Annotated in this window: 48 protein-coding genes and 5 tRNA genes (1 of these 53 only partly in view); 43 read left to right on the top strand and 10 right to left on the bottom strand. The window is 61.3% G+C overall.

Annotation, left to right across the window (positions count from 1 at the left end; translation table 11 throughout):
• The first annotated feature begins 436 nt into the window (after positions 1-436).
• The 20 genes from AC58X1_RS21700 (at position 437) to mgtE (ending at position 19598) form a co-directional block, all read left to right on the top strand.
• Complete coding sequence (locus tag AC58X1_RS21700; protein WP_101317704.1) at positions 437-1222, top strand: ABC transporter substrate-binding protein; 786 nt, start codon at positions 437-439, stop codon at positions 1220-1222.
• A gap of 91 nt (positions 1223-1313) precedes the next feature.
• Positions 1314-2003 carry an ABC transporter permease gene (locus AC58X1_RS21695; protein WP_101317706.1) on the top strand — a complete coding sequence of 230 codons (690 nt, stop codon included), beginning with the start codon at positions 1314-1316 and terminating at the stop codon, positions 2001-2003.
• Positions 2000-2698, top strand: coding sequence for an ABC transporter permease (locus AC58X1_RS21690; protein WP_101317708.1), 699 nt, complete (start codon positions 2000-2002; stop codon positions 2696-2698). The genes AC58X1_RS21695 and AC58X1_RS21690 overlap by 4 nt, the downstream gene beginning before the upstream one ends.
• Positions 2699-2720: 22 nt before the next feature.
• Positions 2721-3485, top strand: a complete 765-nt coding sequence (locus tag AC58X1_RS21685; protein ID WP_101317710.1) for an ABC transporter ATP-binding protein — start codon at positions 2721-2723, stop codon at positions 3483-3485.
• Between the two features lie 99 nt (positions 3486-3584).
• The gene (gene argR, locus AC58X1_RS21680) at positions 3585-4565 is read left to right on the top strand and encodes a transcriptional regulator ArgR (protein WP_101317712.1); all 981 of its coding nucleotides are present in this window, start codon (positions 3585-3587) and stop codon (positions 4563-4565) included.
• Between the two features lie 343 nt (positions 4566-4908).
• A complete protein-coding gene (locus AC58X1_RS21675) occupies positions 4909-6117 on the top strand; it encodes an aspartate aminotransferase family protein (protein ID WP_181088168.1) in 1209 nt (402 codons plus the stop codon).
• 139 nt (positions 6118-6256) lie between these two features.
• Positions 6257-7276 carry an arginine/ornithine succinyltransferase subunit alpha gene (gene aruF / locus AC58X1_RS21670; protein ID WP_150569802.1) on the top strand — a complete coding sequence of 340 codons (1020 nt, stop codon included), beginning with the start codon at positions 6257-6259 and terminating at the stop codon, positions 7274-7276.
• 78 nt (positions 7277-7354) lie between these two features.
• Positions 7355-8383, top strand: a complete 1029-nt coding sequence (astA, locus tag AC58X1_RS21665) for an arginine N-succinyltransferase (protein WP_101317718.1) — start codon at positions 7355-7357, stop codon at positions 8381-8383.
• Entirely contained in the window at positions 8380-9846 is a 1467-nt protein-coding gene (gene astD / locus AC58X1_RS21660) for a succinylglutamate-semialdehyde dehydrogenase (RefSeq protein ID WP_188035604.1), read from the top strand. The genes astA and astD overlap by 4 nt, the downstream gene beginning before the upstream one ends.
• Positions 9847-9869: 23 nt before the next feature.
• Complete coding sequence (gene astB, locus AC58X1_RS21655; protein WP_101317722.1) at positions 9870-11219, top strand: N-succinylarginine dihydrolase; 1350 nt, start codon at positions 9870-9872, stop codon at positions 11217-11219.
• 15 nt (positions 11220-11234) lie between these two features.
• Entirely contained in the window at positions 11235-11531 is a 297-nt protein-coding gene (locus AC58X1_RS21650) for a topoisomerase II (protein WP_101317724.1), read from the top strand.
• A 10-nt stretch (positions 11532-11541) separates the two neighbouring features.
• The gene (gene astE / locus AC58X1_RS21645) at positions 11542-12549 is read left to right on the top strand and encodes a succinylglutamate desuccinylase (protein WP_447735123.1); all 1008 of its coding nucleotides are present in this window, start codon (positions 11542-11544) and stop codon (positions 12547-12549) included.
• A 280-nt stretch (positions 12550-12829) separates the two neighbouring features.
• Complete coding sequence (alaS, locus tag AC58X1_RS21640; RefSeq protein WP_447735120.1) at positions 12830-15454, top strand: alanine--tRNA ligase; 2625 nt, start codon at positions 12830-12832, stop codon at positions 15452-15454.
• Between the two features lie 84 nt (positions 15455-15538).
• Positions 15539-16774 (top strand): aspartate kinase, encoded by a 1236-nt coding sequence (locus AC58X1_RS21635; protein ID WP_101317730.1) that lies wholly within the window; start codon positions 15539-15541, stop codon positions 16772-16774.
• Between the two features lie 166 nt (positions 16775-16940).
• The gene (gene csrA, locus AC58X1_RS21630; RefSeq protein WP_043209419.1) at positions 16941-17129 is read left to right on the top strand and encodes a carbon storage regulator CsrA; all 189 of its coding nucleotides are present in this window, start codon (positions 16941-16943) and stop codon (positions 17127-17129) included.
• Between the two features lie 72 nt (positions 17130-17201).
• Positions 17202-17292, top strand: a tRNA-Ser gene (locus tag AC58X1_RS21625).
• Positions 17293-17399: 107 nt separating this feature from the next.
• Positions 17400-17476, top strand: a tRNA-Arg gene (locus tag AC58X1_RS21620).
• Positions 17477-17548: 72 nt separating this feature from the next.
• Positions 17549-17625: transfer RNA gene (locus AC58X1_RS21615), tRNA-Arg, on the top strand.
• Between the two features lie 73 nt (positions 17626-17698).
• Positions 17699-17775: transfer RNA gene (locus AC58X1_RS21610), tRNA-Arg, on the top strand.
• Positions 17776-18155: 380 nt separating this feature from the next.
• Positions 18156-19598: a magnesium transporter gene (gene mgtE / locus AC58X1_RS21605; protein ID WP_101317732.1), complete on the top strand. Its 1443-nt coding sequence runs from the start codon at positions 18156-18158 to the stop codon at positions 19596-19598.
• An 88-nt stretch (positions 19599-19686) separates the two neighbouring features.
• Here the strand turns inward: mgtE and AC58X1_RS21600 are convergent, their stop codons facing one another.
• Entirely contained in the window at positions 19687-20013 is a 327-nt protein-coding gene (locus AC58X1_RS21600) for an Arc family DNA-binding protein (protein ID WP_033699552.1), read from the bottom strand.
• A gap of 341 nt (positions 20014-20354) precedes the next feature.
• Between AC58X1_RS21600 and phnN the strand changes: the two genes are divergently transcribed.
• From phnN to AC58X1_RS21585, 3 genes are all read left to right on the top strand, one after another.
• Complete coding sequence (gene phnN, locus AC58X1_RS21595; protein WP_497429439.1) at positions 20355-20945, top strand: phosphonate metabolism protein/1,5-bisphosphokinase (PRPP-forming) PhnN; 591 nt, start codon at positions 20355-20357, stop codon at positions 20943-20945.
• Between the two features lie 109 nt (positions 20946-21054).
• Positions 21055-21131, top strand: a tRNA-Arg gene (locus AC58X1_RS21590).
• Between the two features lie 189 nt (positions 21132-21320).
• On the top strand, positions 21321-22871 hold the full coding sequence (locus AC58X1_RS21585; protein WP_150572184.1) for a sensor histidine kinase: 1551 nt from the start codon (positions 21321-21323) through the stop codon (positions 22869-22871).
• Positions 22872-22920: 49 nt separating this feature from the next.
• Here the strand turns inward: AC58X1_RS21585 and lpdA are convergent, their stop codons facing one another.
• From lpdA to AC58X1_RS21565, 4 genes are read right to left on the bottom strand one after another with little or no spacing between them, the layout of a single operon-like run.
• Positions 22921-24300 (bottom strand): dihydrolipoyl dehydrogenase, encoded by a 1380-nt coding sequence (lpdA, locus tag AC58X1_RS21580; RefSeq protein ID WP_497429438.1) that lies wholly within the window; start codon positions 24298-24300, stop codon positions 22921-22923.
• A gap of 2 nt (positions 24301-24302) precedes the next feature.
• Positions 24303-25589, bottom strand: coding sequence for a dihydrolipoamide acetyltransferase family protein (locus tag AC58X1_RS21575; protein WP_150572186.1), 1287 nt, complete (start codon positions 25587-25589; stop codon positions 24303-24305).
• Entirely contained in the window at positions 25590-26648 is a 1059-nt protein-coding gene (locus AC58X1_RS21570; RefSeq protein ID WP_101317744.1) for an alpha-ketoacid dehydrogenase subunit beta, read from the bottom strand.
• Between the two features lie 2 nt (positions 26649-26650).
• A complete protein-coding gene (locus AC58X1_RS21565) occupies positions 26651-27883 on the bottom strand; it encodes a 3-methyl-2-oxobutanoate dehydrogenase (2-methylpropanoyl-transferring) subunit alpha (RefSeq protein ID WP_101317746.1) in 1233 nt (410 codons plus the stop codon).
• 197 nt (positions 27884-28080) lie between these two features.
• Here AC58X1_RS21565 and bkdR point away from each other — a divergent pair, with 197 nt between their 5' ends.
• Positions 28081-28566 (top strand): Bkd operon transcriptional regulator BkdR, encoded by a 486-nt coding sequence (bkdR, locus tag AC58X1_RS21560; protein ID WP_054891915.1) that lies wholly within the window; start codon positions 28081-28083, stop codon positions 28564-28566.
• 151 nt (positions 28567-28717) lie between these two features.
• Positions 28718-30037 (top strand): MFS transporter, encoded by a 1320-nt coding sequence (locus tag AC58X1_RS21555; RefSeq protein ID WP_101317748.1) that lies wholly within the window; start codon positions 28718-28720, stop codon positions 30035-30037.
• 30 nt (positions 30038-30067) lie between these two features.
• Here AC58X1_RS21555 and AC58X1_RS21550 read toward each other — a convergent pair whose 3' ends face one another.
• The 4 genes from AC58X1_RS21550 to flgA all read right to left on the bottom strand — a co-directional run bounded on the left by AC58X1_RS21550 (position 30068) and on the right by flgA (position 32622).
• The gene (locus AC58X1_RS21550) at positions 30068-30811 is read right to left on the bottom strand and encodes a flagellar brake protein (RefSeq protein WP_101317750.1); all 744 of its coding nucleotides are present in this window, start codon (positions 30809-30811) and stop codon (positions 30068-30070) included.
• Between the two features lie 78 nt (positions 30812-30889).
• Positions 30890-31357, bottom strand: coding sequence for a flagella synthesis protein FlgN (locus AC58X1_RS21545; RefSeq protein ID WP_101317752.1), 468 nt, complete (start codon positions 31355-31357; stop codon positions 30890-30892).
• A gap of 48 nt (positions 31358-31405) precedes the next feature.
• Positions 31406-31717, bottom strand: a complete 312-nt coding sequence (gene flgM / locus AC58X1_RS21540; RefSeq protein ID WP_150569794.1) for a flagellar biosynthesis anti-sigma factor FlgM — start codon at positions 31715-31717, stop codon at positions 31406-31408.
• Between the two features lie 152 nt (positions 31718-31869).
• Positions 31870-32622, bottom strand: a complete 753-nt coding sequence (flgA, locus tag AC58X1_RS21535) for a flagellar basal body P-ring formation chaperone FlgA (protein WP_101317756.1) — start codon at positions 32620-32622, stop codon at positions 31870-31872.
• Positions 32623-32687: 65 nt separating this feature from the next.
• Between flgA and AC58X1_RS21530 the strand changes: the two genes are divergently transcribed.
• Both AC58X1_RS21530 and cheR read left to right on the top strand, forming a co-directional pair.
• Complete coding sequence (locus AC58X1_RS21530) at positions 32688-33617, top strand: chemotaxis protein CheV (RefSeq protein WP_101317758.1); 930 nt, start codon at positions 32688-32690, stop codon at positions 33615-33617.
• Between the two features lie 49 nt (positions 33618-33666).
• Complete coding sequence (gene cheR / locus AC58X1_RS21525) at positions 33667-34494, top strand: protein-glutamate O-methyltransferase CheR (protein WP_101317760.1); 828 nt, start codon at positions 33667-33669, stop codon at positions 34492-34494.
• 168 nt (positions 34495-34662) lie between these two features.
• Here cheR and AC58X1_RS21520 read toward each other — a convergent pair whose 3' ends face one another.
• Positions 34663-37251 carry an autotransporter family protein gene (locus AC58X1_RS21520; RefSeq protein ID WP_497429437.1) on the bottom strand — a complete coding sequence of 863 codons (2589 nt, stop codon included), beginning with the start codon at positions 37249-37251 and terminating at the stop codon, positions 34663-34665.
• 352 nt (positions 37252-37603) lie between these two features.
• Between AC58X1_RS21520 and flgB the strand changes: the two genes are divergently transcribed.
• The 16 genes from flgB to AC58X1_RS21440 form a co-directional block, all read left to right on the top strand.
• On the top strand, positions 37604-38011 hold the full coding sequence (gene flgB / locus AC58X1_RS21515) for a flagellar basal body rod protein FlgB (RefSeq protein ID WP_101317765.1): 408 nt from the start codon (positions 37604-37606) through the stop codon (positions 38009-38011).
• Between the two features lie 2 nt (positions 38012-38013).
• Entirely contained in the window at positions 38014-38457 is a 444-nt protein-coding gene (gene flgC, locus AC58X1_RS21510; protein WP_101317767.1) for a flagellar basal body rod protein FlgC, read from the top strand.
• A 15-nt stretch (positions 38458-38472) separates the two neighbouring features.
• Positions 38473-39174 carry a flagellar hook assembly protein FlgD gene (gene flgD / locus AC58X1_RS21505; RefSeq protein ID WP_101317769.1) on the top strand — a complete coding sequence of 234 codons (702 nt, stop codon included), beginning with the start codon at positions 38473-38475 and terminating at the stop codon, positions 39172-39174.
• A gap of 27 nt (positions 39175-39201) precedes the next feature.
• Positions 39202-40551, top strand: a complete 1350-nt coding sequence (flgE, locus tag AC58X1_RS21500) for a flagellar hook protein FlgE (protein ID WP_101317771.1) — start codon at positions 39202-39204, stop codon at positions 40549-40551.
• A gap of 69 nt (positions 40552-40620) precedes the next feature.
• Positions 40621-40806, top strand: coding sequence for a hypothetical protein (locus AC58X1_RS21495; RefSeq protein ID WP_150569791.1), 186 nt, complete (start codon positions 40621-40623; stop codon positions 40804-40806).
• A 180-nt stretch (positions 40807-40986) separates the two neighbouring features.
• Entirely contained in the window at positions 40987-41727 is a 741-nt protein-coding gene (gene flgF / locus AC58X1_RS21490) for a flagellar basal-body rod protein FlgF (protein ID WP_150569790.1), read from the top strand.
• A gap of 46 nt (positions 41728-41773) precedes the next feature.
• Entirely contained in the window at positions 41774-42559 is a 786-nt protein-coding gene (gene flgG / locus AC58X1_RS21485) for a flagellar basal-body rod protein FlgG (RefSeq protein ID WP_101317777.1), read from the top strand.
• A gap of 47 nt (positions 42560-42606) precedes the next feature.
• Positions 42607-43302 carry a flagellar basal body L-ring protein FlgH gene (flgH, locus tag AC58X1_RS21480; RefSeq protein ID WP_101317779.1) on the top strand — a complete coding sequence of 232 codons (696 nt, stop codon included), beginning with the start codon at positions 42607-42609 and terminating at the stop codon, positions 43300-43302.
• Positions 43303-43314: 12 nt separating this feature from the next.
• A complete protein-coding gene (locus tag AC58X1_RS21475; RefSeq protein ID WP_101317781.1) occupies positions 43315-44424 on the top strand; it encodes a flagellar basal body P-ring protein FlgI in 1110 nt (369 codons plus the stop codon).
• Positions 44425-44434: 10 nt separating this feature from the next.
• On the top strand, positions 44435-45631 hold the full coding sequence (gene flgJ / locus AC58X1_RS21470) for a flagellar assembly peptidoglycan hydrolase FlgJ (RefSeq protein ID WP_497429436.1): 1197 nt from the start codon (positions 44435-44437) through the stop codon (positions 45629-45631).
• Positions 45632-45643: 12 nt separating this feature from the next.
• The gene (gene flgK, locus AC58X1_RS21465) at positions 45644-47683 is read left to right on the top strand and encodes a flagellar hook-associated protein FlgK (RefSeq protein WP_497429435.1); all 2040 of its coding nucleotides are present in this window, start codon (positions 45644-45646) and stop codon (positions 47681-47683) included.
• Positions 47684-47696: 13 nt separating this feature from the next.
• Positions 47697-49295, top strand: coding sequence for a flagellar hook-associated protein 3 (locus AC58X1_RS21460; RefSeq protein ID WP_150569788.1), 1599 nt, complete (start codon positions 47697-47699; stop codon positions 49293-49295).
• 121 nt (positions 49296-49416) lie between these two features.
• Entirely contained in the window at positions 49417-52998 is a 3582-nt protein-coding gene (locus AC58X1_RS21455; RefSeq protein ID WP_497429434.1) for a glycosyltransferase, read from the top strand.
• A gap of 53 nt (positions 52999-53051) precedes the next feature.
• Entirely contained in the window at positions 53052-55805 is a 2754-nt protein-coding gene (locus AC58X1_RS21450; protein ID WP_497429433.1) for a glycosyltransferase, read from the top strand.
• Between the two features lie 115 nt (positions 55806-55920).
• Complete coding sequence (locus tag AC58X1_RS21445) at positions 55921-56622, top strand: WbqC family protein (protein ID WP_150569785.1); 702 nt, start codon at positions 55921-55923, stop codon at positions 56620-56622.
• Positions 56623-56641: 19 nt separating this feature from the next.
• Positions 56642-57510, top strand: partial view of a glycosyltransferase gene (locus AC58X1_RS21440; protein WP_497429432.1) — the 5' portion only. Its footprint extends 2665 nt past the window's final position; only the first 869 of its 3534 coding nucleotides appear in the window; it begins with the start codon at positions 56642-56644; its stop codon lies off the right edge, out of view.

Below are 57510 nucleotides of genomic sequence, written 5' to 3'. Positions count from 1 at the left end.
GCATTCTGTTACTTCGACATTCATCGGTAACCGATTCTGTCACCGCCGCCGCACCAAGGCGGGGCGTGGCTACCCACTCGGGCCCCAAAACAGGGCTGCCTTGGCTGTCAGCAAAACCGATGACACGCTGCACTTGCCGTATTACAAGGCTTTGCCAATAATAGGCGCACTTATTGCTTCGTTTACAGGTTGTTTCCTTTTCGCTCTTGCATAAATCGTAAGGGCTGTCAATATCGCCCGCTACTGTTTCATGCGCTTCTATAACTAGTTGTCGCTTTGAAGAAATATCGACTAACGGGCTGTCGTTAGAATGCCACTCACTCGCTCGTGGTCTGCGGCCCTGGTCGATACCTCTCGCGGCTTGCGTTGTACCCATTCGCATTCGGGCAGCTGTTACCCCCTGCCTTGTATTGCCCCGTACCGATGGAGTTACCTGATGAAGAAGCTTGCACTGCTTGGCGCCCTGGCGCTGTCCGTGTTTTCCCTGGTATCGCACGCCGATGAAAAACCGCTGAAAATCGGTATCGAGGCCGCTTACCCTCCGTTCGCCTTCAAGCAGCCTGATGGCAGCATTGCCGGCTTTGACTACGACATCGGCAATGCCCTGTGCACCGAGATGAAGGTCAAGTGCACCTGGGTCGAGCAAGAGTTCGACGGCCTGATCCCGGCACTCAAGGTGCGCAAGATCGACGCGATCCTGTCGTCGATGTCGATCACCGACGATCGCAAGAAGTCGGTCGACTTCACCAACCGCTACTACCTGACCCCGGCACGTCTGGTGATGAAAGACGGCACTACCGTCAGCGACTCGCTGGCCGAGCTCAAGGGCAAGAAGATCGGCGTGCAGCGCGGCTCGATCCACAACCGCTTCGCCAATGAAGTACTGGCCCCGCAAGGCGCAACTGTCGTGCCTTACGGCACGCAGAACGAAATCTACCTGGATGTCGCTGCCGGTCGTCTCGATGGCACTGTCGCCGACGCCACCCTGCTCGAAGACGGCTTCCTCAAGACCGACGCCGGCAAGGGCTTTGCCTTTGTAGGTCCGGCCTTCACCGACGCCAAGTACTTCGGCGACGGCATCGGTATCGCCGTGCGCAAGGGTGACAAGGCCAACCTCGATCGGATCAACGCTGCCATTGCCGCGATTCGCGCCAACGGCGAGTACAAGAAGATCCAGGACAAGTACTTCAATTTCGACATCTACGGGCCTGAGGCCAAGTAAGACGTCGGACCGCAACTGTGCAATGGTGCAAACAGCAGAGGCTCTGAGGTTTGCACCATTTTTCATTCCCTAGGTCTGAGGAATCCCAATCATGTTGAAAGGCTACGGGGCAGTCATCCTCGATGGGGCGTGGCTGACGCTACAGCTCGCCCTGTCGTCGATGGCCCTGGCCATCGTGCTCGGTCTGATCGGCGTGGCGCTGCGCCTGTCGCCGGTACGCTGGCTGGCCTGGCTCGGCGATATGTATGCCACGGTCATCCGCGGCATCCCGGATCTGGTGTTGATCCTGCTGATTTTCTACGGTGGCCAGGACTTGCTCAATCGGCTGGCGCCACTGTTGGGCTATGACGACTACATCGACCTCAACCCGCTGGCTGCCGGTATCGGTACGCTGGGGTTCATCTTTGGCGCGTACCTGTCGGAAACCTTCCGCGGCGCGTTCCTGGGTATCCCCAAAGGGCAGGCCGAAGCCGGTGTGGCTTACGGCATGAGCAGCCGCCAGGTGTTCTTCCGGGTGATGGTGCCGCAGATGATCCGCCTGGCCATTCCGGGCTTTACCAACAACTGGCTGGTATTGACCAAGGCGACCGCGTTGATCTCGGTGGTCGGTCTGCAAGACATGATGTTCAAGGCCAAGCAGGCGGCTGATGCCACCCGCGAACCCTTCACTTTCTTCCTGGCGGTGGCTGCGCTGTACCTGGTGCTCACCAGTGTTTCGCTGCTGGCGTTGAAATACCTTGAACGGCGCTACTCGGTAGGCGTCAAGGCGGCAGAACTATGATCTTTGACTACAACGTCATCTGGGAAGCCATGCCGCTGTACCTGGGCGGCTTGCTGACGACCCTGAAATTGCTGGCGTTCTCGCTGCTGTTCGGTTTGCTGGCAGCGGTACCGCTGGGGCTGATGCGGGTGTCCAAGCAGCCGCTGGTGAATGTGCCGGCCTGGCTCTACACCTATGTCATTCGCGGCACGCCAATGCTGGTGCAGCTGTTCTTGATCTACTACGGCCTGGCTCAGTTCGAGGCAGTGCGCGAGAGTATCTTCTGGCCGTGGCTGTCCAGCGCAACTTTCTGCGCGTGCCTGGCGTTTGCCGTCAATACCAGCGCCTACACCGCTGAAATCATCGCCGGCAGCCTCAAGGCCACGCCCCATGGCGAGATCGAAGCTGCCAAGGCGATGGGCATGTCGCGCTACAAGATGTACCGCCGGATCCTGCTGCCGTCTGCCATGCGCCGCGCGCTGCCGCAGTACAGCAACGAAGTGATCATGATGCTGCAGACCACCAGCCTGGCCTCGATCGTGACCCTGATCGACATCACCGGCGCGGCGCGTACCGTCAATGCCCAGTACTACCTGCCTTTCGAGGCCTACATCACCGCGGGTGTGTTCTACCTGTGCCTGACCTTCATTCTGGTGCGCCTGTTCAAGATGGCCGAACGCCGCTGGCTGGGCTACCTGGCGCCGCGCAAGCACTGACCGCTCTGTGAGAACCGACAGCATGTACAAACTCGAAGTCCAAGACCTGCACAAGCGCTACGGCAGCCATGAAGTGCTCAAGGGCGTGTCCCTGGCGGCCAAGGCCGGCGATGTGATCAGCATCATCGGCTCCAGCGGTTCGGGCAAGTCGACCTTCCTGCGTTGCATCAACCTGCTCGAGCAACCGCATGCGGGCAAGATTCTGCTCAACAACGAAGAGCTCAAGCTGGTTGCCGGCAAGGAAGGCGCGCTCAAGGCGGCCGATCCGCGCCAGTTGCAGCGGATGCGTTCGCGCCTGTCGATGGTGTTTCAGCATTTCAATCTGTGGGCGCACATGACCGCGCTCGAGAACATCATCGAAGCGCCGGTGCATGTGCTCGGCATGAACAAGAAAGAAGCTCTGGAGAAAGCCGAGCATTACCTGGCCAAGGTCGGCGTCTCGCACCGCAAGGACGCCTACCCTGGGCATATGTCCGGTGGTGAGCAGCAACGTGTGGCGATTGCCCGTGCGCTGGCCATGGAGCCGGAGGTGATGCTGTTCGACGAGCCGACCTCGGCACTCGACCCGGAGCTGGTCGGTGATGTGCTCAAGGTCATGCAGTCGTTGGCCCAGGAGGGCCGCACCATGGTCGTGGTGACCCACGAAATGGGCTTTGCCCGCGAGGTCTCCAATCAGCTGGTGTTCCTGCATAAAGGCATCGTCGAGGAGCGTGGTAATCCGCGTGAAGTGCTGGTCAATCCGCAGTCGGAACGGCTCCAGCAGTTTCTCTCGGGCAGCTTGAAGTAACGCTGCACCTTTGCACCAGAATAGGGCATGCTGCGCAGCGAGCGCAGCCATCCCCGGCGCAACTGACGCCACCTCTTCTCAGGTTTCGGACCACGCCCTATGACCACCCAGCGTATCGGCTTTCTCATCTGGCCCAACACCCGGCCGCTGACCTTGGCCCTGGCCGAAGAAGCACTGCTGGTGGCTCAGCGGGTACATCCGGAAGTTATCTACGATCTGGTGTTTCTCCAGGCTGAGCCTGGCGAGCAGCAGGGCTGGCAGTTGCCGGGCGAGGCCTGGAATGGTCGGCTCGAAGGTTTCCAGAAGCTCTTCGTGCTGGCTGACGAGCCGCCGCAGGCGGTCACGGCCGCGCTGTCGTCCGGGCTCAAGCAGCTGGCTCGCAGCGGTTGCGTCATTGCCGGGCTGTCGGCGGGCGTCTATCCCCTGGCGCAGCTCGGCCTGCTCGATGGTTATCGCGCGGCGGTGCATTGGCGCTGGCAGGACGATTTTGCCGAACGCTTCCCCAAGGTGATTGCCACCAGCCATCTGTTCGACTGGGACCGTGATCGCCTGACCGCCTGTGGTGGCATGGCCGTGGTCGACCTGCTGCTGGCCGTGCTGGCCCGTGACCATGGCGCCGAGCTTGCCGGTGCGGTGTCCGAGGAGCTGGTGGTCGAGCGCATCCGCGAGGGTGGCGAGCGGCAGCGTATTCCGCTGCAGAACCGCCTCGGCTCGAGCCATCCCAAACTGACCCAGGCCGTGCTGTTGATGGAAGCCAACATCGAAGAGCCGCTGACCACCGATGAGATCGCCCAGCATGTGTGCGTCTCGCGGCGCCAGCTGGAGCGGATCTTCAAGCAGTACCTCAATCGCGTGCCGAGCCAGTATTACCTTGAACTGCGCTTGAACAAGGCGCGGCAGATGTTGATGCAGACCAGCAAGTCGATCATCCAGATCGGGCTGTCGTGCGGGTTCTCGTCAGGGCCGCATTTTTCCAGCGCCTACCGCAACTTCTTCGGCGCGACGCCGCGGGAAGACCGCAACCAGCGGCGCAACAACAGCCCGTTCGAGTTGAGTTCAGCGACTTCAGTCGACAAGTAGGATGATGGGCCGTTGCATGGCCCTTCGCGGGCAAGCCCGCTCCCACATTGGGTAGCGGTCAAGCCTGTGGGAGCGGGCTTGCCCGCGAAGGGTCGTGCAACGGCCCCAACTATCATGTGAACAACTGTTCTCTCAATTACCCGCCACCTCTCCCCGACAGTTCCTCGCTCCTTTACACTGCGCGATTGCGACAGTGTTTGTCGCATTGCCGAAAACCTCTGTGAAACACGGTTTAGCGCTGTAACAAGTTGTCGCTTGGCCGCAAGGACAGGCGCTGATCAGTCCTTACAATCCCCCCATCGCTCGCCAATCCCAGGCCAGCGTTTCTCTTCAGGAGACTCAGATGTCCGTTGAGCAAGCCCCGGTGCAACGTGCCGATTTCGACCAGGTCATGGTTCCCAACTACGCCCCGGCGGCGTTCATTCCGGTGCGAGGCGAGGGCTCTCGAGTCTGGGACCAGGCGGGCCGCGAACTGATCGACTTTGCCGGCGGCATCGCGGTAAACGCCCTGGGTCATTGCCATCCAGCGCTGGTCAAGGCACTGACCGAGCAGGCCAATACCCTCTGGCATGTATCCAATGTTTTCACCAACGAGCCGGCGTTGCGTCTGGCGCACAAGCTGGTCGACGCGACCTTTGCCGACAAGGCGTTTTTCTGCAACTCCGGCGCCGAGGCCAACGAGGCTGCGTTCAAGCTGGCCCGTCGGGTTGCCCATGATCGCTTCGGCCCGGACAAGCACGAAATCATCTCCACCGTGAACAGCTTCCACGGTCGCACCCTGTTTACCGTCAGCGTCGGCGGCCAGCCGAAGTACTCCGACGGCTTCGGCCCGAAGATCACTGGCATCAGCCATGTGCCGTACAACGACCTTGAAGCGCTCAAGGCACAGATCTCCGACAAGACCTGCGCGGTGGTGATCGAGCCGATCCAGGGTGAGAGCGGCGTAGTGCCGGCTGACCTGGCTTACCTGGAAGGTGCGCGCAAGCTGTGTGACGAGCACAACGCGCTGCTGATCTTCGACGAAGTGCAGACCGGGGTCGGCCGTACCGGCCACCTGTATGCCTACCAGCATTACGGCGTGATCCCGGACATCCTCTCCAGCGCCAAGAGCCTGGGCGGCGGCTTCCCGATCGGCGCCATGCTGACCACCGACGACATTGCCAAGCATCTGGTCGCCGGTACTCATGGCACTACCTACGGCGGCAACCCGCTGGGCTGCGCCGTGGCCTGTGCAGTACTGGATGTGATCAACACCCCGCAGACCCTGGCCGCTGTCACTGCCAAGCACGAGCGCTTCAAGGCACGCCTGGAGAAGATCGAGCTGTTCAGCCTCGTCCGCGGTGTCGGCCTGCTGATCGGCTGCGTGTTGACCGATGCCTGGAAAGGCAAGGCCAAGGACGTGCTCAACGCCGCCGAGAAAGAAGGCCTTATGGTGTTGCAGGCTGGCCCGGATGTAGTGCGTTTTGCACCGAGCCTGGTCATCGAGGATGCCGATATCGACGAAGGCCTGGACCGCTTCGAACGCGCGGTAGCCAAGCTGCTGCAAGGCTGACATACAGCGATTCTGTCGCCGCTGTCAGCAGTGCCAGCGGCGACAGCAGAATTCCAGCGCGGGTGCCTTGTCTCAGGCGGGCACCCGCCGTTTTGCCGCACCACGCTGTGCGGCCCGTATTCCCGAAAGGAGTGACACCATGCTGGTAATGCGCCCCGCGCAAATGGCTGACCTGAATGAAGTGCAGCGCATGGCTGCGGACAGCCCGGTTGGTGTCACTTCGCTGCCTGATGACGCTGCGCGTCTGGGCGACAAGATTGCCGCGTCGGAAACCTCGTTTGCCGCCGAGGTCAGCTTCAATGGCGAAGAGAGCTACTTCTTTGTGCTCGAAGACACCAGCACCGGCAAGCTGGCCGGCTGCTCGGCCATCGTCGCCTCGGCGGGCTACTCGGAGCCGTTCTACAGCTTTCGTAACGAGACCTTTGTGCATGCTTCGCGCGAGCTGAAGATCCACAACAAGATCCACGTCCTGTCGCTGTGCCACGACCTCACCGGCAACAGCCTGCTGACCAGCTTCTACGTGCTGCCGGAGCTGGTGGCCAGCGGCTTTGCCGAGCTCAATTCGCGCGGCCGCCTGCTGTTCATGGCCGCCCACCCGGAGCGCTTTGCCGACTCGGTGGTTACCGAGATCGTCGGCTACAGCGACGAGCAGGGCGAGTCGCCGTTCTGGGATTCGATAGGGCGTAACTTCTTCGACCTGAACTATTCCGACGCCGAGCGCCTGTGCGGGCTGAAGAGCCGGACCTTCCTCGCCGAGCTGATGCCGCATTATCCGATCTATGTACCGCTGCTGCCGGACCACGCTCAGGAGGCGATGGGTCAGGTGCATCCGCGGGCGCAGATCACCTTCGACATCCTCATGCGTGAAGGCTTCGAGACCGAGCATTACATCGACATCTTCGACGGTGGCCCGACCCTGCACGCACGTGCCTCGGGGATCCGCTCGATCAGCCAGAGCCGAGTAGTCCCGGTCAAGCTCGACGAGGCCACAGTCAAGGGTGGCCGCTCGTACCTGGTCTGCAATGGCCAGTTGCAGGACTACCGCGCCGTGTTGCTGGAGCTGGACTGGGTGCCGGGCAAGCCGGTCAGCCTGAGTAGTGAAGCGGCCGATGCCCTGGGCGTCGGTGAAGGTGCCAGCGTGCGCCTGGTCGCTGTTTGAGCGGCCTGGCCATAGCGCCAGCGCTCGCGACCCGCACCCGTCTTGCGGCCGGCACAGACCGCCGCTCAAGGAGATAGCATGATCGTTCGTCCTGTACGCAGCAGCGATTTACCCGCGCTCATCGAAATGGCGCGCAGCGCCGGTACCACTGGCCTGACTACCCTGCCGGCCAACGAAGAGCGGCTGGCTCAGCGCGTGCGCTGGGCTGAAAAGAGCTTCACCGGTGAGGCCGGGCGGGCCGACACCGATTACCTGTTCGTGCTTGAAAACGACGAAGGCCTGGTGGTCGGCATCAGCGCCATCGCCGGTGCCGTCGGCCTGCGTGAACCCTGGTACAACTACCGGGTCGGCCTGACCGTCAGCGCTTCGCAGGAGCTGAATATCTACCGCGAGATCCCGACCCTGTTCCTGGCCAACGACCTCACTGGCAACTCCGAGCTGTGTTCGTTGTTCCTGCGCAGTGATCACCGCAACGGCCTCAACGGCCGCCTGCTGTCGAAGGCGCGCATGCTGTTCATCGCCGAGTTCCCTGAGCTGTTCGGCAAGAAGGTCATCGCCGAGATGCGCGGGATCTCCGACGCCGCAGGCCGCTCGCCGTTCTGGGAGTCGCTGGGCCGGCACTTCTTCAAGATGGAGTTCAGCCAGGCTGACTATCTGACCGGCGTGGGCAACAAGGCCTTCATCGCCGAATTGATGCCCAAGTTCCCGCTGTACACGTGCTTCCTTTCCGAGGCTGCACGCAGTGTGGTCGGCCGGGTACACACCGACACCGAGCCGGCGCTGGCCATGCTCGAGCGCGAAGGTTTCAACTACCAGGGCTACGTCGACATCTTCGATGCAGGCCCGGCAATCGAATGCGACACGGCGAAGATCCGTGCCGTGCGCGAAAGCCAGAATCTGGTGCTGGCAGTAGGCACTCCAGGCGATGACGCCACGCCGTACCTGATCCACAACCGCAAACGCGAAGACTGCCGCATCACCGCAGCGCCAGCGCGGCTGGCGGCCGGCACGCTGGTGGTCGACGCGCTGACGGCGAAACGCCTGCGCCTGGGCGTGGGTGACCACGTGCGCGCAGTCACCTTGTCCGCCAGTCGGGAGGCGCAGTGATGACGACCCATTACATCGCAGGGCAATGGCAGGCTGGCCAGGGTGAGGCGCTGCAGTCGCTGAACCCAGTCACCCAGGCGCTCGTCTGGGCGGGGCAGGGCGCTGCTGCTGGCCAGGTTGCCGCCGCAGTAAGTGCGGCTCGCGAGGCGTTCCCTGCCTGGGCCCTGCTCAGTCTGGAAGCACGCATCGCGGTGCTGGAAGCCTTCGCCGAGCAGCTCAAGACCCATGCTGACGACCTGGCCCGCTGCATCGGTGAAGAAACCGGTAAACCGTTGTGGGAGTCGGCAACCGAAGTCACCAGCATGGTCAACAAGGTGGCGATCTCGGTGCAGAGCTATCGTGAACGCACTGGTGAAAAAAGCGGCCCGCTTGGCGATGCGACTGCCGTGCTGCGGCACAAGCCCCATGGCGTGGTAGCGGTGTTCGGCCCGTACAACTTCCCTGGCCATTTGCCCAACGGGCATATTGTGCCGGCGCTGCTGGCCGGTAACTGCGTGGTGTTCAAGCCAAGTGAGCTGACCCCGAAAGTGGCCGAGCTTACGGTCAAATGCTGGATCGCGGCGGGTTTGCCTGCGGGTGTGCTCAATCTGGTTCAGGGCGCCCGTGAGACTGGCGTGGCGCTGGCTGCCGATGCTGGTATCGACGGTTTGTTCTTCACCGGCTCCAGCCGCACCGGCAACCTGCTGCACCAGCAATTTGCCGGGCGCCCGGAAAAGATTCTGGCGCTGGAAATGGGTGGCAACAATCCGTTGGTGGTCGATCAGGTCAAGGATCTCGACGCGGCCGTCTATACCATCATTCAGTCGGCGTTCATTTCTGCCGGTCAACGCTGCACCTGCGCGCGTCGCTTGCTGGTGCCCGAGGGCGCCTGGGGTGACAGCCTGCTGGCGCGGCTGGTCGAGGTCTGCCGCAGCATCACGGTTGGCGCCTATGACCTGCAACCCGCGCCGTTCATGGGTTCGGTGATTTCCCTGGCGGCGGCCCAGGCCCTGCTTGATGCTCAGCAAGCGCTGATCGGCAAGGGTGCGCTGGCGCTGCTGGCGATGACTCAGCCGCAAGCAGGTGCGGCGCTGCTGACGCCTGGCATCATCGATGTCACAGGCGTTGCAGAGCGCCCTGATGAAGAGTTCTTCGGGCCATTGCTGCAGGTCATTCGCTACGCCGACTTCGACAGCGCGATCGACCAGGCCAACGCCACCCAATACGGCCTGGCCGCCGGTTTGTTGTCTGACTCGCATGCGCGCTACCAGCACTTCTGGCTGCGTAGCCGCGCCGGTATCGTCAACTGGAACAAACAGCTCACCGGGGCCGCCAGCAGTGCGCCATTCGGTGGCGTCGGCGCCAGCGGCAACCACCGCGCCAGCGCTTACTACGCGGCCGACTACTGCGCTTACCCCGTGGCATCGCTGGAGACCGCCAGCCTCGCCTTGCCGGCGACATTGACGCCGGGCGTCACCCTATAACAAATGGTCTCGGAGCCTTGCCGATGAAATCCTATGAAGTGAATTTTGATGGCCTGGTAGGGCCGACCCACAATTACGGCGGCCTGTCGTACGGCAACGTGGCCTCGCAGAGCAACAGCCAGCAGTGCTCCAACCCGCGCGAAGCGGCGCGTCAGGGCCTGGCCAAGATGAAGGCGCTGAGCGACATGGGCTTCAAGCAGGGCGTACTCGCCCCGCAGGAGCGCCCGGACGTTGCTGCCCTGCGCCGGCTCGGCTTCAGCGGCAGTGACGCCGAGGTGATCCGTCGCGCCGCCCAGGAGGCCATGCCCTTGCTGGTTGCCAGTTGCTCGGCTTCGAGCATGTGGGTGGCCAACGCGGCAACGGTCAGCCCGAGCGCCGACACTGCCGATGGCCGCGTGCATTTCACTGCCGCCAACCTCAACTGCAAGTACCACCGCAGCATCGAGCATCCGACCACCAGCCGCGTGCTGGCGGCGATGTTCGCCGATGAGCAGGTATTCGCCCACCACCAGGCGCTGCCGGCGGTGGCCCAGTTTGGTGACGAAGGCGCGGCCAACCACACGCGCTTCTGTCGCAGCTATGGCGAGCCCGGCGTAGAGTTTTTTGTCTACGGCCGCAGTGCCTTCGACAGCCGCTACCCGGCGCCGCAGAAGTACCCGGCACGCCAGACCCTGGAAGCTTCGCAGGCCGTCGCTCGCTTGCACGGCCTCAGTGCTGATGGGGTGGTCTACGCTCAACAGAATCCAGCGGTGATCGACCAGGGCGTGTTCCATAACGACGTGATTTCGGTAGGTAACGGCGAAGTGCTGTTCTACCACGAGGATGCCTTCCTCGAGACTGATGCGGTGCTTGCCCAGCTGCAGGCTAAACTGGCCGGCAAGGGTGGCAAGTTCCAGGGCATCTGCGTGCCACGGGCGGCGGTGGCAGTGGAGGACGCGGTGCGTTCCTACCTGTTCAACAGCCAACTGCTGTCACGCGAAGACGGCTCGATGCTGCTGGTGGTGCCGGAAGAGTGCCGCAACAACCCGCGCGTCTGGGACTACCTGAGCCAGTTGACCAGCCAGGGTGGCCCGGTCAAGGAGGTCAAGGTGTTCGATCTCAAGCAGAGCATGCAGAACGGCGGCGGCCCGGCGTGCCTGCGTCTGCGCGTGGCCTTGAAAGAATCCGAGCTGGCGGCGGTCAATCCAGGGGTTATCATGTCGGCGCCGCTGTACGACAGCTTGATCCAGTGGGTCGATCGGCACTATCGCGATCGCATGAGCGACAGCGACCTGGCCGACCCGCAACTGCTCACCGAATGCCGTACGGCCCTGGATGACCTGACCCAACTGCTCAAGCTGGGCTCGGTCTATCCGTTCCAACGCCAACCCTGAAGAGAGAATTACGTAATGTCTGACGCCCTGCGCCTGATCCTGGAAGACGATGATGGCACCCAACTGGAAACCTCCTGCACGCGCTTTGCCGTGCTCTGGCAGGGTAAGGAAGTCTGGATTCAGCAGGACGGCCGCGGCCAGCTGCTGATCGGTGTGGATGTCGCTGAAGGCGATGCCGAGTTCGCCAACCTGCTGCTGCGCCCGATGGCCACCAACCTGGTCAGCCTGCAGCTGGAGATGGAGCCGGCTGAGCTGGGCGACGACGATGAGGATGGCCACGTGCACGGCCCGGATTGCGGTCACCACCACTAAGGATGTGCCTATGCTCGCCCTCGGCAAACTGCTTGACCTGACGCTTGGCGGCCGTGAGCCGGGCGAGAAGACTCAATCGACATCAGCAGGTCTGCGCCTGCGTTGGCTGGGGGAGGGCGCGCTGGAAGTGACGCCGCCGAAGGTGGACGACGGCACCTTGCACCTGCTGCTGTCGGCGGGTATTCACGGTAACGAGACCGCGCCGATCGAGTTACTCGATCAATTGCTGCAGGGCATCGCCAGGGGCGAGATCGTGCCGCAGGCGCGGGTCCTGTTCCTGTTTGGCAGCCCAATGGCGATGCGTGCAGGCCAGCGTTACCTTGAGCAGGACCTGAACCGCTTGTTCAACGGTCGGCACGAATCGTCGAGCGGTTTCGAAGCGCTGCGTGCTGCCGAGCTGGAGCAGTACGCCCGCACGTTCTTCAGCGTGGCTGGGCGCAATCGACTGCACTACGACCTGCACACCGCGATCCGCGCCTCGAAGATCGAGCAGTTTGCCCTGTACCCGTACAAGGACGGCCGCCAGCATTCGCGCCGCGAGTTGGCGCGCCTGAGCCAGGCCGGGATGCAGGCGGTGTTGCTGCAGAGCAAGACCTCGATCACCTTCAGTGCCTTCACCTACGAACAGCTCGAAGCCGAGGCGTTTACCTTGGAACTGGGCAAGGCGCGCCCGTTCGGGCAGAACGAAGAGGTCAACCTTGACCGTTTGCACAAGCGCCTGGTGCAGATCATCGAAGGCAAGGAGCCGGCGGTCGACGACAGTTTCGACGGCCTGCAACTGTTCAGCGTGGCCCGCGAAATCATCAAGCACAGCGACCACTTCCACCTGCACCTGCCGGATGACATCGAAAATTTCTCCGAACTGAGCAAGGGCTACCTGCTGGCCGAAGATCTGGCTGAAACTCGCTGGATCGTCGAGGAGGAGGGCGCGCGGATCATTTTCCCCAACCCCAAGGTGCGCAACGGCCTGCGTGCGGGCATTCTGATCGTGCCCGATTCGGGCCAGCGCCTGAGCTGATCCGTACCATTTGTCGCTGGCTGCGCGCTGCGTGGCCAGCCTCGAGCGGCGCATCCTGGCTGATTTTCCCTGCCCCAGCGGTAATTGGCTTGCCAGCGGCCAAACCCTCGCCTTAGCATCCCCTTCAAGTTTTTAGCCGTGCTGACCTGAAATTGCCCGCAAACGACCTTTCAGGGCGCATAAACACACTGCATCCAGCTTGCAGGACCGATATAATGCGGCCCTTTGCCGTCGTTTCGACGTGTTTGCCTTAACGGCCGCCGTTTCCGTGGAAGAACCTATGAAAAGCGCAGAAATCCGTGAAGCCTTCCTTCGCTTCTTCGAGGAGCAGGGCCACACCCGTGTTGCCTCCAGCTCCCTGATCCCGGGCAACGACCCGACCCTGCTGTTCACCAATGCCGGCATGAACCAGTTCAAGGACTGCTTCCTCGGCCAGGAAAAGCGCGCCTACACCCGCGCCGCCAGCAGCCAGAAGTGCGTCCGCGCCGGCGGCAAGCACAACGACCTGGAAAACGTCGGTTACACCGCGCGTCACCACACCTTCTTCGAAATGCTGGGCAACTTCAGCTTCGGCGACTACTTCAAGCGTGACGCGATCACCTATGCCTGGACCTTCCTGACTTCGCCGCAGTGGCTGAACCTGCCCCAGGAAAAACTCTGGGTCACGGTCTACGCCAGCGATGACGAAGCCTACGACATCTGGACCAAGGAAATCGGCGTGCCGGCCGAGCGCATGGTGCGCATTGGCGACAACAAAGGCGCGCCTTACGCTTCGGACAACTTCTGGACCATGGGCGACACCGGCCCATGCGGCCCGTGCACCGAGATCTTCTTTGACCACGGCGCCGATATCTGGGGTGGCCCACCCGGCTCGCCAGAAGAAGACGGCGACCGCTACATCGAGATCTGGAACAACGTCTTCATGCAGTTCAACCGCACCGCCGATGGCGTCCTCCACCCGCTGCCAGCGCCGTCGGTGGATACCGGCATGGGCCTGGAGCGGATCAGTGCGGTGATGCAGCATGTGCACTCGAACTACGAGATCGACCTGTTCCAGAACCTGCTGGTAGCCGCAGCCCAGGCCATCGGTTGCAGCAACGACGGCCAGCCTTCGCTGAAAGTCGTCGCCGACCATATTCGTTCGTGCGGCTTCCTCATCGCCGATGGCGTGCTGCCGTCCAACGAAGGCCGCGGCTACGTGCTGCGCCGGATCATTCGCCGCGCTTGCCGTCACGGCAACAAACTCGGTGCCAAGGGCAGCTTCTTCTACCAGATCGTCGCTGCGCTGGTCGCCGAGATGGGCCAGGCCTTCCCTGAACTGAGCAGCCAGCAGGCGCACATCGAGCGCGTCCTCAAGAGCGAAGAAGAGCAGTTCGCCAAGACCCTCGAGCAGGGCCTGCGCATCCTCGAGCAGGACCTGGCCCAGCTGCAGGGCACTACCGTCCCGGGTGACGTGGTGTTCAAGCTGTATGACACCTATGGCTTCCCGATGGACCTGACCGCCGACATCGCCCGTGAGCGCGAGCTGACCATCGACGAAGCCGGTTTCGAGCGCGAGATGGAAGCCCAGCGCGAGCGCGCCCGCTCCGCCAGCGCCTTCGGCATGGACTACAACAGCCTGGTCAAGGTCGATGTTGCCACCGAGTTCCTCGGCTACCAGGCAACCACGGCCCAGGCCAAGGTCGTCGCGCTGTACAAGGACGGCCAAGCCGTCGAGCAGCTGCATGAAGGCGACGAAGGCGTGGTGGTGCTTGATCGCACGCCGTTCTACGCCGAGTCCGGCGGCCAGATTGGCGATGCCGGCTACCTGCAGGCCGCCGACGTGCGCTTTGATGTGCGTGATACCACCAAGACTGCCGGTGCTTTCCTGCACCACGGTGTAGTCGCCACTGGCGCGCTGCGCGTAGGCGCCGAAGTTGAAGCGCAGGTGGATGCCGAAGTGCAGCACGCCACCTCGCTGAACCACTCCGCGACTCACCTGCTGCACGCGGCGCTGCGCCAGGTGCTCGGCGATCACGTCCAGCAGAAAGGCTCGCTGGTCGACAGCCAGCGCCTGCGCTTTGACTTCAGCCACTTCGAGGCGGTCAAGCCAGAGCAGCTCAAGGCGCTGGAAGACATCGTCAACCGCGAAGTGCGCAAGAACTCCGAGGTGCAAACCGAAGAGACCGACATCGAAACCGCCAAGCGCAAAGGTGCAATGGCGTTGTTCGGCGAAAAATACGGCGACAGCGTGCGCGTGTTGAGCATGGGCGGTGATTTTTCGGTGGAGCTGTGCGGTGGTATCCATGCCAAGCGCACCGGCGACATCAGCCTGTTCAAGATCATCAGCGAAGGCGGCGTGGCTTCTGGCGTGCGCCGTATCGAAGCGATCACCGGGGCTGCGGCACTGGCTTACCTGAACGCTGCTGAAGAGCAGGTCAAGGAAGCTGCGCAATTGGTCAAGGGTAACCGTGACAACCTGATCGACAAGCTGGCGGCGGTGCTCGAGCGCAACCGTCAGCTGGAAAAACAGCTTGAACAGCTGCAGGCCAAGGCCGCCAGCGCTGCCGGAGATGATCTCTCCAACGCAGCCGTTGAGGTCAAAGGCGCCAAGATTCTCGCCGCTCGCCTTGACGGGCAGGATGGCAAGGCTCTGCTGGCGCTGGTCGATCAACTGAAGAACAAGCTCGGCCACGCAGTGATCCTGCTGGGCAGTGAGCATGAGGGCAAGGTCGTGCTGGTGGCTGGCGTGACCAAAGACCTCTCCGGCCAACTCAAGGCCGGCGATCTGATGAAGCAGGCCGCTGCGGCGGTTGGCGGTAAAGGCGGTGGTCGTCCGGACATGGCCCAGGGTGGCGGCGTCGACGTCGCTGCACTGGACAGTGCCCTGGCCCTGGCTGTGCCGTTCGCCGAACAGCGGCTTTGAGATGAAACGGCCCGCTAGTGATAGCGGGCCGTTTCAGGTTGGATTGTTTATTGGGTGCCCATCACGGGCAGAGGCAGCTTTGAAATGGCGTTGATCGTACAGAAATTTGGCGGCACCTCTGTCGGATCCATCGAGCGGATCGAGCAGGTTGCCGACAAGGTCAAGAAATTCCGCGAGGCAGGCGATGACCTGGTCGTGGTCCTGTCGGCCATGAGCGGGGAGACCAACCGCTTGCTGGACCTGGCCAAGCAGATTAGCGACAAGCCGGTTCCGCGTGAGCTGGACGTGATCGTGTCGACTGGCGAGCAGGTGACCATTGCCCTGCTGGCCATGGCCTTGATCAAGCGTGGCGTGCCGGCGGTGTCCTACACCGGCAACCAGGTGCGCATTCTCACCGACAGCGCGCATAACAAGGCGCGCATCCTGCAGATCGACGACCAGAAGATTCGTGCCGACCTCAAGGCTGGCCGTGTGGTTGTCGTGGCGGGCTTCCAGGGCGTCGACGAGAACGGCAGCATCACCACCCTCGGTCGTGGCGGTTCGGACACCACTGGTGTGGCCCTGGCGGCCGCGCTGAAGGCTGACGAGTGCCAGATCTACACCGACGTCGATGGTGTCTACACCACCGACCCGCGGGTGGTACCGCAAGCGCGCCGTCTGGAGAAGATCACCTTCGAAGAGATGCTGGAAATGGCCAGCCTCGGTTCCAAGGTGCTGCAGATCCGCTCTGTCGAATTCGCTGGCAAGTACAACGTTCCGTTGCGCGTGCTGCACAGTTTCAAGGAGGGTCCAGGTACCCTCATTACCATTGATGAAGAGGAATCCATGGAACAGCCGATCATTTCCGGTATCGCCTTCAACCGTGATGAAGCCAAGCTGACCATTCGTGGCGTGCCGGATACCCCAGGCGTTGCCTTCAAGATCCTCGGCCCGATCAGCGCTTCGAACATCGAAGTCGACATGATCGTGCAGAACGTTGCCCACGATAACACCACCGATTTCACCTTCACTGTGCACCGCAACGAGTACGAAGCGGCGCACAAGGTGTTGGAAAACACTGCGCGCGAGATCGGCGCCCGTGAAGTGATCGGCGATACCAAGATTGCCAAGGTATCGATCGTCGGCGTCGGCATGCGCTCGCACGCCGGCGTTGCCAGCCGCATGTTCGAAGCGCTGGCCAAGGAGACCATCAACATCCAGATGATCTCCACGTCCGAGATCAAGGTTTCGGTGGTCATCGAAGAGAAGTACCTCGAACTGGCCGTGCGCGCCCTGCACACCGCCTTCGAGCTGGATGCGCCTGCCCGCCAAGGCGAGTAACGCGTAGCCAGGAGGAGGGCGCGGCTTGCCGCGCCCTTCGCGTTTCCGGCCGCCGGGTGGGCCCTGTCCTGTCCTCTCTGGCGGCCACACACGCTGACTGTGCGTCCCGCAGCCAGCGCGCTACCTCAGACTGTTGTCCCTGATTGAACTGCGTAAGGAGAAAGCTATGTTGATTCTGACTCGTCGGTGCGCCGAGAGCCTGATCATTGGTGACGGTGAGATCACCGTTACGGTCCTGGGTGTCAAAGGCAACCAGGTACGAATTGGCGTTAGCGCGCCCAAGGAAGTCGCGGTTCACCGCGAAGAAATCTACCTGCGAATCAAGAAAGAGAAGGACGAAGAACCAACCCTTTAATTTTTATCAGATTTTTTTTAAAAAAGGGTTTGCAAACGGGGAGGGCTCTGGTTATAGTACGCCCCGTGTTGCGGTGAGGTGGCCGAGTGGCCGAAGGCGCTCCCCTGCTAAGGGAGTATACCTCATAAGGGTATCGGGGGTTCGAATCCCCCCTTCACCGCCATTATTCGCTTAGGGCGCTTCAACTGGCCAAGATTACTAAGTCGTTGAAATTAAACGAAAAAGTACTTGGCAAATCGGTAAAGCGATCTATAATGCGCGGCAAGACATGGACTCATAGCTCAGCTGGATAGAGTACTCGGCTACGAACCGAGCGGTCGCAGGTTCGAATCCTGCTGAGTCCACCATACAACATGAAGGTTTTGCTCGCAGAGCCGGATTGTTCAACCAGTGGTAATCTGGTCTAAAAATACCAACTTGGACTCATAGCTCAGCTGGATAGAGTACTCGGCTACGAACCGAGCGGTCGCAGGTTCGAATCCTGCTGAGTCCACCATATAGCACGGTGGTTGTGCTTGCACAGGCACCTTGTTTCAACCAGTGGTAACCTGGTCTAAAACTACCAACTTGGACTCATAGCTCAGCTGGATAGAGTACTCGGCTACGAACCGAGCGGTCGCAGGTTCGAATCCTGCTGAGTCCACCATCTTCATCAAGAAGCCCGCTTTTATAGCGGGCTTTTTGTTGTCTGCAATTCACCGAATTGTCAGTAAGCCGGACTAGACTGTGCGAGTAGGGCGCCCATGCGACAGGTCCTGCGCCTATGTGCTTTTTTGTCTGGCGCCCACCGTCGCACTGATGGCTTTGCGCGTTGTCACAAGATAATCGCGTAAACGATTGTTCTGACCAAAAATTTAAGCAATCCGACAGCTCTTGCAGTGTATGATTGCGCCCGTCAGCCCCGCCGGGGCTTGTGGAATACCACCATGGACTTACCCAGTAGTTACCCCTTAATCCGATTTGCCAAAATAGATCTGATCGATTGATCTCCCCGGCGTGCTCCGCTGCTGGGAGTGGAGTTCGCCTATGACCGAAGTCGAAGTAAAGAAAAGCCAAGACAGCCTGCAGGATCGCCTGGCCCAGGTGATTGACCTGCTGCAGCGTCAGCGTGTTGTTGAAGACCTGACCCACCGTCAGGAGGGGCAGCACAATAGCCTGGTGGAGAGCCTCGTCCACCGCCAGAACCTGGTCGAGCTGCAACGCAAGCTCGATGACCTGCACCCTGCCGACATCGCCTACATTCTCGAAGCACTGCCGCTCGACGACCGCCTGACGGTCTGGCAGTTGGTGCGCTCTGATCGTGACGGCGACATCCTCCTGGAAGTATCCGACGCCGTCCGCCAGACCCTGATCGCCGACATGGACGATCACGAGCTGCTGGCCGCTGCCAAGGAAATGGACGCCGACGAACTCGCTGACCTGGCTCCCGAGCTGCCGCGTGACGTTGTCCACGAGCTGATGGAGACCCTCGACGCCCAGCAACGCGAGCGGGTCCGCTCGGCGCTGAGCTACGACGAGGATCAGGTCGGTGCACTGATGGACTTCGAGATGGTCACCATCCGCGAAGACGTCAGCCTGGAAGTGGTACTGCGTTACCTGCGCCGGCTCAAGGAGTTGCCAGGCCACACCGACAAGCTGTTTGTGGTCGACTCCGATGGCATGCTCAAGGGCGTGTTGCCGATCAAGCGCCTGCTGGTCAATGATCCGGACAAGCAGGTGGCTGAGGTCATGGCTACCGACCCGGTCAGTTTCCACCCTGACGACGACGCCTACGACGCCGCGCAGGCGTTCGAACGTTACGACCTGGTATCTGCCCCTGTAGTCGACAAGAGCGATCGCCTGATCGGCCGTCTAACCATCGACGAGATGGTCGACCTGATCCGTGAGGAAAGCGAAAGCGAAGTCCTCAACATGGCCGGTCTGCGCGAAGAAGAAGACATTTTCGCCTCGGTCTGGCGCTCGCTGCGCAACCGTTGGGCGTGGCTGGCGATCAACCTGATTACCGCGTTCCTCGCCTCTCGCGTGATTGGCCTGTTCGAAGGCTCGATCGAGAAGCTGGTGGCATTGGCGGCATTGATGCCGATCGTTGCTGGTATCGGCGGCAACTCGGGCAACCAGACCATCACCATGATCGTCCGCGCCATGGCGCTGGACCAGGTCAGCCCGGGCAACACCTCGCGATTGATGCGCAAGGAGCTGGCGGTGTCATTGATCAACGGCCTGGTCTGGGGTGGTGTAATCGGGGTAGTGGCGTATCTGCTTTACGGCAGCTGGTCGCTGGGCCTGGTAATGACCGGAGCAATGACTCTGAACCTGCTGTTGGCGGCGCTGATGGGAGTGTTGATCCCGATGACCCTGGTCCGCCTCGGGCGTGACCCGGCGATGGGTGCCAGTGTGATGATCACGGCAGTGACAGACAGTGGCGGCTTCTTCATCTTCCTTGGCCTGGCCACGATATTCCTGATGTAAGCCCACTGCCGGCGCTTGATTGAAGAGCGCCGGCAGCCAGAAACAACAAAGCCAGCTTGCGCTGGCTTTGTTGTTTCTGGCGGTTTGATCAGGACGCGTCGGCGGCCATTTCCACATCGTGGGCAATCAAGGCTACCAGAGCGTTTTGTTGGCGGTGGGAGAGCTGGCGGAAGCGTTGCAGCAGCTCGCGCTCGTGCAGGCTCAGCTCAGGGCTGTCCAGGCGCATGCTCAGCTCGTCGCCCAGTGCACCTTCCTGGATAAGGCTCTGTTCCAGGCGGGCAATGATCTCGGAGTTCATGCTGCGGTGATGGTTGCGGGCTACCTCGGCAATGCGCTCACGCATCCCGTCTGGCAGACGAACGACAAACTTGTCAGCGGTGCGGCTTGAATAAATAGCCTGTTTCAATGGGCGCATATAAATTGACCGGTTTACTGGTTCAGGGGAAGCGGTTGTCAAATGCCGCGCGGTGGAAATCTGACCGTCGCGACGGCAAAATGTTCAACCGTCGTGTATTTTTGGCGTTCATCATGCCTAAAATCTGCCGTTTCCTTGGCGTCAATTCTGTGACAAATAGTGATCCGCATAAAGGCTTTTTGCCAGTACCAATTATCAGAAATGAGCACTGGTTTGAAAAGTTTAGCGTTTTTCGGATCTACTGAATGTCAGACCTCTGCCGTCAAAATCTGGTAACAGTCGGAAAAGGGCAGGGAAAACACCTAGAATGCGCTCGGTCCCTAACAGTGAGCATAGTGGCTATGCAATATGACGCAAGCGGCAGTCCATCGACAGTAGGTAGGTTGATATTCCTCGTTGGACCCTCTGGATCAGGAAAAGATTCCCTAATCGACGCGTCTTGGGCGAAATTGACCGAGCACGGCATCATGGTTGCTCGCCGCGTCATTACCCGCTCGCCCGAAGCACTGGGCGAGGCCGCGCAGGGTGTCAGCCCTGAGCAATTCGAGCAGATGCGCGCAGGTGGGCATTTTGCCATGTATTGGCAGGCAAATGCTTTGGCATATGGCATTCCGGCGCAGATTGATCAGTGGCTGCAGGCTGGCAAGCACGTTTTGGTAAACGGATCGCGGGCTTACTTGGCCGAAGCGCGGCGACGTTACCCGGACCTGCTGGCAATCCGCCTCGAGGTAAACCCGACCGTCCTGCGTCAGCGTTTGCTGGCGCGCGGCCGAGAGACCCCGCAAGCCATCGAGCAGCGTTTGCAGCGCAGCGCCGAACTGCAGGTGACCGCCGCCGACAACGTGCATGTGCTGGACAACTCGCAGACGCTGGAGCAATCGGTCATCAGCCTGTTTGCCTTGCTGCAGGCCGAAGGTTTGCTTCAAGCCTGACCGCTATGACAAGTCTTACGTGGCAAAAGCCCGAATCGGGCATGACAAACGGTCTGGCGCTGGTTAACATGCTCGCCGTCACGCTCATCGGCGCTCGCCGGTGGCCTTGGTCCCAGTAGCTCAATTGGATAGAGCATCCCCCTCCTAAGGGGAAGGTTGGCCGTTCGAACCGGCCCTGGGACACCATCTCTCGCGCTGCAGGCGCCCACGCAGCACCGTCAGCTCCCCCAGACATTTCCCGCCGGACCTGGCACTTTCATGCTAGATTCTCGGAAATCTCCGACCATTTCCGTGCTGCAACGCCCAACTTGATCCCAAACGATCGGGATTACTGCGCTGGGCAGGCTTATTCACTACTCTGTGGAAGACATCACGATGCAGCAATCTTCTGCCGACGAGACCATTCGTGCGGCATTGCAGAGGTCCCATGCGCGGCTTCATCGCCAGCATGAGTTGGTGGTCGAGTTTGGCGTCGCCTCGCTCAAGGCGAGTGACCTGGACCTGTTGCTTACCAAGGCTTGCGTGGTGGTTGCCGAAGGCATGCAGACGCGCTTTGCCAAGGTGCTCACGCCGCTGCCCGACAGTGAAGACTTGCTGCTGTCGCACGGGGTTGGCTGGGACGAAGACGATATCGGTCACGCGACGCTGGGTGGTGACGTCGCCAGTCCGGCGGGTTATGCCATCGCCACCTACCGCCCGGTGCTGTCCAATCATCTTGGTCAGGAGCACCGTTTTCGCACCCCTGAGTTGCTGAAGAAGTACGGTATCGAGCGTGCCATCAACGTGCCGATTCGTGGTGCGATGACGCCGTTCGGCGTACTCGAAGCCGACAGCACCGACGGTGATGACTTCATCGAGAGCGATATCGTCTTTCTCGAAGGCATCGCCAACGTGCTATCGATGGCAGTCGAGCGGTTGGCCGCAGGTAACGCCGAGGCGCTGCCCGACCCGTATTCGGAGAGCATGCTCAACGCCAGCCCGGACTGCGTGAAGGTACTGTCGACCGATGGCGAAATCGAGTTCATGAATGACGCCGGCATGTGCCTGATGCAAGTCGGCGATCTGGCCAAGGTCAAAGGCAAGCCTTGGCCGCAGCTGTGGCCAGAAGAGTCCAAGGACCTTGTGCTGGGCGTTATCGAGAAGGTCAGCAGCGGCGAATCCGCTCGCTTCGAGGCGTTCTGCCCGACCGCCAGCAACGAGCCCCGTTGGTGGGATGTCACCGTGGCGCCGATCGTCAGCCCGGACGGCGTGATCAGCAAGCTGATCGCGGTGTCCCGCGACATTACCGAGCGCCATCACCATGAGGCCAAGCTGCTCTCACTGATCGCCGCGCAGAACTCCAAGCTCGACGAAAGTGACCTTTTCCTTGAAGAGATTCACCACCGGGTCAAGAACAGTCTGCACCTGGTCAACACCTTGCTTATGTTGCAAGCCAACCTGACAGCGGACGAAGCGGTCAAGCTCCAGCTGGAGACTGCCGCTGGGCGCGTAGTGACGATTGCCAGCGTGCACGAGCGCTTGTACCAGGCGACAGAAAGCCAGGACCTCGATGTGGTTGAGTATCTGGGAGCGCTGTTAGGTGATCTGGGCAATGCGTTGGGTGATCGCAAGATCTCGTTGGAGGCTACGTCGTTTGTGCTGGCGCAAGAAAGAATGGCGCCGCTGGGGATGGTGGTGTCCGAGCTGATCACCAATGCGCTCAAGTACGGCAAGGGAAAAATCGAGGTCAGCCTGCACAAGGCTGAGGATCATGCCTTGATCACGGTGACCGACCAGGGTGACGGCTTCCCGGAGACCTTTCCCAAACCCAGCGGCACCGGACTGGGCATGCGTCTGGTCAAGAGTTACTCAGGTTACGGCGACAGCGCCATTTCGATTGATCGGCTGGAAGGCAAAAGCACCATCCGGGTCCGCTTCAAACTCTGATCCAGACCCAAGCGTGCAGCGCAGAGCGCGGTGCACGCCGGTCCTGCCGTTAGATATGCAGTGCGTGCCCCAAAGCGCGCAACGCGGCTTCCTGCACCGCCTCACCCAGGGTCGGGTGGGCATGAATGGTGCCGGCTATATCCTCCAGCCGCGCGCCCATCTCCAGCGACTGAGCAAACGCCGCCGACAGTTCTGAAACTGCCACGCCTACTGCCTGCCAACCCACGATCAGATGGTTGTCGCGCCGCGCTACCACGCGCACGAAACCGGTCTTTGACTCGAGTGTCATGGCCCGACCATTGGCCGCGAACGGGAACTGCGCAACGATGCAATCCAGGCCTTGCTGGCTGGCCTGCTCCGGCGTATGCCCAACCACCACCAACTCTGGATCGGTAAAGCACACTGCGGCAATCGCGGTGGGGGCAAAGCGCCGTGCGTGGCCGGCGATCAGCTCGGCGACCATTTCGCCCTGGGCCATGGCGCGGTGCGCCAGCATTGGATCACCCGCCACATCGCCGATGGCCCAGACGTTGCGCATGCTGGTCTGGCAGCGCTCATCAATGGCCACGGCAGCACCGTTCATACTCAGCCCCAGGCTTTCCAGATTGAAGCCTTGCGTGCGTGGCCGGCGACCAACGGCGACCAGCACCTGATCGGCCTCCAGCAGCAGTTGTTGGCCGTCGGCAGTGCGCGCCTGCAAGGAGCCGCCCTCATAGCCTTCGACGCTGTGGCCCAGGTATGTAGCGACGCCGAGCTTTTTCAATGACTCGGCAACCGGTGCAGTCAATTCGGCATCGTAAGTCGGCAAGATCCGCTCACGCGCTTCGACCACGCTGACCTGTACCCCAAGCTTGCGATAGGCGATACCCAACTCCAGGCCGATGTAGCCGCCGCCGACGACCACCAGGTGCTGGGGCAGTGCCTTGGGCGCGAGTGCTTCAGTGGACGAGATCACCGCGCCGCCCAGCGGCAGCATCGGCAGTTCGACGCTGCTGGAGCCGGTGGCCAGCAGCAGATGATCACAACGGATCAACTGCCCATCGACCTCGACGCTTTTGCCATCGACGATCTTCGCCCAGCCATGGATCACGGTTACGCCGTGCTTTTTCAGCAAGGCCGCGACACCACTGGTCAAACGATCGACAATGCCGTCTTTCCAGGCCACGCTGCGACTGATGTCCAGCTGCGGTGTGGCCACGCTGATGCCCAGGGCGGCGTGTTCGCTGTGTCGGCAGGTCTGGTGAAACTGCTCGGCTACATGGATCAGCGCCTTGGACGGGATGCAGCCGACATTCAGGCAGGTGCCGCCGAGCGCCTGACCTTCGATCAATACGGTCGGGATGCCCAGCTGGCCGGCACGGATCGCTGCGATGTAGCCGCCAGGGCCGCCACCGATGATCAGCAGGGTGGTGTTGAGGGTCTGAGTCATGCTCACTCCACGAACAGGCAGGCGGGTTGCTCAAGCAAGCCGCGCACGGCCTGGATGAACAAGGCGGCGTCCATGCCATCGACCACGCGGTGATCGAACGAGCTGGACAGGTTCATCATCTTGCGCACGACGATCTGGCCGTCGACCACCACCGGCCGTTCGACCATGCGGTTGACGCCGACGATCGCTACCTCCGGGGTGTTGACCACGGGCGTGCTGACAATGCCGCCCAGGGCGCCAAGGCTGGTCAAGGTGATGGTCGAGCCGGACAGCTCGTCGCGGCTGGCCTTGTTGTTGCGCGCCGCGTGGGCCAGGCGGGTGATCTCGCTGGCATTGCTCCACAGGCTGCCGGCCTCAGCGTGCCGCAGTACCGGGACCATCAGGCCGTTGTCGCCCTGGGTGGCAATGCCGACATGCACCGCACCATGGCGGGTGATGACCTGGGCTTCGTCGTCATAGGTGGCGTTGATCTGCGGGAAGTCGCGCAGGGCGACGACCATTGCCCGCACCAGCAACGGCAGCAGGGTGAGTTTGCCGCGGCTTTCGCCGTACTTGCGATTGAGCTGTTGGCGCAGGGCCTCCAGCGCGGTCACGTCGATTTCTTCAACGTAACTGAAGTGGGCAACACGGCGCTTGGCATCCTGCATGCGCTGGGCAATCTTGCGGCGCAGGCCGATAACCGGCACCTGTTCGCTGTCGGTGCGCCGGCTATAACCACTTGGCGCTTGCCCGGCAGCGGACTGTGGTTTGCTCATGAAGTTGTCGAGGTCTTCGTGCTGAATACGCCCGGCCGGGCCACTGCCGTGCACATAACGTAATTCGATACCGGCATCCAGCGCGCGCTTGCGCACGGCAGGGGAGGCCAGTGGTTTTTCGTTGGCCTGCCGCGGCACGATTTCAGCGCTGGGCTTGCTCGCCGCAGGCTGGCTGGTGACGCTGGCTGGGGTAGCTACTGGCGCTGGCGCTTCAGTCTGTGCAGTGCTGACGGCAGGCGCCGCAGCTGCTGCAGCCGGTTTGCTGTCAGGTGCATCAACATGGTTGCCACTGCCTTCGACTTCGATGCGGATCAGCTCGCTGCCGACCGCCATGACTTCACCCGGCTGGCCGCCGAGGGCTACTACCGTGCCGCTGACCGGCGAGGGAATTTCCACCGTGGCCTTGTCGGTCATGACATCGGCCACTACCTGATCTTCGGCAATTACATCGCCGACCTTGACGAACCACTCAACCAACTCGACCTGCGCGATGCCTTCGCCGATGTCCGGCATCTTGATGACGTGCGTGCCCATTCAGACCTCCATGACCTTTTTCAGTGCCGCGCCAACCCGCGAAGGGCCTGGGAAGTACGCCCATTCCTGCGCGTGCGGGTAGGGCGTGTCCCAGCCGGTGACGCGCTCGATCGGCGCTTCGAGGTGATGGAAGCAATGCTCTTGCACCAGCGCGACCAACTCGGCACCAAAACCGCAGGTGCGTGTGGCTTCGTGTACGACCACGCAGCGGCCGGTTTTTTTCACCGAATCGACAATCGCGTCCAGGTCCAGCGGCCACAGGCTGCGCAGGTCGATGACTTCGGCGTCGACGCCGGTCTCTTCGGCAGCCACTTGCGCGACATAGACGGTGGTGCCGTAGGTCAGCACGGTCACGTCGTTGCCGGGCCGCACGATCGCAGCCTTGTCCAGCGGCACTTTGTAGTAGCCGTCCGGCACTGCGCTCTGGGCATGCTTGGCCCATGGCGTCACCGGGCGGTCGTGGTGGCCGTCGAACGGGCCGTTGTACAGGCGCTTGGGCTCGAGGAAGATCACCGGGTCGTCGCATTCGATCGAGGCAATCAACAGGCCCTTGGCGTCATACGGGTTGGACGGCATGACCGTGCGCAGCCCGCAGACCTGGGTGAACATCGCCTCAGGGCTCTGGCTGTGGGTTTGTCCGCCATAGATGCCGCCGCCGCAAGGCATGCGCAGGGTCAGCGGCGAAATGAACTCACCGGCCGAGCGATAGCGCAAGCGGGCCATCTCCGAGACGATCTGGTCGGAGGCCGGGTAGAAGTAGTCGGCGAACTGGATTTCCACCACCGGGCGCAGGCCATAGGCACCCATGCCGACAGCAGTACCGACGATGCCGCTTTCGGAAATCGGCGCATCGAATACCCGCGACTTGCCATACTTGGTCTGCAGACCTTCAGTGCAGCGGAACACACCGCCGAAATAGCCGACGTCCTGGCCATAGATGACCACATTGTCATCGCGCTCAAGCATCACATCCATGGCCGAGCGCAAGGCCTGGATCATGGTCATGGTAGTGGTGGACATGGCGGTTTCCAGGTCGATGCTGTTGTTGTGATCATTCATGTTCAGACCCCCAGCTCTTGGCGCTGACGGCGCAGGTGCTCAGGCATTTCCTTGTACACGTCCTCGAACATCGAGGCGGCACTGGGGATCTGGCCATTGCTCATGGTGCCGTACTGCTCGGCTTGCTTCTGTGCCTTGATCACTTCGGCTTCGAACTCGGCAGTTACTGCCTGATGCTCTTCTTCAGACCACTGGCCGATGTGAATCATGTGCTGCTTGAGGCGGGCGATCGGGTCGCCCAGCGGGAAGTGGCTCCAGTCATCGGCAGGGCGGTACTTGGAAGGGTCGTCCGAGGTCGAGTGCGGGCCGGCGCGGTAGGTGACCCATTCGATCAGGGTTGGCCCAAGGCCATGGCGGGCGCGTTCAGCGGCCCAGCGCGAGGCGGCATACACCGCAACGAAGTCGTTGCCGTCGACGCGCAGCGAGGCGATACCGCAGCCAACGCCACGGCCGGCAAAGGTGGTCGACTCACCGCCGGCGATTGCCTGGAAGGTCGAGATCGCCCACTGGTTGTTGACCACGTTGAGAATCACCGGCGCGCGGTAGACATGGGCAAAGGTCAGGGCAGTGTGGAAGTCCGACTCGGCGGTAGCGCCGTCGCCGATCCAGGCCGAGGCGATCTTGGTATCGCCCTTGATCGCCGAGGCCATCGCCCAGCCGACGGCCTGGACGAACTGGGTGGCGAGGTTGCCGCTGATGGTGAAGAAGCCGGCTTCGCGCACCGAGTACATGATCGGCAACTGACGGCCCTTGAGCGGATCGCGCTCGTTGGACAGCAGTTGGCATATCATGTCGACCAGCGACACGTCGCGGGCCATCAGGATGCTTTGCTGGCGGTAGGTCGGGAAGCACATGTCGCTGCGGTTCAGGGCCAACGCCTGAGCGCTGCCAATGGCCTCTTCGCCAAGGCTTTGCATGTAGAAAGACATCTTCTTCTGGCGCTGGGCAACCACCATGCGGCTGTCGAAGATACGCGTCTTGAGCATGGCGCGCATACCCTGACGCAGGATCTGCGGGTCGATGTCCGCAGCCCATGGGCCAACGGCGTTGCCGTGCTCATCGAGCACGCGCACCAGGCTGTTGGACAGGTCTGCGGTTTCGGCAGGCTCGACATCGATAGGGGGCTTGCGAACCTGGCCTGCATCGTTCAGACGCAGGTAGGAGAAATCAGTCTGGCAGCCTGGCCGGCCGGTAGGCTCGGGCACATGCAAACGCAGGGGGGCGTACTCGTTCATGCTGTTTACGCTCGCTCGAATATTGTTTTTGTGAGCTTTGAAGCGGTCGCCGCTGAATGCTGGCTCGTGACCAGCAGGTCAGTGCTGACTACATGGTAGTGGGAGCGCAGGAGAATATTTCTCTCTTGTTGATTGCCTTTGCCCTCGCGCCCAGATAAACATTCCGCATAAACACAAAAAACTGGTGATTTTGTCTCATGCGCAAACTCGATCGCACCGATATCGGCATTCTCAACAGCCTGCAGGAAAACGCCCGCATCACCAACGCCGAGCTGGCCCGCTCGGTCAACCTGTCACCGACGCCGTGCTTCAACCGGGTCAAGGCGATGGAGGAGCTGGGCGTGATTCGCCAGCAAGTGACCTTGCTGTCGCCTGAGGTGCTGGGGCTGGACGTCAATGTGTTCATCCATGTCAGCCTGGAAAAGCAGGTCGAGCAGTCGCTGCATCGCTTCGAGGAAGAGATCGCCGAGCGGCCCGAGGTGATGGAGTGTTACCTGATGACCGGCGACCCGGATTACCTACTCAGGGTGTTGTTGCCGAGTATTCAGGCGCTCGAGCGGTTTCTCGACTACCTGACCCGCTTGCCGGGGGTAGCCAACATCCGCTCCAGCTTCGCCCTCAAGCAAGTGCGGTACAAAACGGCGTTGCCGCTGCCAGCCAATGGCATGACCTTGCGTGAATGAGATGGACGATGTGCGAGGGTGTACAGGAACTCTGCCGTGACCCACTCATCGAAGCTAGACCTTTTTGCTGACTACGGCCTGCAGCCCGGCCTGTTTGCCCTTATGCTTGCCAGCATACCCTCCACCTGAATCGGGAGCCCCTCAGGGACGCATGCGCCAGATCTGGAAGTCTTTTCGTTCACTGTACTTTGCTGCGCTGATGATGCTGATCGGCTCCGGTCTGCTCAGTACCTACCTGGCGCTGCGCCTGGCGGCTGAAAACGTCGACAGCCTGTGGGTGGGTGCCTTGATGGCGGCCAACTACTTTGGTCTGGCGCTGGGCGGCAAGATCGGCCACCGGCTGATTGCCCGGGTTGGGCATATCCGCGCCTACGCGACCTGCGCTGGTATCGTCGGCGCGGCGGTGCTGGGCCATGGCCTGACCGACCTGTTGCCGGTGTGGGTTGGGCTGCGGGTCATCGTCGGTCTGGGCATGATGTGTCAGTACATGGTCATCGAGAGCTGGCTCAATGAGCAGGCCGATGCCAAACAGCGCGGTGCCGTATTCAGCGGCTACATGATCGCTTCGTATCTCGGCCTGGTGCTGGGTCAGTTGATTCTGGTTGTGCACCCTGAACTTGGCCCTGAGCTGCTGATGCTGGTCGCCATGTGCTTCGCCCTGTGCCTGGTCCCCGTGGCGATGACCCGGCGCATTCACCCGGCGCCGTTGCATCCGGCACCGATGGAGCCGAAGTTCTTCATCAAGCGTGTGCCGCAGTCGCTGAGTACCGTGCTTGGCGCGGGGCTGATCGTCGGCTCGTTCTATGGTTTGGCGCCGCTGTACGCCTCCAATCAAGGCCTGAGCACAGAGCAGATCGGTTTGTTCATGGGTTGCTGCATCTTTGCCGGGTTGTTGGTGCAGTGGCCGTTGGGCTGGTTGTCCGACCGTTATGATCGCGCAGTGCTGATCCGCAGCGCGGCGGGCGGCCTGGCGCTGGCGGCGTTGCCGCTGGCGATCCTGCCCAGTGTGCCGTTGGAAGTGCTGTTTGCGGTCGGCTTTGTCATCTCGTTGTTGCAGTTCTGCCTGTATCCGCTGGCGGTGGCTTTTTCCAATGACCATGTCGAGAGCGAGCGGCGGGTGTCGTTGACCGCGATGTTGCTGGTTACCTACGGCGTGGGCGCCTGTATCGGGCCGTTGGCGGCAGGCGTGCTGATGAAGCTGCTCGGGCCGCAGATGCTCTATGCATTCTTCCTGTTCTTCGCGCTGGTGCTGGTGTGGCGGATTCGACCGAAGGCGGTTACCGGTTTGCACCAGGTGGAGGATGCGCCGCTAGGACACGTCGCGATGCCGGCTGCTGGCTCGCCATTGTCGGCGGCGCTCGACCCGCGGGTGGATGAGCAGACAGTGCAGGATGTGATGCAGACGCCAGTGGCGGCGGAGGATACCGAGGAGGATCAGGTCGGTCCTGAGGGCAGGCCTTCCGAGCTGTAAGGGCTGGGCCCGCATAGCGGGCCCGGAATCTCAGTAATCGTCTTTATCGAATCGCCGCGCTTCACGCTGCAGCTGGTAGACAAAACTTTCGATCTTGCGCTGCGCCTGGCCACTCAGGTTGTGGAAGCGCACGCCAGCGAAGGTGGTATTGATGCGTTCTTCGAAGTGCAGATGACGCAGCTCGACCATCACGTCCACCAGCCCCAACGGGTTGCCCGCCTTGAATCGCTCGTAAACCTGGCCCAATTGCAGACGCTCTTCTACGTCGCCTTCAAAACGCATCTTGCAGCCGGTGGCGGAGATGTCCAGCAGCTTGCCGCGCAGTGCGCCATTGCCCTTGATATGGGTACCATCAAGCGTCACATCGACCAACTGGGATAGTTTCAGCGCAGCGCGGAACGCGTTGCGGCGCTGGTGGTAGACAACTTCTTCCGGTAGGGGGCCGCGGTAGCTGCGGTGGCCATCGACCTCGGTGATGGTCAATGGCGAGTTGCATTCCCAGGCGATACGCACGCCGTCATGGAAGCCTTCAACGCGGAACGGTTCGCCGTTCTCTATGAATTTTTCCCCGTCGCGCGGGATCATTTCATCCAGTGCCACGCTGTTGCTGTCACGGTCAACATCCACTACATAGCTCTGGAACCGCTGGCTACGCTCGTGGAAGGTGATGATCAGCGGATCGTGGCTATCCAGCAGTTGACGCAAGTTGGCGACAATTTCCAAAGGGGTATTGAGCACCTTTGGCGGCTGGGGAGCATCGGATTCATTGAACACGGGTTATAAATCTCCAGGCAAAAACGACACACGCAATTAACGGCATTTTGCCAGTAGTACCGTGCAATGTCAGAAAAATCACACTTGGCTGAGCGCCCGCGGTTTGACCATTGGCGAGGTTGCGCCACGGCTGTCATACAGCGACGGAGAGTCGCCGCCCATGAGGATGCGGATTTGATTGGATGTGGCGTTTTGCTGGACCTGGATGATCCGCCCGTTGGTCTCGTTGACCTGTTGGCAGGTATCCATCAACTGGGTCAGCACGCCGAGCTGCTGCATGATCAGCTCGCCGTTGGGCGAGAGGTCGGCGACTGCCTGCACACCGGCGCGATCCGCCGTGAGCCCGAGGCTGGTGAGCAGGTGATTGCGGCGCTGGCCCTGCTGCTCGAGCAGCACGATCAAAGACTGCTTACGGGCGAGAATGGTCTCGAGCACCTCGATTTCACGGCCATGCAGGGCGACTGCCTCGTTCTGTAGCAGCTCGAGCAGTTCCTGGGTGGGCGCGATGTCGTCTTCGATCAGTTGCAGCAGGGTTGTGTCGTGCATGGCTGGCTCTTTGGCTTGTAGCGTCCTTGAAGTCAGCGCGCCGAAGGCTTAGCGCTGAGCTTCGAAATCAAGCAGTTTACTGGCGACCCGGCTGGCATCGACCTGGTAGCTGCCGTCGGCGATCGCTTGTTTCAACTCAGCCACGCGGGCGCTGTTGACTACCGGCTGGTCGCGCAGCTTGTCGCTGATCTTCTGCAACTGCTGAGCCTCTTGGCTGAAATGTACCGCTTCTCCGCTGACGCTGGAGCGCGCTGGTGTTTCGCTGGCTTCACCGCTTTTTTCGGTGCTGCCGGCCGCGGTGCCACCGCGTACGCCGCCGACTGACGGCGAATTGTTCAAACGACTGAAGTCGATGACCATGATCAGAAACCTCTGGGTATTAAGACGCTTGCCTTGTTTTCGGCCAACCCGAAGAAAACTTTAGGCACGAATACGAAGCTGCCTGTCAGCAAGCTTTCGCTACCCGATTTCTGACACAGTTTAGGTAATGCGGTTCCTTACCGCCAGCACTGTTACATCGCTACTTCGACCTGGCCGGGGCCGGTCACCCGCGCCTTGACCACCCGCTTGGAGTTGAGGTTGCGCACTCTGATCTGTTCGCTGAAGCCGCCCTTGCTCAGTGCTTCGCCGGGCATGCGTACGCTGAGGGTGCCGCTGCGGGCCACGATCACCACTTGATCGCCCTTTCGGATCAGCTCTGCCTGTTCAAGGTGCTGCGGGGTCAGCACCTGGTCGAGCACCACCGGTCGCATCAGTTTCATGCCCACAGCCTGGTCCAGACTGCCGAGAAACCCCTGGCTGAGGGTGCCGACGTCGCGCTCGCGCAGAGTCACGTCGTCCTCGCTCACCACGCTTTCGCGCTTGAGCGGGCGGGCCATGACCACCACTTCGCGAAACAGCCTGACCTGGGCCGGTACAAACACCGTCCACGGCGCCGCGCTGTCACAGCGCACGCGTACCGTCACACGTCCGAGCGGCTGCGCCGGGCTTTCCAGCGACGCATCCAGCGGCTGGCTGCACAATGGCATGCGCAGGCGCGGGTCCAGGTTGTTGATCTGGATTTCGTAACGTCCGGCGGTCTGGCTGGTGGCCAGATAATCTTCGACGGTGAATTCAAGAAACCCTTGGGTGACACCGATAAGCTGTTCAGGCAAGGTTACCGCGTCGGCCAGCGCCCGAGCGGCAGGTGCCAGCAGGCACAGCGCAGCCAGGCTAGAGGCTAGCAAGCGGGTCAATCGTCGGGAAAATGTCGTTTTCATGTACATGACGCTCAAAAAAGCAAAGCCCGTGCCGACTTTAATAAGAAGGCAGAAACGTTAAGGAGTCTGGCATGGCTGGTGTTATGGATTCGGTCAACCAGCGCACGCAGCTGGTTGGGCAGAATCGTCTGGAACTTTTGCTGTTTCGCCTCAATGGCGCTCAGTTGTACGGGATCAACGTGTTCAAGGTCCGTGAGGTGCTGCAGTGCCCGGCATTGACCGTGTTGCCCAAGTCGCACCCGGTGGTGCGCGGCGTAGCCAATATTCGCGGTGCGACCATTCCGATTCTTGATCTGTCGATGGCAACCGGCTTGCCCGGCCTGCAGGAAGACATCCGCAACAGTTTCGTGATCATCACCGAGTACAACACCAAGACGCAGGGCTTTTTGGTGCATTCGGTCGAGCGCATCGTCAACATGAACTGGGAGGAGATTCATCCGCCACCCAAGGGTACTGGCCGCGACCATTATCTGACGGCAGTGACCCGGGTCGACAACCGCATGGTCGAGATCATCGACGTGGAGAAGGTGCTGGCAGAAGTTGCGCCATCGTCCGAGTCGGTGTCTGTCGGTGTGGTCGACCAAGAGGTGCACAGCAAGGCGGTGTCGCTGCGCGTGTTGACGGTGGATGACTCGTCGGTAGCGCGCAAACAGGTCAGCCGTTGCCTGCAGACGGTCGGGGTCGAGGTGATCGCCCTGAATGATGGCCGTCAGGCGCTGGATTACCTGCACAAGCTGGTCGATGACGGCAAGCGTCCGGAAGAGGAATTCCTGATGATGATTTCCGACATCGAGATGCCGGAAATGGACGGCTATACCCTGACTGCGGCAATTCGTAGTGATCCGCGCATGCAACAATTGCACATCGTCCTGCATACTTCATTGTCTGGGGTGTTCAACCAGGCCATGGTCAAGAAGGTCGGGGCCGATGATTTCCTGGCCAAGTTCCGGCCGGACGATCTGGCTCAGCGGGTCGTTGACCGGATCAAGGCTACGCATTAAACCGGTCGGGGTACGCCCCGGCCTCAGCGATTGAAAAGAGGCGGTTGCATTGTCTACGGGTAATTTGGATTTCGAACAGTTCCGGGTCTTCCTGGAAAAAGCCTGTGGCATCCTGCTGGGCGAAAATAAGCAGTACCTGGTCTCCAGCCGTTTGAACAAGATGATGGAGCAGCAGGGGATCAAGTCGCTTGGTGAGCTGGTGCAGCGTATCCAGACCCAGCCGCGCAGCGGTCTGCGCGAGCAGGTAGTCGATGCGATGACCACCAACGAGACGTTGTGGTTTCGCGATACCTATCCGTTCGAGGTGTTGAAGAACAAGGTCATCCCGGAGTTCATCAAGGGCAATCCGGGGCAGCGCCTGCGCATCTGGTCGGCGGCCTGTTCGTCGGGGCAGGAGCCTTATTCCCTGTCGATGTCGATCGACGAGTTCGAGCGGGGCAATCTTGGCCAACTGAAAATGGGCGCGCAGATTGTCGCGACCGATTTGTCGGGGACCATGCTGACCAACTGCAAAAGTGGCGAGTACGACAGTCTGTCGATCGCCCGTGGCTTGTCGCAGGAGCGTCTGCAGCGCTACTTCGATGTGAAGGCGCCGGGGCGCTGGGCGATCAAGGCGCCGATCCGCAGTCGGGTCGAGTTTCGTTCGTTCAACCTGCTCGACAGCTATGCGAGCCTGGGCAAGTTCGATGTGGTGTTCTGCCGGAACGTGTTGATCTATTTCTCGGCGCAGGTGAAACGCGACATCTTGCTGCGCATCCATGCCACGTTGAAGCCTGGGGGGTATTTGTTCCTGGGGGCTTCGGAGGCGCTCAATGGGTTGCCTGATCATTATCAGATGGTCCAGTGCAGTCCCGGGATTATTTATCAGGCCAAGTGATATGGCCCCAGTCACGTTGCGCTGACTGTTGGGGCGGCCTTGCCGGATGGTCGGAAACGGTCGCGCAGCGGCCCCGACCATCCCAAGGCCATGAACAAAAAAAGGCCAGCGTCAATCGACGCCAGCCTCTTCCAGAACAACAACCAATCAACCCCTCACAAGGTCAACTCAGAAGTCATACCGTACCTTGGCCGAGAACACATCGGCATCAAATCCGGACTTGCCGATGTAGTCATAATTCAGACCCACCGTCACAGCGCCCAACTTGTAATCAGCCCCCACGCCCGCTTCGTAACTGTTGCGTACCGCATCAGCTCCGTGCGTCACGAACGGCGTATTGCCCAGCAGGAAGGTGGACGTACTGCTGGCCTGGTCGGCCGCGAAGTCGTGATAGCCCATCAACTTGAACTGCGGTTCCAGCGTCCCGGCGCCCAGGCCAAGGCTTCCGGCAACCCGAACCCCAGCCCCCAGCTCGATCGCTTCATAACGCTGATCTTCGATCTTCAGCGCAGCAGAAGAACCTTTCTCACGGTAACCATCGATTTCCACTCGGCTGTAACGCGCCGCCAGGCGCGGCTCGATCAGCAACTGTGGGTTGATCCGGTAGGTATAACCTCCAACCAGATTCAGGCCCAGCAGGTCGCTGTCGTAGTCAGCCTTGGCGCGGGTGCCGGCGATGTCGCGCTTGCCTTCGTTGTCGTTGAAGCCGTAAGTCAGGCTGGCGTCAACGAAGTAGTTACCCTGCTCAAAGCCGCCGTACAGGGTGAATGCGTGGCTGTCGACTTCGGTCTGGTTGCCGCTTTTGCCGTTGACGTCGGTATTGATGAAGCTGTACGCCAGGCCTAGGGTCAGCTGGTCGTTGAGCTTGCCATCAGCACCTACCGCGATGCCGCGGCTGTAGGCGTTGTAGCCGGCAATGCCGTCGCGCTGGCCTTGGGTCGCATCGCTGTACAGCGACTGAATCCACACGCCGGTCTGCTGGAGCGCGTCGCCCGACGAAGCGCCGCGCAGGCCGCTGGTGCGGCTGGTGGTCACGCCGTTGACCAGGCTTTGGCTGGTGGTCGCTGCCTGGGTAGCTCCGCCGTTGGTTTCCGGGGTCAGCTGTTCGGCAATCTTGGCCAGCTGCTTGCTGTCGGCGTTGACCGCAGCACGCAGCAGGGGGTCATTGGCGGCAAGCTTGGCGAGGACGCCGTCCTTGGCCAGGGCGCCGAGCGCGCGTTTGTGGTTGATGGTGCCGCCATTCAGATCCAGTACGTGGTCGATGCCTTGCTGATTCTTGGTGGTGACCACCGCCACGACTGTGTTGCCTTCGACAGCGCTGGTGTCGACATCGAGCAGTGCCGAGGTGCTGGTGACCAGCGGAGCACCTTGCAGCTCGCCGGCCTCTATCAGCTTGAAACGGCTGCCGTTGGCGCTGAAGTCATTACCGCGTGCAGTCAGTTTCAGTTGCGCACCTTCGCCGAATTCAGCGGTGCCGCTGACGCTGACGACGGCGCGAGCAGGGTTGGTGTCGGCGCCCAGGGTCAGGCCCAGTGCCGAGTTGCCAGCAACATACAGGTTGCCGTCGATGGTGGTGTGCGCCGACTGCAGCGCCAGGGTCGCCGAGTTGCCGCCCGAAACCGAACCAACGTCGATCCAGCCGTTGTCCTTGAGGCGAATGTTGGAGCCGTCAGCGGAGCTGTCGGTGCCCGTGAAGGAGGTGTCGGCCTCGACTTCGATGTTCGACAGGTCGATCAGGTTGCCGACGATCACGCTGCCTTTGCGCAGGATCAACTCGACCGGGCGGTTGGCTTCGGAGGCATCGATCGCTTCATCCTGAGAGATGATGGTGCCGCTGTTGAAGATGTTCAGATCACCGTGCAACTGGTACTGAGGTTGCAGGCCCGGGCCGTCGAAGTCGACGTTGCCGATGGTGATTGCCGCGTCTTCGGCAATGATGGTGCCGGTGTTGAGCAGGTGTACGCCATCGGCGGTGCTCAGGCTGGCGCCGTCGAGCATGATGCCGTTGGCGTCGTTGCCGGTGGCGATGATGGTGCCGTGGTTTTCGATGCCGGCCAGGTCGACCATGTCGCCGCGGTTGCTGGTGGTGGCGTCGATGGCAGTGGCGCCTTCGCCGCTGACGACGATGCTGCCGTAGTTGATCACCTTGCCATTGATGGTGCCGCCTTCGAGGTTGATCCCGCGGGCGCTTTCGCCGCTGGCCACGATACGGCCGCTGTCGGCGTTGATCAGGTCGCCTTCGATCAGCGAGGTGCCGGAGAAGTCCAGCGCGCGAGCGACATCGGTGCCGCCGCCGTCTGTCAGTGGCTCGCCGATGGCCGACAGCAAACCCTGGTTGATCAGGTTGCCGCCGATCCGCGCTGGATCGATCATCAGCGCGTTGGCGCCGCCGCCGGTGGCGCTGATGCTGCCTTTGTTGATGACGTCGCCGGCGATGTCGTTGCGTGCCCAGCTCAGGCCATCTTCCCAGCTGTCCATGTCCACGCCGCCGGCAAAGTCGCCGCTGCTGTCGATGGTGCTGTTGAGGATCAGGTCGCCGGTAATCGTCGAGCCGTTCAGTTCAATGGCGTCTTCATCGCTGCCGCCGGTGTAGCTGCCAGTGAATTCGAGATTGCCGTAGTGAGTCTGGTGCTCGCTCTTGAAGCCGGCGTTGGTCAGGTTGACCACCTGGTTGGCGAGCGGCACGGCAAAGGCGGGGAGGGCGCTGGCGGTGATGGCCAGGGTCAGCAGGGTCTTGCGGAAGATAACGGGAGCCACGGTTCTGTCCTTGAAAAACGGGGGAGCAAACGGCGCGCATCCATGCATGGCTCTAGGCAGTAAGTCAGGCGACTACGGCCAGCGGGGCCGCATGTCTGCGCGGCGCGAATTCTATCCCAGATAGTGGCCAATTGACATTTTCGTTGGCGTCAATTTTTTGATTTGCCGCTTTTGCCGCCCAACTATTGCCGCCCGCCTACCATCAAGCGGAAGCACTTTGCCGCTTTTCTGGCATTCCTATGCTCGCAAGCAAGGCTGACCGCCCTGATCCCGTGCCTTCCAGCTGGTTGGCACAGGCCTTGCTATAACTTCGCCAACGACACTCCGGCCCCATCGGCGAAGGTTTGCATCCATGAGCATCAGTTTCGACAAAGCGCTTGGCATCCATGAAAAAGCCCTGGGCTTTCGCGCCCAGCGCGCAGAGGTCCTGGCCAACAACATCACCAACGCCGACACGCCCAACTACAAAGCGCGTGACATGGACTTCTCGTCGGTGCTGGCGGCTGAGAGCGACAAGCAGCAAAACGGCCGCATCGCGCTCGACCGCACCAATACTCGCCATATCGAAGCGCAGGGCCTGGCCATGGGTGACGACACCCTGAAGTACCGTACACCGACGCAGCCGTCGGTCGACCAGAACACCGTCGACGCTCAGGTCGAGCAGGCCAACTACACCGAAAACGCGATCGGTTTCCAGGCCAGCTTCACTTTGCTCAACAGTAAATTCAAAGGGCTGGTATCGGCCCTGCGCGGAGAGTAACCATGTCCCTTTCCAACGTTTTCAATATCGCCGGTAGCGGCATGAGCGCGCAGAATACCCGCCTCAACACCGTCGCTTCGAACATTGCCAACGCCGAGACGGTCTCGTCGAGCATCGACCAGACCTACCGCGCACGTCACCCCGTGTTCGCCACCACCTTCCAGCAGGCCCAGGCCGGCATGGGGCAGTCGTTGTTCGAAGACCAGGGTGAAGCGGGGCAGGGCGTGCAGGTAACGGGCATCATCGAAGACCAGAGCAATCTGGAAGCCCGCTACCAGCCTAATCACCCGGCGGCCAACAAGGACGGTTACGTCTACTACCCGAACGTCAACGTGGTCGAAGAGATGGCTGACATGATCTCGGCGAACCGTTCGTTCCAGACCAATGCCGAGCTGATGAACACTGCCAAGACCATGATGCAGAAGGTACTGACCCTGGGTCAGTGATAAGGAATCCGGACCATGGCTATCAACAGTACCAACCTCAATGAAGTGATCGCAGCGTCGGGTGTCAGCACCGGGACCAAGAAGGTGACCACCGATACGGCATCCAAGACCGGCACTGATTCGCTGGGCAAGGATGCGTTTCTGCAGTTGCTGGTTTCCCAGATGCAGCACCAGAACCCGCTTGAACCGCAGGGCAATGGCGAGTTCGTGGCGCAGTTGGCGCAGTTCAGCAGCCTTGAAGGCATCACCTCGCTGAACGAGTCGGTCAATGCAATCACCAGTTCGCTGGGTTCGTCCCAGGCGCTGCAGGCGTCGTCGCTGGTCGGTCGTTCGGTGATCGTGCAGAACGACAAGGCGGTGGTTGACACCAGTGCAAGCTTCAATGGGCAGTTTGTGGTGCCGGAAGGCATCAGCGAAGCCAAGATCACGGTCAAGGACAAGGACGGCAATACCGTCAAGACCATTGAGCTGGGCGAACAGAAAGCCGGTTACGCCGACTTCATCTGGGACGGCACCAACGACAAGGGCGTCAAGGTCGATCCGGGTACCTACACCTTTACCGCCAGCACCATGGTGGACGGCAAGTCGGTACAGATGAATACCCTGCTGCCGGCCAAGGTCACCAGCGTCAGTTTCAGCGCCAATGGCGAAATGGTCCTCAACCTCGCCGGCGTCGGCAAGGTCTCTCTTTCCGACGTACAAACCATCGGTATCTAAGGCCAGAACGGCACAAGGAGCAACAGCATGTCTTTCAATATCGGCCTTAGCGGTCTGTACGCAGCCAACAAGCAACTGGACGTCACCGGCAACAACATTGCCAACGTCAATACCAATGGCTTCAAGTCCTCGCGCACCGAGTTCGCCGACGTCTATGCCGGCGCCAACCGTCTGGGCGTGGGCAAGAACCAGATCGGCAATGGTGTGCGCCTGGCCGCGGTTTCCCAGCAGTTCAGCCAGGGTGACGTGAACAACACCGGCAACGTGCTGGACATGGGTATCCAGGGGCGCGGCTTCTTCGTGTTGTCCGACAACGGCACCCAGGTCTATACCCGTGCCGGTGCCTTCCAGAACAACAAAGACAACTTTGTGGTGACCTCCGACGGCCTGCGTCTGCAGGGCTACGCAGCTGATTCCAACGGCAAGATCCAGAAGGGCATCCTCACTGACCTGAAGATCGACACCTCGTCACTGGCGCCAAAAGCCACCACGTTGATCGATCAGGGCATCAACCTGAACTCCTCGGCAACCTCCATTCCGCTGCCGGCTACCCCGCCTGGCGCGGGTGATATCGTCTTCGACCCGGCTGACGAAACCTCATACACCAAGTCGTTCCCGACCAAGGTTTTTGACAGCCAGGGTAACGAGCACACCATGGAGCAGTTCTATCGCAAGACCGGCAAGAACGAGTGGACCATGTATACCCTGGTCGACGGCCGTAACCCGATGGATCCGACCAGCACCGCGCCGTTGGTGGGTACCGTCAGTTTCAACGAAGACGGCAGCGTTGCCTCGATGACGGCCGACCAGACTGGCCTGCCGACCGGCGCCGAATGGAGTGTGACCAACAATGTCTTCAGCATGAAGGGCTGGATCCCGGCCGAAAAAGACGGTGCCGGCAACTGGGGCTCCAATGGCTCGGCCGGCAACCCGGATGGCATGCGTCTGTCGATGAACAGCACTACCTCGTACAACACCGAGACCGCGCGCATGTCGCAGTCGCAGGATGGTTACGCCACCGGTGTTCTGTCGAGCCTGAGCATCGACTCCAGCGGCGTCATGTTTGCCAGCTTCAGCAACCAGCAGTCGCGGGCGATCGGCCAGGTGGCGCTGGCCAGCTTTGCCAACGAGCAGGGTCTGCAGCAGATCGGCGGCACCCGCTGGACCGAGACCTTCGCGTCGGGTATCCCGGGCGTTGACGCACCCAAGACCGGCACCCTGGGCGGCGTCGAGTCCAACTCGCTGGAAGCCTCCAACGTCAACCTGACTCAGGAGTTGGTCGAGCTGATCAAGGCGCAGAGCAACTACCAGGCGAACGCCAAGACCATCTCGACCGAGAGCACCATCATGCAGACCACCATCCAGATGGTCGGCTAAAAGCGCTGAGGATGGACACTGGACGAGCCCCTTCACTGCAAGGGGCTCGTCGTTTCAGGCAAGGTGGACATGAAAAAACTGATCATCGCCAGCGCTGCTGTGTTGTACCTGCTGCAGGCCCAGGCTGGCACCGCGCCGTGGTGGCGCTGGGAAAGCCAGGTGGATGGCCGGCTGGTGTGTTCGCAGTGGTCGCCAGGGGAGGGCTGGAAGCGTTTTGCCGGGCCCTTCAACAATGCCGGTTGCCGCGAATTGTAGCCAGTTGCCGCCGGCGGCAAGCAAGCGCCGGATATCCGGCGTGAGTATTTCCCCACTATCCCCCATGAGCCCGTAAACACGGGCTTTTTCATGCTTTGTAAAAGTTGGTTCGGAACTTGCTTTATCGCCTGTATAGCAGCGGCGAGCGGCAAGCAATCGCCAGTGCAGTGGAGGAAGACTGTGGACAAGATGCTTTACGTGGCCATGACCGGCGCCAGCCAGAACGCGCTGGCGCAAAAGGCCCATGCCAACAACCTGGCGAACGTTTCAACCAACGGTTTCCAGCGTGACCTGGAGCAGGCGCGCTCGATGCCGGTGTTTGGTGACAGCTTTCCGTCGCGAGCATTTGCCCTGTCCGAGCGCCCGGCCACCGACTTCACCGCCGGTGCGCTGGTGGAAACCGGCCGCGAGCTGGACGTTGCCGTGACCGGCAATGGCTTTATCGCCGTGCAGGCACCAGATGGCAGCGAAGCCTATGTACGCACCGGCAGCCTCAATATTGACGCCCTCGGCGTCCTGCGCGCTGGCAATGGCATGCCGGTGATCGGCAACGGCGGCCCGATTGCCGTGCCGCCCGAGCAGAAGGTCGAGATCGGCGAAGACGGCACCATCAGCATTCGCGCCATGGGTGAAGACCCGCGGGTGATGGCTGAGGTCGACCGGATCAAGTTGGTCAACCCGGACATCAAGGGCCTGACCAAAGGTACCGACGGCATGATCCACACCACCAGTGGCCAGCCTGCGGATGCCGACATCAACGTAAAGGTGGTGTCGGGTTTCCTTGAGTCGAGCAACGTCAATGCCGTCGAGGAAATGACCTCGGTGCTGGCCTTGTCGCGCCAGTTCGAACTGCACGTGAAGATGATGAACACGGCCAAGGAAGGCGATGAAGCCATGGCCCGGGTTTTGCAAATCAGCTAATCAATTTTGAACGGGTGCCGAAAAACAGGCGCGCGAGGAGAACACTATGCTTCCGGCACTTTGGGTCGCCAAGACCGGTTTGTCCGCCCAGGACACCAACCTGACGGTCATTTCCAACAACCTGGCCAACGTTTCGACCACCGGCTTCAAGCGTGATCGCGCCGAATTCCAGGACCTGCTGTACCAGATCAAACGCCAGCCTGGCGCTCAGTCGACGCAAGACAGCGAGCTGCCTTCGGGTCTGCAGGTCGGTACCGGTGTGCGCATCGTTGGCACCCAGAAGAACTTCCAGACCGGCAGCCTGCAAACCACCGAGAACCCGCTCGACCTGGCGGTCAATGGTCGCGGCTTCTTCCAGGTCTTGCAGCCTGACGGCACCGTGTCCTACACCCGTGACGGTACCTTCCACCTGAACTCCGATGGCCAGGTCGTGACCGCCAACGGTTTTGCCCTGGAGCCTGCGATCGTCGTCCCCAACGACGCCCAGACCTTCACCGTGGGCCAGGACGGTACCGTGTCGATCACCACCGCCGGCAACCCGGCAGCGCAGATCATCGGCAACCTGCAGACGGCTGACTTCATCAACCCGGCAGGCCTCCAGGCAATGGGCAACAACCTGTTTCTGGAAACCGCCGCCAGCGGCGCGCCACAGGTCGGTACCCCGGGCCTGAACGGCTTCGGTACTACCCTGCAGCAGACCTTGGAAAACTCCAACGTCAGCACCGTGGAAGAGCTGGTCAACATGATCACCACCCAGCGTGCCTACGAGATGAACTCCAAAGTCATCTCGACCGCCGACAAGATGCTCGGGTTCGTCACCCAGCAGCTGTAAACCTTAGGTCGCTGTTGCAGCGCCAGTTCTACCGTGAGGGAAGCGTCATGAGTCGTCTGTTGTCCGTATTCGCCCTGGGTGGGGCGGTGTTGTTGGCCGGTTGCGTCGCGCCGACGCCCAAGCCCAACGACCCGTACTACGCGCCGGTGTTGCCGCGCACCCCATTGCCGGCGTCGGCCAACAACGGCTCGATCTATCAGGCCGGCTTCGAGCAGAACCTGTATGGCGACCGCAAGGCGTTTCGGGTGGGTGACATCATCACGATCACCCTCAACGAGCGTACCTCGGCGAGCAAGAGTGCCAACTCCCAGGTGGGCAAAGACAGCAAGGCCAGCCTCGGCCTGACTTCGCTGTTCGGCGCCATCCCCAACACCAACAACCCGTTGGGTAGTGGTGACCTGTCGCTCGAAGCCGGCTACAGCGGTAACCGCGCGACCAAGGGCGACAGCAAGGCCGCCCAGGGCAATACCTTGACCGGTTCGGTCACTGTGACCGTGGCTGAAGTCCTGCCCAACGGCATCATCGCCGTGCGCGGCGAGAAGTGGATGACCCTTAACACCGGCGACGAGCTGGTGCGGATTGCCGGGCTGGTGCGCGCCGATGACATCGCCACCGACAACACCGTACCGTCGACCCGCGTCGCCGATGCGCGCATCACCTATTCGGGTACCGGTTCGTTTGCCGATGCCAGCCAGCCCGGTTGGCTGGATCGCTTCTTCCTCAGCCCGCTTTGGCCTTTCTGAGTACGGATGCCCATGCTTAATTTCAGGCAGCTGATTGCCGCAACCGTGCTTGTATCCTGTGCGTTCAGCGCCCACGCCGAGCGCCTCAAGGACATCGCCAGTATCTCCGGCGTGCGCACCAACCAGCTGATTGGCTATGGTCTGGTGGTCGGCTTGAACGGCACCGGTGACCAGACCACGCAGACCCCGTTCACCCTGCAGACCTTCAACAACATGCTCTCGCAGTTCGGCATCAAGGTTCCGCCAGGTTCAGGCAACGTGCAGCTGAAGAACGTCGCCGCAGTGTCGATCCATGCGGATCTGCCAGCGTTTGCCAAGCCGGGCCAGGTGGTCGATATCACCGTGTCGTCGATCGGTAACTCCAAGAGCCTGCGCGGCGGTAGCCTGCTGATGACCCCGCTCAAGGGTATCGACGGCAACGTCTACGCCATCGCCCAGGGCAATCTGGTGGTCGGCGGTTTTGACGCCGAAGGTCGCGATGGCTCGAAGATTACCGTCAACGTGCCATCGGCCGGGCGTATCCCTGGCGGTGCCAGTGTCGAGCGGGCCGTGCCGAGTGGTTTCAACCAGGGCAACAGCCTGACCCTGAACCTCAATCGCCCTGACTTCACCACCGCCAAGCGCATCGTCGACAAGGTCAACGAGCTGCTCGGCCCAGGTGTTGCCCAGGCCCTGGATGGCGGTTCGGTGCGGGTCACTGCGCCGATGGATCCAAGCCAGCGTGTCGACTACCTGTCGATTCTGGAGAACCTCGAGATCGATCCGGGCCAGGCCGTGGCCAAGGTCATCATCAACTCGCGTACCGGCACCATCGTCATCGGCCAGAACGTCAAGGTTTCGCCGGCTGCGGTGACCCACGGCAGCCTCACCGTGACCATTACCGAAGACCCGATCGTCAGCCAGCCGGGGCCGTTCTCCAATGGCCAGACGGCCGTGGTGCCACGTTCGCGCGTGAACGCCGAGCAGGAAGCCAAGCCGATGTTCAAGTTCGGCCCGGGCACCACGCTGGATGAGATCGTCCGAGCGGTCAACCAGGTCGGGGCAGCGCCCAGTGACTTGATGGCCATCCTTGAAGCGCTGAAACAGGCCGGTGCTCTGCAAGCCGACCTGATCGTGATTTGAGGGCGCTTTGATGAACTCCAAGAGTCTGGTTTCCAGTCAAGCCGACAGCGGTGCCTACACCGACCTCAACCGCCTGACCTCGCTCAAGCATGGCGATCGTGACAGCGAAGCGAACGTGCGCAAGGTCGCCCAGGAGTTCGAGTCGCTGTTCATCAGCGAGATGCTCAAAGCCTCGCGCAAGGCCAGTGACGTACTGGCTGAAGACAACGAGCTGAACACCGAGACGGTCAAGCAGTACCGTGACATGTACGACCAGCAGCTGTCCGTGAGTATGTCCCGCGAGGGCGGCGGCATCGGCTTGCAGGATGTGCTGGTGCGGCAACTGTCCAAGCAGAAGAACCCGGTCGCGACGCCCAACCCGTTCCTGCGCGGCGAGGGCGCAGGCCCTGCGCTGTGGGGGACCAAGGTGGCGACGCCGGTTCACGGCGATACCAGCAGTGCCGCGCGCAATGACGTCGCCGCGCTCAACTCGCGGCGCCTGTCGCTGCCTGGCAAGCTCACCGATCGGCTGCTGGCCGGCATCGTGCCGTCTGCCGGCAACCCGGCGCTGGCCGGCACTGGCGCGGCCCTGCCGGCGCGTGACGGGCAACTGGTCAATGGCGTGGTCAAGGGCGACTGGGAGCCAGCGCAAGCGTTTGCTGCCGCCGATGGCGGTACGCGCATCCTCGGTCGGGCCATGGCCCAGCCACCGTTGGCGCCGAAAAGGGCCTTCGGCAACAGTGACGAATTCGTCTCGACCATGCTGCCAATGGCTGAACAAGCGGCCAAGCGCATCGGCATCGACCCGCGCTACCTGGTAGCCCAGGCCGCGCTGGAAACCGGCTGGGGCAAGTCGGTGATGCGCAACACCGATGGCAGCAGCAGCCACAACCTGTTCGGCATCAAGGCCACCGGCAGTTGGCAGGGCGGTGAGGCGCGGGCGATCACCAGCGAGTTCCGCGATGGCGCCTTCGTCAAGGAAACCGCCGCGTTCCGTTCCTACGACTCCTATCAGGACAGTTTCCACGACCTGGTCAGCCTGCTGCAGAACAATGCGCGCTATCAAGATGCGGTCAAGTCGGCCGATAACCCAGAACAGTTTGTGCGAGAGCTGCAGAAGGCCGGGTACGCAACCGACCCGAACTACGCCAGCAAGATCTCGCAGATCGCTAAACAGATGAAGTCGTACGAGAGCTACGCAATGCTCGGTACCACCACGCAACGTTAAGGGTAGAGAACCATGGCGAGTTTGCTCAATATTGGCATGTCTGGGCTTGGAGCCGCACAGTCGGGGTTGTACACCCTGGGTAACAACATCGCCAATGCCGATGTCGCCAGCTACTCGCGTCAGCAAAACGTGCAGAAGACCAGCGGCGGCCAGCAGACTGGCCAGGTATTCATCGGTACCGGTACCACCCTGGCCGACGTACGTCGGGTGTACAACGCGTTCCTCGAGAATCAGTTGCGCACCACTACGTCGCTGTCCAGCGATGCCAACACCTACCTCAGCCAGATCACTCCGCTGGACAACGCCCTGTCCAGTGCCGATACCGGTATCACTGCAGCGCTGCAGAGCTTTTTCAGCGCCATGCAGGATGCCTCGGCCAAGCCGACCGAAGACGCCTCGCGCCAGTTGCTGCTGACCAGCGCGCAGACCTTGGCCAAGCGTTTCAATACGTTGTCTGCCCAGCTCAATCAGCAGAACAGCAACACCAACAGCAACATGGCTTCGCTGGCCACTCAGGTCAACAACCTGACCAAGACCATTGCCGATCTCAACGAGCAGATCTCCAAGGTCAGCGTAGTCACCGGCCAGCCCAACGATCTGCTCGACCAGCGTGACGGTGCAGTCCGCCAGCTGACGTCACTGATCGGCGCCGATGTGGTCGAGCAAAAAAACGGCAACTACGACATCTACCTGAAGAACGGCCAGGCGCTGGTATTGGGCAACACCACCCAGACCCTTGGCGTCGAGCCGAGCGCGGCCGACCCGACCCGCATGAGCCTGATCCTCAATCGCGGCTCGACCAAGATGGACATCACCAACAGCACCAGCGGTGGTGAGCTTGGCGGCCTGATCCGCTACCGCAAGGAAACCCTCGACCCGGCGCTCAACGAGCTCGGTCGCGTGGCACTGGTGGTGGCTGATGCAATCAACAGTCAATTGGCCCAAGGCATCGACAAGGAAGGTAACTTCGGCGCCAGCCTGTTCGGCGACATCAACAGCGCCAAGGCCATCAGCGAGCGCAGCATCGCCAAGCAGGGCAATGCCGGCACCGGCAATATCAACGTGACCATTGCCGACAGCGGCAAGCTTGGCACCAGCGACTATCAGGTTACCTTCAACAACCCGGCCAACCTGAAAGAATATACCGTGCGCAAGTTGCCGGAAGGCACCGACATGGGCACGCACAACCTCGACGACGACCCGGCGCCGGTGTTCGATGGTTTCAGCCTGTCGGGCAATGGCGGCACCTATGCTGCCGGTGACAGCTTCAAGATCACTCCTACGCGCAATGCTGCCGCCACCATTGAGTCGGTGCTGACCGACCCCAAGCGCCTGGCCATGGCCTCGCCGCTGACCGCTACCAGCGGTTCGGGCAACAAGGGCACTGGCGTGATCACCCAGCCAACCCTTACCACCAAGTTGGACATCTACGACGCAACCGAGCTGAACAAGCTGCAGACCGGCCTCAAGTATTCCACCCCGGTCAAACTGGTGTTCGGCGACGATGGCGCCTCGCCGCAGAGCTACACCCTGTACAACGCCAAGGGTGACTCGATCGGCACCGGCACGATCATCCCCGGCCAGGACAACAAGCTGCAATTGTCGGTGCCTTTGACCGATGCCAACGGCAATGCTCTAGGTGGCAATTTTACCTTCGAGATGAACGTCAACGGCGCGCCAAAAAACGGCGACAGCTACAGCGTGGCGCTGACCGGTTCGGGTTCGGCGGATAATCGCAATGCTCAGTCTGTGCTCGACCTGCAAACCAAGTCGACCGTAGATGTGGGCGCCAACGGCAAGGGCATCAGCATCAGCGACGCCTATGCCAAGCTGGTCTCCAACGTAGGCGGCAAGGCCGGCCAGGCGAAGATGGACAGCGACGCCACCGGTGCATTGCAGAACTCTGCGTTGGACAGCCGCAATTCCTTGTCGGGGGTCTCGGTCGATGAAGAGACCGGCAACCTGATCAAGTTCCAGCAGTACTACACCGCGTCGTCGCAGATCATCAAGGCGGCCCAGGAAACCTTCGCCACCTTGATCAACAGCCTTTAAGGAGCCGTAGACCGTGCGCATTTCCACTTCGCAGTTCTACAACACCACCAGCGCCAACTATCAGCGCAACCTTGCCAACACGGTGAAGAGCCAGCAGGAAGCCAGCGACAACCTGCGCATCCGTACTGCGGCCGACGATCCGGTAGGCGCTGCGCGTCTCCTGCAGCTTGAGCAGCAACAGAACATGCTCAAGCAGTACAGCGGCAACATCACCAACGTGCGCAACGCGCTCGGTACCAGCGAGAGCACGTTGAACGCCATTGGCAATATTCTGCAGCGTGTCAACGAACTGGCCATCAGCTCGGGCAACGCCGGTTTTACCGACTCCGATCGCAAGGCCAACGCTGATGAACTCGGCTCACTGGAAGAGCAACTGTTCTCGCTGATGAACAGCAAGGACGAGAACGGCAAGTACCTGTTCTCTGGCTCCAAAGGCGATACCCAGCCTTATGTGAAGAACGCTGACGGCACCTACAGCTACAAAGGTGACCAGACCAGCCTGCAGCTGCAGGTGGGTGACATGCTTAGCCTGGCCGCAAACGAGACCGGTTACGATGCCTTCGAGCAGGCGCTCAATACCAGCCGCACCGAAGCCAAGTTGACCTCGCCTGCCGCGGCAGACTCGCGCATCAACATGTCCAATGGTCAGGTCGCCGGCAGCTCGGTATTCAACGACCGCTTCCGCAGCGGCGAGCCGTACACCATCGAGTTCACCAGCAGCACTCAGTTCAAGATCACGGCCGCCAATGGCGATGACGTGACCAACGAAGCGTCCCAGGGCGGCAAGTTCGACCCCAAAGGCACCAATACCTCGATCAACTTCCGCGGCGTTGACCTGCGCCTTGATATCAGCTTCAAGCCAGGTGACGAAGCCGACTATGATGCCGCGCTGCAAGGCCACTCGTTTACTCTCGGCGCCAAGCCAGACAGCATCAGCGGCACCCGCAGTGCCGGCAATGGCCCGTCCGGCAGCCAGGTCACCGGCGCAAGCATCAGCGATGAAGCCCTGTACAAGGCGGCATTCCCCGGTGGCGGCGCGATCCTCAAGATTTCTGAAACCGACCCGACCCAGTTCGACCTTTACGCCGCACCGTTGAGCGCTGACAGTCGCCCGGTCAGCAGCGGTACATTGAGCGGAAGCGGCACGGCCGCTGACCCGTATACCGCAACTGCTGCCGGGGTGACGTTCACGTTGTCGACCGCCCCGGATGCAGGTGATTCTTTCTCGGTCAAGGCTGATACCCACCAGACCCAGAATGTGCTCGACACCCTCAGCCAGTTGCGCACGGCACTGCGCACGCCGGTCGATTCGGACCCGGTCGCCAAGCAGAACTTCAAGGCTTCGCTGGATGCAGCCATTGGCAACATTGGCAGCGCGATCAATCAGGTCAGCTCGTCCGTCAGTGCTATCGGTGGACGTGGCCAGGCGCTGGATGTGCAGGCAGAAACCAATGAAGCGCTGAGCACCGAGAACAGCAAGACCCAGACCTCGATTCGCGAAAGCGATCCGGCCGAAGTGATGCTGCGGCTGCAGCGCCAGACCAACATGCTGCAGGCGTCCCTGCAGGCCTTCGCCAAGGTCGCCGGGTTGTCGCTGGTCAATTACATCTGATTGTTCCAGGCCGGCATCGCCATCCACGCAGGGTCCCGTGAGGGGCCCTGCAGCGTGCCACACACTGGATTCGCCATGCTGGCTGTCACAGTGAACCGTAAACCTTGTCAAGGTCGTCATCGTGAGTGATCAGCCCGTCGTCAGCATTGCCATTCCTGCCTTCAATGCTGAATTCTTCCGCGCCACGCTGGCCAGTGCCATCGCCCAGGATTACCCCAATCTTGAGATCGTCGTCTGCGACGACAGTGCCGATGAGCAGATCGAGACCATCTGCGCCGAGCTTGGCAAAGACAGCGCGGTGCCGCTGCGTTACTTGCGCAACCCGGTGCGACTGGGCTTTGCCCGCAATCTGCAGGCGTGTCTGGCACAGGCTTCGGGTGAGCTGATCAAGTTTCTCTGCGATGACGATATGCTGCTCGACAGCTGCATCACTCGCCAGGCCAAGGTTCTGCAGGACTTGGCGCAGGTCAGTATGGTCATCTGCCAGCGCCTGGTGTGCTCGGCTGATGACATCCTGCTGCCTTCACGCTCGCTCAACAGCGTCATTGCCCCGCAGAGTGCCGTGCTGATCGGCACAGACCTGTTGGCGAGCATTGCCGACAATGCGCCGAACCTGTTCGGTGGCATTAGCCACGCGCTTTTCCGCCGCGCCCAGGTCGAAGAATATCTAAGCCATCTGGTGCTCGACGGCCAGGGCTTTACCGCGCGCCTTGACCTTGCCTTGTATGCATGTGTGCTGCGCCGGGGTCATCTGGCCAGCCTGGAGCAGGTGCTCAGTGTCGAGCGGGTTCACGCGGCCAGGCTCAGCCACAATGTTGGCGTTATCGAAGCGTTCAAGGTCGAAACCCAGTGGCTGCAACAGATGCTTGCTGCACGTACTGGCGACCTGCCGCCCGCCAATGGCTGGGTCCGTTACCTGCCACTGGCAGCGTTCAATGGCGAGCCGGATCAGCGCTGGGAAGAGTTTGATATCCGCCGTTTCTATTCCGGCCAGATCGCCAACTTCCAGCAGCAGGTCGGCAGTCAGGCACTGAGCTTTGCCGAGCTTTATGCGCAGTGGTTGGCCTGCCGCAACTTGTCGCCGGGGCAACTGCAACTGTTGCCCAAGCGCATCGAGCAATGGCCCAACCAGCCACGCATCGTGCCGGTCATCGTTTGCCAGCAGGGTGATGAGGCGGCTTTGCAGGAAACCCTCGATAGTCTGGCTGTACAGTCTTATCCAAGCGCGCAGATTCTGGTGCAGGGCCCGGCTGAGCTGGCCGGCGTGGATGCACCTGGAGTCTGCTACCAGGTCGTCCACGGCACCGGTCTGGCCGAGCTCAATCAGTGGCTGAGCGCCGCTGAGCAACCCGCCGACTGGGTATGGCTGTTGCGCGCCGGCGACCGGGTCCATGCTCACGCATTGGTGATTCTCGCCGAGCGCATGGCCCTGCGCACCGACAGCCTCTGCCTGTATACCGATGAAGACGGCTTCGACAACCTTGAGCCGGGTCGGCCGATCTTCAAGCCGGATTTCAACCTTGATCTGATGCGTAGCCTGCCTTACGTAGGGCGGATGCTTGCGTTCAACGTAACTGCGCTGCGCGCTTTGGGCGGCTTCGATCCTGAGTTTTCCGGCATGGCGGCCCATGACCTGCTCTGGCGCATGGTCGAGGCCAAGGGCCTGCACGTCGTAGAACATGTCCCACAGGTGCTTGTGCAGTGCCAGTCTGGCTATGCCGAATGGTTGGCCGAGGCGGATGCGCAGCAGCAGGCAGCGCGCGTGGTCGAGGCTCATCTGCGTCGCCTTGGCGTCAAGGCGCAGGTGCAGGGCCAGCCGGGCAGCCTGATCTGTCGCGTCAATTACCTGCATGAAACGCCAGCGAGCGTGTCGGTGCTGATCAGCGCAGGACACGACCTGCAGGCGCTCAGGCAGTGTGTCGAATCGCTGTTTGAACACACCCGGTACGCTTACTTCGAAGTGTTGGTAGTGGCTACTGGTGACGAGCCTGCCGACGTCCGTGATTGGCTGCAGGCCATGCGTGGCGTCGGCGCGGATCAGCTGCAGGTGGTCGAGGTGCAGGCGCAGGGCAGGGCCGCAGTGCTCAATCAAGCCAGCCAGCACGCACGAGGTGATTACCTGCTGCTGCTTGAGAGCGGTTGCGCGCTGTTTGACGGGCAGTGGCTGAGCGCGCTCATGGAGCAAGCCCAGCGCCCGGAAGTGGGTGTGGTGGGGCCGATGCTGTGCGCGGGCGATGGCAAGGTAGTATCCGCTGGCCTGGTACTTGGCCTGGGCGGTGCTGCCGCTGGCAGCCCCTTCGCCAGCAATAACCTGAACGCAGATGGCTACCTGAACCGCCAGCGCCTGGTGCAGAGCTGGAGTGCGGTGAGCCTGGATTGTCTGTTGGTGCGGCGTGAGCTGTTTGCGCAGTTGCAGGGGCTCGATACTGCCCACCTGCAGGCATCGCAGTTCGACCTTGACCTCTGCCTGCGCGCTCGCGACGCAGGCTATCTGGTGGTTTGGACGCCCTTTTCCCGAGTGGCCAAGCTATCGCGCGCGGCCGCATCGGCAACGCCCGACCAGGTGCAGTTGGCCGACACGCAAGCCTGCTACGATCGCTGGCTGCCGTCGGTGGCGCTGGACCCAGCCTACAACCCTAACCTGAGTTTGAAGCTGGGTAATTTCAATCTTGAGCCTGGCTTGCGCACTGGCTGGGATCCGTTCATTGCCAGGGTCATGCCTTCGGTGCTGGCTCTGCCGACCAATACCACGGCCATCGGCCATTACCGGGTCATTCAGCCATTCACCGAACTGGAGCGCGCCGGCTGGATTCAAGGGCGTATCAACTACATGACGCCCGGGTTGATCGAACTGCAGCGAGAGCAGCCGGATGTGATGATCCTGCAGTGTCGCTACACCCCGACAAACCTGCACGAAATGGCCCGGTTCAAGCGTTTTTCCAATGCCAGACGAATCTACGAGCTGGACGACTACATCGTCGAGCCACCCAAGAAGAACGACCATGCGCGCAACCTGCCAAGCAATATCCGCGAGCTGGTGGCGCAGGGAATTGGCTTGTGTGACCGCGTGGTAGTGTCCACCGAGCCTCTGGCTGACGCGCTGTCGAGCATGCACCAGGACATCCGCGTGGTGCCGAACATGTTGTCTGCACCGATGTGGAAAGACCTCGCCAGTCGCCGCCAGACCAGCGCTCGCCCGCGCGTCGGATGGGCCGGTGGTACCAGCCACCGCGGCGATCTGGAATTACTGCTGGACGTCATCAAAGCCTTGGTTGACGAGGTCGACTGGGTCTTCTTTGGCATGTGCCCAGAGCCGCTACGTCCCTATGTCAAGGAGTTTCACCGCGCCGTGTCGCTGGCCGAGTACCCGCGCAAACTGGCCAGTCTCAATCTCGATCTGGCGCTGGCGCCGCTCGAACAGAACCTCTTCAACGACTGCAAGAGCAACCTGCGCCTGCTCGAATATGGCGCGTGCGGCTTTCCGGTAATCTGTACCGATTCGCGGGCCTATGCCGGCTATCTGCCCTGCACACGGGTGAAAGACAACAGTACGGAACAATGGCTGGATGCGATCCGCATGCACCTCGCCGACCCGCAGGCCAGCTATCGCCAGGGTGATGCCTTGCGCGAAGCCGTGCTCCACGACTACATGCTGATGCCGCACCATTTGCAGCATTGGGCCAATGCCTGGCTGGCAGACTGAACCCTGGCGCCGGGCCTGGCCCCGCGCTGCAATGACCACTGAACAGGTGCTTTATGATCAAAACCGCAATTGGCTCGCGCAGTGATGTGACCGTTGTCCTGCTGGGACACGATCAGTCAGGCAGCCGTGCCCGCGCACTGCATTACTATGCTCAGGCTGGCGTACCTTGCATGGCCCTCGAGCCGCTTTCCGAAATGAGCGCCGCCGGGGTCTGGCTTGATCATCTGAGCATGTTGCTCAAGCAAGTGCAGACGCCTTTCGTCAGCTTGGCGCTGGACACCGATTTTGTCTTGCCCACCGCGCTTGATCAGGCAGCAGCGTGTTTGCATGCTCAGCCTCAGGCCGTGGCTGCACAAGGTTATGTGTTGGCTTACGCAGCCGCCAGCAGTGAGGTTGCATATCATAAGGTCGGTTCGGCGTTTGCGCCGCTGCAAGCGCCTGACGCTGTTGCGCGGCTGACGCGGTATGCCCAGGCCGGGCAGCAGGCCTGGCGCGCAGTGCAGCGCGTGGCGATCCTGCAAGCCGCAGTGGCAGCAGCGCCGAGCGAGTTGGATTTCGCTGGCATGCGCGTGGCGTTGTCCTTGGCGCTGCTGGCTCAGGGTGAAGTTGTCCAGCTTGAACAGACCGACGTGCTCGCCGAGTGGCAAGCCGGTGACGCGGCCTGTTCCGCCCGCGAGGAGCGCCTGACCCAGACTGTCCGCGCCCTGCGTGAATGGGACGAGGCGCGCGATGGCTTGTGTGCCGGTGATGACGGCTTCGTCCTGCTCAACCAGTTTGTTCGCAACAGTTACGACCTGATCGCGGCGCCGTTGATTTTCACTTCAAAGTGGACCAGCGTGATCGACGATCCGCAGCGCGACTTTGAGCCGCGCCAGGACGTGCAACTGCCTTATTACAATGGCGCCCTGTTTGCCCAACTGACTGAGCTTGAGTTTCTCAACCACGCCTGGCCGACTGGCCAGCAGCACCAGCAGGCCCTTGAAGGGGTATGGGTACGTCAGCGCGATCTGCTGGTGCAACACCCTAACGACACTGCCGAGAGTTTGCAGTACCGGTACTGGCAAGCCTTCGCCATGGGCATGTTCAACGCTGATGTGTGCCGTGAGCTGCTGGCGAGCCTCTCTGCCGAGGCAGATGCGCAACGCCGGCATGAGCTGGTGGACTGGCTGGCACGGCTGGAGCGAGTGCCTGCTGTGGATAATCTGCAGCAATTACAGGCCACGCCGTCGGGGCACGTGCTTGCCGCAATTGCTGCAGCCACCCCGGACGCGAGCTCTCATAAGCGCGTTCTGGCGCACCTGAACAAGCACGCCCCTGCGCAGCTCGCTTATGTCGTGCTTGACCTGGAAAACGACGACCTGGCCTTGCAAGCGACCTTTGACAGCCTGCTGGCCAGCGGCCTGCGCAACTTCAAATTATTGGTGCTGAAAGCCGGCAAACCGCCGACCATCACCACGCCGCGCGACACTCTGCATTTCATCCAGGTCAGTGATAGCAACTGGGTCAAGCACCTCAATCAAGCTGTGGCGCAACTGCCAAGCGAATGGTTGCTGCTGCTCGAGGCTGGCGACGTATTGCTCCCGGGCGGTTTGCTCCGGCTGCAGGTTGAACTGAGCGAAGCGCCTGCCTGCCAGGCGATCGCTGCCAATGAAGTCCAGCGTGACGACGAGGGTCGGCTGCACAGTGTCACGCGGCCGGGTGCCAACCTCGACCTGCTGCGTAGCCAGCCTGGGCTGATGGCGCGGCACTGGTTGCTGCGCCGTCAGGCCTTGCTCGATCTGGGTGGCTACAGCGAAGCCCATCCCAACGCGGCTGAGCTTGACGTGTTGCTGCGCTTGGTCGAAAGCCAGGGTGTGGCCAGCCTGGCGCACATGGACGAGTTCCTTGTGATTGGGCGCCAAGCGTCGCCGGCGTCCAAGCGCGACGCAGTAGCAGTCGTCAATCGCCACCTGACGCAATTGGGCTATCGCAGCCAGGTCAACGATCAGGGCGCGTCTGGGCTGGTGATTGATTTCCGTCACAGCAGCACTCCGCTGGTGAGCATTCTGCTGGCGTTCGAGGGCAACCTGGCGCAACTGCAGGCGTGCCTGACCTCGGTACTGCAGCGTACCCGTTACCCGCGCTACGAAATCATCGTCGCGGGTGCCGATCAGGCATTTGCCAGCGAGGCGGCTGCACGGGCATTGGGCGGGCGTGTACGCCTGGTCAGCGCGGCGCCTGGTGCGTCGCGCAGTGATCTGCTGAACCTGGCGGCCAGCCAGGCGCGCGGCGACTACCTGCTGTTGTTGTCCACGCGCTGTCATGTTGTGACCCCGGCCTGGATTGAAGGCCTGCTCAACGAAGCCCAGCGCCCTGAGGTAGGGGTGGTCGGTGCCCGCCTGCTTGAAGCTGCTGACGGCAGCCTGGTGCATGCCGGCTACGAGCTGCTCGCCGGGCCACAGGTGTACTCGCCATGGCAGGGCCTGTCGATGCTCCAGGCAGCCAGCAACAGCTGGGCCTCATCGGTGCGCAGCTGTGCGGCGGTCTCGGCGGATTGCCTGATGGTGCGCAAGGATGTGTTCGACCAATGTGGTGGTCTGCAAGGACTGGCCGGGGCCGATATCAATCTGTGCCTGGCTGCCAAGGAAGCCGGCCTGATGGTGGTGTGGACACCACGTTCGCAGTTGCTGCTCAGCCCTGCCGACAGCGTGGTTGCAGATCCAGCAGCAGCGCTGGCCGAGCGCTGGCCTGGGGCCTTCCATGGCGAGGCGCAGTTCGGCCACGCCTGCCTCCCGCACTCGCAGCAAGCGTGGCTCGCGCAGCTGTAATAGCTGGCGCGGGAATTGCAAAAGCCGGGTCATGGACCCGGCTTTTTTATGCCCGGTGGCAATTTATTGACAGGTCACAGGCCTGATGTAGGCGCGCTGCGCGATGGGATCGGGGATGCACAAGAAAGTCGCTGTGCTGCAGTCGAATTACATTCCGTGGAAGGGCTATTTTGACCTGATCGCCAGCGTCGATGCCTTTGTCTTTTACGACGATGTGCAGTACACCCGGCGCGACTGGCGCAACCGCAACAAGATCAAGACCGCGCAAGGCGAACACTGGTTGACAGTGCCGGTCAAGAACAAAGGTCGTTTCGAGCAGTTGATCAACGAAGTCGAAGTCAGTGATCCAGGCTGGGCCGAGCAGCATTGGAAAACCATTGCCATGAGCTACCGTCGCGCGCCGTGTTTCGCCGAGATGGAAGGCAAGGTGCGGGCGATCTACGAGCAAGCAGCCAAGCTCAGCCTCCTGTCGCAGATCAACCAGCACTTGATCAGCGCTTTGTGTCCGCTGCTGGGGATCTCCACGCGGTTGTACCGCTCGGAAGATCTGGGGCGAGCTGACGGCAAGAACGAGCGCCTTATCCACCTGTGCCAGGCACTCGGCGCCAGCGATTACCTGTCCGGGCCTGCGGCCAGTTGCTATCTGGACCAAGCGGCATTCGCTGCAGCAGGGCTGGGGCTGGATTACATGAGCTATGACGGCTATCCGGTTTACCCGCAGTTGCATGGCGAGTTTCTGCACGGGGTAAGCGTGATCGACCTGCTGTTCAACACCGGCAGTGATGCTGCAGCGTTCCTGCAGCGCCGTCCGGCCTGAACTGATCCTGGAGTTTCTGATGTCCAATACCGCGCAACCAGGCGCTCAACCTTACGACGCAGCGCTCGCGCGACTGCGTTTGATGTATGCCAAGCCAGAGCATCCCTACTACATCATGGCGCCTGGGTATCGCGAAACATCGTCAGGCATCGTCTCGATGCACTATTTGTGTCACGTGCTCAACCTTAGCGGTCGCGAGGCGTATATCCACGGCAGCGGCGCGGTGAACCCTGAGCTGAAGACGCCAGCGCTCGATGCGGCCGTGCGTGAACGGCACCGGGCACAAGGCAAGGTGCCGATTGCGGTGTATCCAGAAGTGGTTTCGGGCAACCCGTTGCTGGCAGCCGTGGTTGCGCGGTTCATGCTTAACTTCGAGAAGTTCATCACCGGCAAGGACATGCAGGCAAGTCCCGACGACCTGATGTTCTACTACGCGGCGCGGCTTGCCGAAGCGCAGGGTTTTCCGGATGGCGACCTGCTTTGCCTGCCTACCATCGATATCGAATTGTTTGCAGGCGGTGCCCCCGCAGTGGTGCGTGAAGGCAGCTACCTGTATCACAACCGCTATCCACTCGAGCGCATCGACTACACCCAGTTGCCGGAGCAGGTCCGCCTGCTCAGTATCGCCAACCCCTTGAGCCTGTCCGAGTTGGCCGAGGTGTTGCGCAAGGCCGAGGTGCTCTACACCTACGAATGGTCGATGACCTGCGTGATCGCCGTACTCTGCGGATGCCCGGTCATCTTCATGGCGGGGGTCGGCATCGACCGTGAGTTCCTCGACAACAGCTTCTTTGGCTGCATCGGTTTTGCCATGAGTGATGAAGCGGATGCGCTGCAGCGCGCCAGGGCAAGCCTTGGTGCTGCCTTGCCGCGCTACGTCGAGCGCAC

This window comes from Pseudomonas sp. PGPR N4 (genome assembly GCF_059693665.1).
Note: the sequence above shows the minus strand (reverse complement) of the source record. Positions and strands in the feature narration are given on the sequence as shown.

What these genes read in the sequence shown, in the direction of transcription:
- AC58X1_RS21635 (WP_101317730.1), top strand. Translation starts at nt 15,539, where the DNA reads ATGGCGTTGATCGTACAGAAATTTGGCGGCACCTCTGTCGGATCCATC.
- flgB (WP_101317765.1), top strand. Translation starts at nt 37,604, where the DNA reads ATGAGCATCAGTTTCGACAAAGCGCTTGGCATCCATGAAAAAGCCCTG.
- flgK (WP_497429435.1), top strand. Translation starts at nt 45,644, where the DNA reads ATGGCGAGTTTGCTCAATATTGGCATGTCTGGGCTTGGAGCCGCACAG.
- AC58X1_RS21445 (WP_150569785.1), top strand. Translation starts at nt 55,921, where the DNA reads ATGCACAAGAAAGTCGCTGTGCTGCAGTCGAATTACATTCCGTGGAAG.
- astB (WP_101317722.1), top strand. Translation starts at nt 9,870, where the DNA reads ATGAAATCCTATGAAGTGAATTTTGATGGCCTGGTAGGGCCGACCCAC.
- AC58X1_RS21695 (WP_101317706.1), top strand. Translation starts at nt 1,314, where the DNA reads ATGTTGAAAGGCTACGGGGCAGTCATCCTCGATGGGGCGTGGCTGACG.
- flgG (WP_101317777.1), top strand. Translation starts at nt 41,774, where the DNA reads ATGCTTCCGGCACTTTGGGTCGCCAAGACCGGTTTGTCCGCCCAGGAC.
- AC58X1_RS21575 (WP_150572186.1), bottom strand. Translation starts at nt 25,589, where the DNA reads ATGGGCACGCACGTCATCAAGATGCCGGACATCGGCGAAGGCATCGCG.
- AC58X1_RS21530 (WP_101317758.1), top strand. Translation starts at nt 32,688, where the DNA reads ATGGCTGGTGTTATGGATTCGGTCAACCAGCGCACGCAGCTGGTTGGG.
- AC58X1_RS21585 (WP_150572184.1), top strand. Translation starts at nt 21,321, where the DNA reads ATGCAGCAATCTTCTGCCGACGAGACCATTCGTGCGGCATTGCAGAGG.
- flgE (WP_101317771.1), top strand. Translation starts at nt 39,202, where the DNA reads ATGTCTTTCAATATCGGCCTTAGCGGTCTGTACGCAGCCAACAAGCAA.
- astA (WP_101317718.1), top strand. Translation starts at nt 7,355, where the DNA reads ATGATCGTTCGTCCTGTACGCAGCAGCGATTTACCCGCGCTCATCGAA.
- AC58X1_RS21650 (WP_101317724.1), top strand. Translation starts at nt 11,235, where the DNA reads ATGTCTGACGCCCTGCGCCTGATCCTGGAAGACGATGATGGCACCCAA.
- flgC (WP_101317767.1), top strand. Translation starts at nt 38,014, where the DNA reads ATGTCCCTTTCCAACGTTTTCAATATCGCCGGTAGCGGCATGAGCGCG.
- astE (WP_447735123.1), top strand. Translation starts at nt 11,542, where the DNA reads ATGCTCGCCCTCGGCAAACTGCTTGACCTGACGCTTGGCGGCCGTGAG.
- bkdR (WP_054891915.1), top strand. Translation starts at nt 28,081, where the DNA reads ATGCGCAAACTCGATCGCACCGATATCGGCATTCTCAACAGCCTGCAG.
- AC58X1_RS21495 (WP_150569791.1), top strand. Translation starts at nt 40,621, where the DNA reads ATGAAAAAACTGATCATCGCCAGCGCTGCTGTGTTGTACCTGCTGCAG.
- lpdA (WP_497429438.1), bottom strand. Translation starts at nt 24,300, where the DNA reads ATGACTCAGACCCTCAACACCACCCTGCTGATCATCGGTGGCGGCCCT.
- flgJ (WP_497429436.1), top strand. Translation starts at nt 44,435, where the DNA reads ATGAACTCCAAGAGTCTGGTTTCCAGTCAAGCCGACAGCGGTGCCTAC.
- argR (WP_101317712.1), top strand. Translation starts at nt 3,585, where the DNA reads ATGACCACCCAGCGTATCGGCTTTCTCATCTGGCCCAACACCCGGCCG.
- AC58X1_RS21545 (WP_101317752.1), bottom strand. Translation starts at nt 31,357, where the DNA reads ATGCACGACACAACCCTGCTGCAACTGATCGAAGACGACATCGCGCCC.
- AC58X1_RS21475 (WP_101317781.1), top strand. Translation starts at nt 43,315, where the DNA reads ATGCTTAATTTCAGGCAGCTGATTGCCGCAACCGTGCTTGTATCCTGT.
- AC58X1_RS21565 (WP_101317746.1), bottom strand. Translation starts at nt 27,883, where the DNA reads ATGAACGAGTACGCCCCCCTGCGTTTGCATGTGCCCGAGCCTACCGGC.
- AC58X1_RS21450 (WP_497429433.1), top strand. Translation starts at nt 53,052, where the DNA reads ATGATCAAAACCGCAATTGGCTCGCGCAGTGATGTGACCGTTGTCCTG.
- flgD (WP_101317769.1), top strand. Translation starts at nt 38,473, where the DNA reads ATGGCTATCAACAGTACCAACCTCAATGAAGTGATCGCAGCGTCGGGT.
- AC58X1_RS21570 (WP_101317744.1), bottom strand. Translation starts at nt 26,648, where the DNA reads ATGAATGATCACAACAACAGCATCGACCTGGAAACCGCCATGTCCACC.
- AC58X1_RS21700 (WP_101317704.1), top strand. Translation starts at nt 437, where the DNA reads ATGAAGAAGCTTGCACTGCTTGGCGCCCTGGCGCTGTCCGTGTTTTCC.
- AC58X1_RS21600 (WP_033699552.1), bottom strand. Translation starts at nt 20,013, where the DNA reads ATGCGCCCATTGAAACAGGCTATTTATTCAAGCCGCACCGCTGACAAG.
- AC58X1_RS21675 (WP_181088168.1), top strand. Translation starts at nt 4,909, where the DNA reads ATGTCCGTTGAGCAAGCCCCGGTGCAACGTGCCGATTTCGACCAGGTC.
- alaS (WP_447735120.1), top strand. Translation starts at nt 12,830, where the DNA reads ATGAAAAGCGCAGAAATCCGTGAAGCCTTCCTTCGCTTCTTCGAGGAG.
- flgM (WP_150569794.1), bottom strand. Translation starts at nt 31,717, where the DNA reads ATGGTCATCGACTTCAGTCGTTTGAACAATTCGCCGTCAGTCGGCGGC.
- csrA (WP_043209419.1), top strand. Translation starts at nt 16,941, where the DNA reads ATGTTGATTCTGACTCGTCGGTGCGCCGAGAGCCTGATCATTGGTGAC.
- phnN (WP_497429439.1), top strand. Translation starts at nt 20,355, where the DNA reads ATGCAATATGACGCAAGCGGCAGTCCATCGACAGTAGGTAGGTTGATA.
- flgA (WP_101317756.1), bottom strand. Translation starts at nt 32,622, where the DNA reads ATGTACATGAAAACGACATTTTCCCGACGATTGACCCGCTTGCTAGCC.
- aruF (WP_150569802.1), top strand. Translation starts at nt 6,257, where the DNA reads ATGCTGGTAATGCGCCCCGCGCAAATGGCTGACCTGAATGAAGTGCAG.
- flgH (WP_101317779.1), top strand. Translation starts at nt 42,607, where the DNA reads ATGAGTCGTCTGTTGTCCGTATTCGCCCTGGGTGGGGCGGTGTTGTTG.
- AC58X1_RS21555 (WP_101317748.1), top strand. Translation starts at nt 28,718, where the DNA reads ATGCGCCAGATCTGGAAGTCTTTTCGTTCACTGTACTTTGCTGCGCTG.
- mgtE (WP_101317732.1), top strand. Translation starts at nt 18,156, where the DNA reads ATGACCGAAGTCGAAGTAAAGAAAAGCCAAGACAGCCTGCAGGATCGC.
- AC58X1_RS21690 (WP_101317708.1), top strand. Translation starts at nt 2,000, where the DNA reads ATGATCTTTGACTACAACGTCATCTGGGAAGCCATGCCGCTGTACCTG.
- AC58X1_RS21685 (WP_101317710.1), top strand. Translation starts at nt 2,721, where the DNA reads ATGTACAAACTCGAAGTCCAAGACCTGCACAAGCGCTACGGCAGCCAT.